This is a genomic window from Kitasatospora sp. NPDC042419, from assembly GCF_056437345.1.
The window spans coordinates 1-45,084 of record NZ_JBWKAW010000044.1 but is presented as its reverse complement, the minus strand read 5'-3'; the positions used below and the strand labels follow the sequence as shown (position 1 = coordinate 45,084).

At 72.3% G+C, this 45,084-nt stretch carries 50 protein-coding genes; 35 read left to right on the top strand and 15 right to left on the bottom strand.

Going from position 1 to position 45,084, the window contains the following annotated elements; all coding sequences use genetic code 11:
• Nucleotides 1-272: 272 nt before the first annotated feature.
• From AC067J_RS40905 to mobF, 10 genes are all read left to right on the top strand, one after another.
• Nucleotides 273-890 carry a hypothetical protein gene (locus AC067J_RS40905; protein ID WP_478307893.1) on the top strand — a complete coding sequence of 206 codons (618 nt, stop codon included), beginning with the start codon at nt 273-275 and terminating at the stop codon, nt 888-890.
• Nucleotides 887-1,414 (top strand): HIT family protein, encoded by a 528-nt coding sequence (locus AC067J_RS40900; protein WP_478307892.1) that lies wholly within the window; start codon nt 887-889, stop codon nt 1,412-1,414. Before AC067J_RS40905 ends, AC067J_RS40900 begins: the two co-directional genes overlap by 4 nt.
• Nucleotides 1,411-2,358, top strand: a complete 948-nt coding sequence (locus AC067J_RS40895) for a nucleoside 2-deoxyribosyltransferase domain-containing protein (RefSeq protein WP_478307891.1) — start codon at nt 1,411-1,413, stop codon at nt 2,356-2,358. The genes AC067J_RS40900 and AC067J_RS40895 overlap by 4 nt, the downstream gene beginning before the upstream one ends.
• On the top strand, nt 2,358-2,774 hold the full coding sequence (locus AC067J_RS40890) for an NUDIX domain-containing protein (protein ID WP_478307890.1): 417 nt from the start codon (nt 2,358-2,360) through the stop codon (nt 2,772-2,774). The genes AC067J_RS40895 and AC067J_RS40890 overlap by 1 nt, the downstream gene beginning before the upstream one ends.
• Nucleotides 2,771-3,331: a hypothetical protein gene (locus tag AC067J_RS40885; protein ID WP_478307889.1), complete on the top strand. Its 561-nt coding sequence runs from the start codon at nt 2,771-2,773 to the stop codon at nt 3,329-3,331. Before AC067J_RS40890 ends, AC067J_RS40885 begins: the two co-directional genes overlap by 4 nt.
• A gap of 92 nt (nt 3,332-3,423) precedes the next feature.
• Nucleotides 3,424-3,993, top strand: a complete 570-nt coding sequence (locus AC067J_RS40880) for a hypothetical protein (protein ID WP_478307888.1) — start codon at nt 3,424-3,426, stop codon at nt 3,991-3,993.
• 5 nt (nt 3,994-3,998) lie between these two features.
• Nucleotides 3,999-4,349 (top strand): hypothetical protein, encoded by a 351-nt coding sequence (locus tag AC067J_RS40875; protein WP_478307887.1) that lies wholly within the window; start codon nt 3,999-4,001, stop codon nt 4,347-4,349.
• Nucleotides 4,350-4,431: 82 nt separating this feature from the next.
• Nucleotides 4,432-4,995 carry a Uma2 family endonuclease gene (locus tag AC067J_RS40870; RefSeq protein ID WP_478307886.1) on the top strand — a complete coding sequence of 188 codons (564 nt, stop codon included), beginning with the start codon at nt 4,432-4,434 and terminating at the stop codon, nt 4,993-4,995.
• 265 nt (nt 4,996-5,260) lie between these two features.
• Nucleotides 5,261-5,725 (top strand): hypothetical protein, encoded by a 465-nt coding sequence (locus AC067J_RS40865; protein WP_478307885.1) that lies wholly within the window; start codon nt 5,261-5,263, stop codon nt 5,723-5,725.
• Between the two features lie 337 nt (nt 5,726-6,062).
• Nucleotides 6,063-10,313 (top strand): MobF family relaxase, encoded by a 4,251-nt coding sequence (mobF, locus tag AC067J_RS40860; RefSeq protein ID WP_478307884.1) that lies wholly within the window; start codon nt 6,063-6,065, stop codon nt 10,311-10,313.
• Between the two features lie 170 nt (nt 10,314-10,483).
• Here the strand turns inward: mobF and AC067J_RS40855 are convergent, their stop codons facing one another.
• Complete coding sequence (locus tag AC067J_RS40855; RefSeq protein WP_478307883.1) at nt 10,484-10,789, bottom strand: hypothetical protein; 306 nt, start codon at nt 10,787-10,789, stop codon at nt 10,484-10,486.
• A 437-nt stretch (nt 10,790-11,226) separates the two neighbouring features.
• Between AC067J_RS40855 and AC067J_RS40850 the strand changes: the two genes are divergently transcribed.
• Nucleotides 11,227-11,433, top strand: coding sequence for a hypothetical protein (locus AC067J_RS40850; RefSeq protein ID WP_478307882.1), 207 nt, complete (start codon nt 11,227-11,229; stop codon nt 11,431-11,433).
• Nucleotides 11,434-11,744: 311 nt separating this feature from the next.
• Here the strand turns inward: AC067J_RS40850 and AC067J_RS40845 are convergent, their stop codons facing one another.
• A complete protein-coding gene (locus tag AC067J_RS40845) occupies nt 11,745-12,194 on the bottom strand; it encodes an N-acetyltransferase (RefSeq protein ID WP_478307881.1) in 450 nt (149 codons plus the stop codon).
• A 187-nt stretch (nt 12,195-12,381) separates the two neighbouring features.
• On the opposite strand from AC067J_RS40845, the gene AC067J_RS40840 reads away from it, so the two are divergent.
• Complete coding sequence (locus AC067J_RS40840) at nt 12,382-13,359, top strand: tyrosine-type recombinase/integrase (RefSeq protein ID WP_478307880.1); 978 nt, start codon at nt 12,382-12,384, stop codon at nt 13,357-13,359.
• A 49-nt stretch (nt 13,360-13,408) separates the two neighbouring features.
• Here AC067J_RS40840 and AC067J_RS40835 read toward each other — a convergent pair whose 3' ends face one another.
• Both AC067J_RS40835 and AC067J_RS40830 read right to left on the bottom strand, forming a co-directional pair.
• Entirely contained in the window at nt 13,409-13,591 is a 183-nt protein-coding gene (locus AC067J_RS40835) for a hypothetical protein (RefSeq protein WP_367517754.1), read from the bottom strand.
• Between the two features lie 109 nt (nt 13,592-13,700).
• A complete protein-coding gene (locus tag AC067J_RS40830) occupies nt 13,701-14,492 on the bottom strand; it encodes a replication-relaxation family protein (protein WP_478307879.1) in 792 nt (263 codons plus the stop codon).
• Between the two features lie 407 nt (nt 14,493-14,899).
• Between AC067J_RS40830 and AC067J_RS40825 the strand changes: the two genes are divergently transcribed.
• Both AC067J_RS40825 and AC067J_RS40820 read left to right on the top strand, forming a co-directional pair.
• Nucleotides 14,900-15,262 carry a hypothetical protein gene (locus tag AC067J_RS40825; RefSeq protein ID WP_478307878.1) on the top strand — a complete coding sequence of 121 codons (363 nt, stop codon included), beginning with the start codon at nt 14,900-14,902 and terminating at the stop codon, nt 15,260-15,262.
• A 403-nt stretch (nt 15,263-15,665) separates the two neighbouring features.
• Entirely contained in the window at nt 15,666-16,685 is a 1,020-nt protein-coding gene (locus tag AC067J_RS40820) for a hypothetical protein (RefSeq protein WP_478307877.1), read from the top strand.
• 645 nt (nt 16,686-17,330) lie between these two features.
• On the opposite strand, the gene AC067J_RS40815 is transcribed toward AC067J_RS40820, so the two are convergent.
• The 3 genes from AC067J_RS40815 to AC067J_RS40805 form a co-directional block, all read right to left on the bottom strand.
• Complete coding sequence (locus AC067J_RS40815; RefSeq protein ID WP_478307876.1) at nt 17,331-18,854, bottom strand: hypothetical protein; 1,524 nt, start codon at nt 18,852-18,854, stop codon at nt 17,331-17,333.
• A 268-nt stretch (nt 18,855-19,122) separates the two neighbouring features.
• Nucleotides 19,123-19,491: a hypothetical protein gene (locus AC067J_RS40810; RefSeq protein ID WP_478307875.1), complete on the bottom strand. Its 369-nt coding sequence runs from the start codon at nt 19,489-19,491 to the stop codon at nt 19,123-19,125.
• On the bottom strand, nt 19,488-20,339 hold the full coding sequence (locus AC067J_RS40805) for a ParA family protein (protein WP_478307874.1): 852 nt from the start codon (nt 20,337-20,339) through the stop codon (nt 19,488-19,490). Before AC067J_RS40805 ends, AC067J_RS40810 begins: the two co-directional genes overlap by 4 nt.
• A gap of 332 nt (nt 20,340-20,671) precedes the next feature.
• Here AC067J_RS40805 and AC067J_RS40800 point away from each other — a divergent pair, with 332 nt between their 5' ends.
• Nucleotides 20,672-21,451 (top strand): hypothetical protein, encoded by a 780-nt coding sequence (locus AC067J_RS40800; protein ID WP_478307873.1) that lies wholly within the window; start codon nt 20,672-20,674, stop codon nt 21,449-21,451.
• Nucleotides 21,448-22,707 carry a hypothetical protein gene (locus AC067J_RS40795; protein WP_478307872.1) on the top strand — a complete coding sequence of 420 codons (1,260 nt, stop codon included), beginning with the start codon at nt 21,448-21,450 and terminating at the stop codon, nt 22,705-22,707. The genes AC067J_RS40800 and AC067J_RS40795 overlap by 4 nt, the downstream gene beginning before the upstream one ends.
• Before the next feature lie 65 nt (nt 22,708-22,772).
• Here AC067J_RS40795 and AC067J_RS40790 read toward each other — a convergent pair whose 3' ends face one another.
• The 8 genes from AC067J_RS40790 to AC067J_RS40755 all read right to left on the bottom strand — a co-directional run bounded on the left by AC067J_RS40790 (nt 22,773) and on the right by AC067J_RS40755 (nt 31,323).
• Nucleotides 22,773-23,036, bottom strand: a complete 264-nt coding sequence (locus AC067J_RS40790) for a hypothetical protein (RefSeq protein WP_478307871.1) — start codon at nt 23,034-23,036, stop codon at nt 22,773-22,775.
• A gap of 54 nt (nt 23,037-23,090) precedes the next feature.
• A complete protein-coding gene (locus AC067J_RS40785) occupies nt 23,091-23,993 on the bottom strand; it encodes a hypothetical protein (protein ID WP_478307870.1) in 903 nt (300 codons plus the stop codon).
• 1,910 nt (nt 23,994-25,903) lie between these two features.
• The gene (locus AC067J_RS40780; RefSeq protein WP_478307869.1) at nt 25,904-26,233 is read right to left on the bottom strand and encodes a hypothetical protein; all 330 of its coding nucleotides are present in this window, start codon (nt 26,231-26,233) and stop codon (nt 25,904-25,906) included.
• A 234-nt stretch (nt 26,234-26,467) separates the two neighbouring features.
• Entirely contained in the window at nt 26,468-27,967 is a 1,500-nt protein-coding gene (locus tag AC067J_RS40775) for a hypothetical protein (protein WP_478307868.1), read from the bottom strand.
• Entirely contained in the window at nt 27,964-28,206 is a 243-nt protein-coding gene (locus AC067J_RS40770; RefSeq protein WP_478307867.1) for a hypothetical protein, read from the bottom strand. The genes AC067J_RS40775 and AC067J_RS40770 overlap by 4 nt, the downstream gene beginning before the upstream one ends.
• Before the next feature lie 245 nt (nt 28,207-28,451).
• On the bottom strand, nt 28,452-29,684 hold the full coding sequence (locus AC067J_RS40765) for an XRE family transcriptional regulator (protein WP_478307866.1): 1,233 nt from the start codon (nt 29,682-29,684) through the stop codon (nt 28,452-28,454).
• Between the two features lie 242 nt (nt 29,685-29,926).
• A complete protein-coding gene (locus AC067J_RS40760; RefSeq protein WP_478307865.1) occupies nt 29,927-30,592 on the bottom strand; it encodes a P-loop nucleotide/nucleoside kinase family protein in 666 nt (221 codons plus the stop codon).
• A complete protein-coding gene (locus tag AC067J_RS40755; RefSeq protein ID WP_478307864.1) occupies nt 30,589-31,323 on the bottom strand; it encodes a GntR family transcriptional regulator in 735 nt (244 codons plus the stop codon). The genes AC067J_RS40760 and AC067J_RS40755 overlap by 4 nt, the downstream gene beginning before the upstream one ends.
• A 495-nt stretch (nt 31,324-31,818) precedes the next feature.
• On the opposite strand from AC067J_RS40755, the gene AC067J_RS40750 reads away from it, so the two are divergent.
• The 19 genes from AC067J_RS40750 to AC067J_RS40660 form a co-directional block, all read left to right on the top strand.
• Nucleotides 31,819-32,118 carry a hypothetical protein gene (locus tag AC067J_RS40750; RefSeq protein WP_478307863.1) on the top strand — a complete coding sequence of 100 codons (300 nt, stop codon included), beginning with the start codon at nt 31,819-31,821 and terminating at the stop codon, nt 32,116-32,118.
• Nucleotides 32,115-32,471 carry a hypothetical protein gene (locus AC067J_RS40745; RefSeq protein WP_367517772.1) on the top strand — a complete coding sequence of 119 codons (357 nt, stop codon included), beginning with the start codon at nt 32,115-32,117 and terminating at the stop codon, nt 32,469-32,471. The genes AC067J_RS40750 and AC067J_RS40745 overlap by 4 nt, the downstream gene beginning before the upstream one ends.
• Nucleotides 32,468-32,950: a hypothetical protein gene (locus AC067J_RS40740; RefSeq protein ID WP_478307862.1), complete on the top strand. Its 483-nt coding sequence runs from the start codon at nt 32,468-32,470 to the stop codon at nt 32,948-32,950. The genes AC067J_RS40745 and AC067J_RS40740 overlap by 4 nt, the downstream gene beginning before the upstream one ends.
• Nucleotides 32,947-34,389, top strand: coding sequence for a hypothetical protein (locus tag AC067J_RS40735; RefSeq protein WP_478307861.1), 1,443 nt, complete (start codon nt 32,947-32,949; stop codon nt 34,387-34,389). Before AC067J_RS40740 ends, AC067J_RS40735 begins: the two co-directional genes overlap by 4 nt.
• Complete coding sequence (locus tag AC067J_RS40730; protein ID WP_478307860.1) at nt 34,389-34,763, top strand: RRQRL motif-containing zinc-binding protein; 375 nt, start codon at nt 34,389-34,391, stop codon at nt 34,761-34,763. Before AC067J_RS40735 ends, AC067J_RS40730 begins: the two co-directional genes overlap by 1 nt.
• 156 nt (nt 34,764-34,919) lie before the next feature.
• The gene (locus AC067J_RS40725) at nt 34,920-37,496 is read left to right on the top strand and encodes a DNA translocase FtsK (RefSeq protein ID WP_478307859.1); all 2,577 of its coding nucleotides are present in this window, start codon (nt 34,920-34,922) and stop codon (nt 37,494-37,496) included.
• A 223-nt stretch (nt 37,497-37,719) separates the two neighbouring features.
• Nucleotides 37,720-38,484: a hypothetical protein gene (locus tag AC067J_RS40720; RefSeq protein WP_478307858.1), complete on the top strand. Its 765-nt coding sequence runs from the start codon at nt 37,720-37,722 to the stop codon at nt 38,482-38,484.
• A gap of 1 nt (nt 38,485) precedes the next feature.
• The gene (locus AC067J_RS40715) at nt 38,486-39,406 is read left to right on the top strand and encodes a hypothetical protein (RefSeq protein ID WP_478307857.1); all 921 of its coding nucleotides are present in this window, start codon (nt 38,486-38,488) and stop codon (nt 39,404-39,406) included.
• A 2-nt stretch (nt 39,407-39,408) separates the two neighbouring features.
• On the top strand, nt 39,409-39,600 hold the full coding sequence (locus AC067J_RS40710; RefSeq protein ID WP_384276222.1) for a DUF2304 domain-containing protein: 192 nt from the start codon (nt 39,409-39,411) through the stop codon (nt 39,598-39,600).
• A 175-nt stretch (nt 39,601-39,775) separates the two neighbouring features.
• Complete coding sequence (locus tag AC067J_RS40705; RefSeq protein ID WP_478307856.1) at nt 39,776-39,955, top strand: hypothetical protein; 180 nt, start codon at nt 39,776-39,778, stop codon at nt 39,953-39,955.
• 107 nt (nt 39,956-40,062) lie between these two features.
• Nucleotides 40,063-40,440 carry a hypothetical protein gene (locus tag AC067J_RS40700; protein WP_478307855.1) on the top strand — a complete coding sequence of 126 codons (378 nt, stop codon included), beginning with the start codon at nt 40,063-40,065 and terminating at the stop codon, nt 40,438-40,440.
• A 123-nt stretch (nt 40,441-40,563) separates the two neighbouring features.
• A complete protein-coding gene (locus tag AC067J_RS40695) occupies nt 40,564-41,391 on the top strand; it encodes a DUF4097 family beta strand repeat-containing protein (protein WP_478307854.1) in 828 nt (275 codons plus the stop codon).
• Nucleotides 41,392-41,510: 119 nt separating this feature from the next.
• Entirely contained in the window at nt 41,511-41,753 is a 243-nt protein-coding gene (locus AC067J_RS40690; protein ID WP_478307853.1) for a hypothetical protein, read from the top strand.
• Between the two features lie 76 nt (nt 41,754-41,829).
• Nucleotides 41,830-42,477: a hypothetical protein gene (locus tag AC067J_RS40685; RefSeq protein WP_478307852.1), complete on the top strand. Its 648-nt coding sequence runs from the start codon at nt 41,830-41,832 to the stop codon at nt 42,475-42,477.
• Between the two features lie 17 nt (nt 42,478-42,494).
• On the top strand, nt 42,495-43,034 hold the full coding sequence (locus AC067J_RS40680; RefSeq protein ID WP_478307851.1) for a hypothetical protein: 540 nt from the start codon (nt 42,495-42,497) through the stop codon (nt 43,032-43,034).
• A 35-nt stretch (nt 43,035-43,069) separates the two neighbouring features.
• On the top strand, nt 43,070-43,243 hold the full coding sequence (locus tag AC067J_RS40675) for a pRL2-8 (RefSeq protein ID WP_478307850.1): 174 nt from the start codon (nt 43,070-43,072) through the stop codon (nt 43,241-43,243).
• Between the two features lie 11 nt (nt 43,244-43,254).
• Nucleotides 43,255-44,040 carry a DUF6919 domain-containing protein gene (locus AC067J_RS40670; RefSeq protein ID WP_478307849.1) on the top strand — a complete coding sequence of 262 codons (786 nt, stop codon included), beginning with the start codon at nt 43,255-43,257 and terminating at the stop codon, nt 44,038-44,040.
• Nucleotides 44,041-44,141: 101 nt separating this feature from the next.
• Entirely contained in the window at nt 44,142-44,372 is a 231-nt protein-coding gene (locus AC067J_RS40665; protein ID WP_367517737.1) for a hypothetical protein, read from the top strand.
• An 86-nt stretch (nt 44,373-44,458) separates the two neighbouring features.
• On the top strand, nt 44,459-45,084 hold a 626-nt coding region (locus AC067J_RS40660; protein WP_478307848.1), incomplete at its 3' end, for a GGDEF domain-containing protein.

Below are 45,084 nucleotides of genomic sequence, written 5' to 3'. Positions count from 1 at the left end.
CGGCCGCCGCCGCCGGGGCCCCGCCCTCGCGGCCGCCCGCCGCCTCCCGGCCGCGCTCGCCCACCGCTTCCGGCTCGCCGCGTAGAAGCCCGACCCGGGCGCCCCGCGAGGGCGCCCGGGTCGTCGGCTCCGCTGCGCACCCGGTCTGATCTGCACCCGAAGAAAAAGCATCCTTCAAAGATGCCAACCCCCTAGAAATGCATCCTTCGAGGATGCATTATTGATGTGCGGGGGTCACCCGGCCCCCGCACTCTCCGATCAAGGAGTCCTGCATGTCCGACCGTTCCCGCGCAGTTGAGGGCCTGGCCCTGGTCGCCGCCCTCACCAGCGTCTTCGGTGAGATCCACCCGCTGTGCGACCAGTTCGTGCAGAACAGCCACGACGCGTCGACCAAGGGGATGCACGGCACCCACCGCGTCTACGTCAGCGACGGCTCCACCGTCGAGGCGGACCCGTGGCGGCACGGCAAGGACGGCAAGACCTGCACCGCCAGCGCGTACGGCCGCCGCTCGGTGACCCGCCACGTCGCCAGCTACACCGCCGTGCAGCTCGCCTCCACCCTCGCCGTCACCCGCACCCTGGGCTACCGCGTCCCCGCGGCCGCGCTCCTGACCGGCGCCGCGATCAACGCGATCACCCACGGGATCATCGACCGGCGCGACCCGCTGCTCTGGCTCGCCGAGAAGACCGGCAAGGGCGGCTACATCAAGCACGCCACCGTCGTGCGCAAGGCCGGCGGCGAGGGCACCGAGTACCCGGAGGCCGTGCAGGACGTGTCCGGTCCCGGTACGGCGCTGATGGAGCTGGACCAGGCGGCGCACCGCGCGATCGGCGTCGCCGCCGCGCTGGTCACCACCTGGATCACGCTCCGCAAGGGCGGCCGCCGATGAGCGCCGACTGCACGTTCTGCGCGATCGTGGCGGGCGAGCTCCCGGCGACGGTCGTCCGCGAGTGGGACGACACCGTGGCGATCCTGCCGCGCGGCGGCTGCACCGAGGGCCACGTCCTGGTGATCCCCCGCACGCACGTCGCGGACGCCGGGGTCGACCCCGAGGTGACCGCCCGGACCATGGCCCGCGCCGCCGAGCTGATGGCGGAGCACGAGGACGCGAACATCATCACGTCCAAGGGCTCGGTCGCCACGCAGACCCAGTTCCACCTGCACGTCCACGTGGTGCCCCGGGTCGAGGGCGACGGGCTCGCGCTCCCCTGGACCGGCCAGTCCGACTGGGACCGGCTGGTCGCCGAGCGGGACGCCGCCCTCACCAAGCTCAGCGTGCTGGCCGACCGGGTCGAGGACGCGGGCAGCATGATGGTCACCGGCTACGTCCGCGAGGCCCTGGAGGGCGGCACCGCCCGCTCGGTCGCCGAGTACGTCCGTGCCCAGCAGGAGGCGGGGGTGTTCGACGCATGAGCAGCCACGCGCCCACCGTCGTCTACGCCCGCGAGCCGATCCCGGCCTCCGGCCCGAGCGTCTTCATCGCCGGACCGACCCCGCGCGCCGGCGGCGACGTCCCCTCCTGGCGGCCCGCCGCCATCGAGGAGCTCGCCGCCCGCTGGACCGGCGAGCAGCCGCTGACCGTCCTCACCCCGGAGTCGCGCGGCGGCGTCCGCGCCGAGCACTATGACGACCAGGTCGGCTGGGAGACCGAGGCCCGCGCCGCCGCCGACGCGATCCTGTTCTGGATCCCCCGCGACCTGGAGACGCTCCCCGGCTTCACCACCAACGTGGAGTTCGGGTTGGACGTCCAGAGCGGCAAGGCCGTCCTCGGCGCACCGGCCGACTGCCCCAACCCCGAGCGCAACCGCTACCTCGTCTACGTCGCGAAGCGGCACGGCGTCCCCGTACGGGACACGCTCGCCGACACGGCGGCCGCCGCCCTGGACATCGTCGCCGCGCGCCAGGAGAACCGGCTGTCGGCGGACCGGCAGATCGCCAAGGTGCGGGCCGCGGCCGCCGTCGTCCGCCTCGGCCTGGAGCAGCTGCTCGCCGAGGCCAAGGCCACCGCCGGCCCCGCCGTCCGCGTCGAGATTCTGCGAATCCTTCACCGCGACGACGACCAGGCGGCGGGCGTCCTCGGACCGCTCGGCGACATCGTCACAGCGCTCAGCACCTCGGCGGACACCGTCGACGAGCTGGACGAGGCGGCGGCGTACATCCAGGACTACGCCGGGCAGCGCATCGACCGCGCCGTGGCGACGCTGAGCCGCTCCCTGGTCTGCCAGGTGTGCGGTCAGCAGAAGCCCGACGTCGAGGTGATGGACGACCCGTTCAGCAAGGCCCTGGACCCCGACGAGGACCACGAGCAGATGACCCTCTGCAGCCTGTGCGCCCGCGACCGTTTCGAGGAGAGCTGATGCCCGAGGAGACCCGCTACACCGCCGACGTTGTGATCATGACGCCGGACGGATACCTGCTGCTCATCGAGCGCGACTGGGAGCCGTACGAGGGCGAGTGGGCTCTGCCCGGCGGCCACCGGGACGGGAAGGAGACCAGCCGCATGGCGGCCGCCCGGGAGCTCCAGGAGGAGACCGGGGTGCTGGTGGACCCCGAGCAGCTGCGCGCGATCGGCACCTGGGACCAGCCCGGCCGCGACCCGCGCGGCAGGTACAGCACCGACGCCTACCTCGCCCTCGTTCCCGCCGGCACCCCGATCGTCGCCGGGGACGACGCCCGTACCGTCCGCTGGTGGCCCGTCACCGGCCTCCCGGCGCAGCTCGCGTTCGACCACGCCGAGATCGTGGCCGCCGCCCTGGCGGAGGTGAACCGGTGACCGCCCGCGCGATCCTCACCCCGAAGACCGAGCCGGTCGGCGCCGACGGCTACACGCTGCGCGAGCGGTCGTGGAAGCGCGAGGCCGACAAGCACATCGAGGCGCTCAACGTGCTGCTCGCCGAGCGCGGCGCCCCGATCCGCTTCGGCTTCCCGGCCCCGGTCGCCGTCCCGTTCGACGGACCCGGCCCCGACGAGGCGTACGCCGGGGCGCTGCCCCTGGACGACGAGCTCGCCGACGTCCTGGCGCTGTCCACCGCGCTCCTGCAGGCCGCCCGCACCGGCACCGACGACGTCGCCGAGGAACGCACGCTGCTGCTGCGGCGGGCGGCGCTCACCGACCGGCTCGCCCTGGCGATGCCGTACGACATCACGGCGCAGAGCCGCGCGATCCGCGAGGCGCACATCCTCATGACGTTCGACGTCGTCCACCACACCGGCCGCGGCGACTTCGCCGCCGACTCCATCGAGGCCGACGGCGCCGGCGGACCGCGCGCCTACGTCCGCCAGGAGTACGCGGCCTGGCACACCCCGATCCCCCCGGGCGAAGGCATCTGACTAGTTCGCCCCCGTACGCTCACAGCAGCACGACACAGTGAAGCCCGGGGCCGCACCAATCGGCCCCGGGCTTCACCCATGAAGGGAACCAGATGAGCACCCCGACCACCGACTCCCCCGCCCGGATCCGCCGCATCTACGACCGTTACGCCGGGCTGTACGCGGACAGTCTCGTCACCGACGCCGCCGCGCTTCTGGACGCCTACCTCGCCACCGCCGAGCAGCACGGCCTGGACCGCAAGGCCGCCGACGAGGAGGGCTGGCTCGCCCAGGCCGCCGCCGACGCGGTCTCCAAGCAGCACAGCCGCCCGAAGACCGAGCGCACCGCGTCCGAGCTGAACGAACTGCTGGCCCACCTGCGCACCGCGCTGGCCGCCGAGGGCCTGACGGTCGTCTCCACCCCGGTCCGCATGGGCGTCGCCGTCGCCCCCGTTCCGGGCGGCCCCGTCTGGGGAACGGGCCCCGGCGGCTGGGACGACCCCGGCGGCCTGGCCGTCGCGCTCTACTCGGACAGCGGGTGGCAGCTGTCGACGAACTCCACCCGGTCGACGGTGCACTCCATCTACGCCCCCGTCACCGAGGCCGGCGCCGCCGAGGTCGCCCAGCTCGTGCACGGCGTGCTGCGCGGCGACATCACCGACCCGTTCCGCCGGAACCGGTGACCGCAGTGACCGACACGAACGGCATCGACGCCGCGGCGGCCATCGGCGCGTACTTCGCCGAGCAGACCGCGCAGGCCCGCGCCGAGGCGGAGAAGGCCAACGCCGCGCTCGCCGAGGCGGAGCGGGCGGCCGCGGCCTTCGCCGAACGGCAGGAGCTCCCGCCGGCGGTCGGCGGGATGAAGCAGGGCTGGGAGGTGGCCGGGTGGTTCACCGACCGGTCCTCCCGGATCGCCTCCGACGCCATCGACGGCAAGGCGAGCAGGGAGCAGTACGACCAGGCCAAGGCGGAGCGCGAAGCCGTTCTCGACTGGCTGGACGCCAACGGGTACGAGGTGCCCGGCCCGTACCGCCGCTGACCACGCCGGGCGGTCCCAGGGAAGACAGCGGCCACCGCGCCGGGTCACACTGGAGACCGGCCCGAAGGAGGTGAAAGGAACCGTGAGTGTCGCCTACAGCCACGCCGGACCGTGGACGCTGGACGCCGTCCTGGCGCTGCCCGAGGACACGACTCAGCGCGTCGAGCTGGTCGGGGGGCAGCTGATGATGAGCCCCGCGCCCGGCCTGCCCCACCAGCGCGCATCGCACCGGCTGCACAACCTGCTGGAGCAGGCCGCCGAAGCCGCCGGCGCCGAGGTCGAGGTCTTCGAGGGGATCAACGTCATCGTCCCCGACGGGCTGCTGATCCCGGACCTGGCCATCATCGACGCGGCGGCCGCCGAGGAATCGGGCGTCGCCGTCTCCGCACACGACGTCCTCGCCGTGGTGGAGATCGCCTCCCCGTCGACGCGGGTCACCGACCGCAAGCTCAAGCCGTCGCTGTACGCGGCGGCGGGCATCGAGCACTACTGGCGCATCGAGCTGGAGCCCGCGCCGCGGCTCCTGATCGGACGCCTCCGCAACGGTGCGTACGCCGACCAGCCGCCGCTCCTGGCGGGTGCCGTCGCCCACGTCGCCGAGCCGTTCCCGATCGCGTTCGACCCCGCGTCGCTGGTCCGCAGGTAGGACCGGACAGCACACCCCGAGGCCCTCGCTCCGCCGGATGATCCGGCTGGAGCGGGGGCCTTTTTGCGTTCCGGGCACCGCTGATCCGGCCGGCGATCCGGGCCGCCGCCGGGCACCGGGCCCGCCAGACGGAGCCGGAATCAAGATCGTTGCCCGCCAGGCGGGAGCGGACGAAGTTGCCCGCCCCACGGCCGCCCGGGATGCCGTACGCCGGGGAAGGCTGCGTGATCACGCGCCGCCGACCCGCGCGGAAGGAACCGCCCCGATGTCAGATGCCTACAGCCACCCCGACCCCGACTTCGCCGTCGCCACCCTCGGACGGGCGCTGCGCGAGCTGCTCGCCACGTTCACCCCGGCGGCACCCGAGCACGACGCCGACGGCGGCGAGCACGCCTCCTGGTGGCTCCTGCTGCGGCCCGCCGACGACGACCAGGCCGACGCCCCGCTCCCCATCGTGACGCCCACGGTGACCGTCTCCGTCGACGCCGACGTCACCCGCATCGAGGTCGTCCGGCCGGTCGGCACGGAGGCGTACCGGCTCGATGACGCCGCCGCCGACGTCGTCGTCGAGGGCGCCCCGTACGCGGTGCAGCTGCCCGCCGGAAGCGTCCGGATCCTCACCCGCCTGGTGATGGACCTCTGGCACCAAGAGGACCAGTCGACGGCCGCCCGCGGCGTGTGCCAGCTGTGCGGCCAGGGCCGCGCGCTGTCCATCTGGCGCCCCCGGTGAGCGCCCGCCGGCCTCCGCCGTGCGGCACGCCGTCCGCGCGCCGCACGGCGGCTGCGGCCCTCTATCACACACCCCCTGGACCGCGGTCTGACGACCGCCTTCCCGGTGTCCGATTTCGCCTTGACCGGACCCATTTCCCGCACCGCTGTACCGCGCTTTCAGCGCAGGTCAGCAGTGCAATAGCCAGCTCCCGGAAGACCTCTTTGGTCAACCGCCAATCCGGAGGTACTGTCATGGACCCAAAGATCAACAGCAGAAGTACCAAGGTATGGCTGCGCCATACGTCAAAGGACTTCAAGATCATCAACGCGGGAGGGGGTGAGTAGCGATGGCGTGGGTGACCACATTGGGCCCGGACATGCAGCAGGTGGAGTACCGGCTGACCGGGCAGTGCGGATGCGACCTGGAGCACCAGGAGCAGGAGGTCGAGGAGAGCGACGCGCAGGTCGACTACCGCCTCGGCGAAGCGCGTGATCTGGAGTGGATCGGCGGCGGCCTCGCCGACGTCGGCCTGGTCGCCGGGCAGAGCGTCGACAAGGACCAGGCACGGCTGCTGATGGACGGCCGGCACCCGCTGACCGGCGAGCTGCTCGTGACGCCGAAGGTGGCCGTCGACCCGCGCGGCAAGGTGCAGGCGCGACCGCTCGCCGAGGCGATCGAGGCGGCGGCCGCGACGCGCGGCGTGAGCGTCGAGCAGCTGCTCGGCGACGACGAGAAACTGGTCAAGCGTCTCGCCCGGCTGCAGCGCGGTGTGCACCGCGAGGGCGACCGCCACCGCGTCCCCTTCCGGGCGGCGGAGGACCTCGCCGAGGCGACCGGCATCGACCTCACCGAGCTGTACGGGCGCGGCGGTGTGGCGGAGGCCCGCGAGTACGCCGACGCCCGGATCCGCGTCGGCAACCGCGGCTATGACGTGACGCTGGATCTGTCGAAGACCTACAGCGCCGCCGTGGCGCTCGCGGGCGAGGAGAAGTCCGAGGAACTGCGCGGCGCGTTCCTCGAGGTGGCCCGCGAGACGTTCGGCGCGCTGGAGGGCTGGGCCGCGTACGCGATGGCGGGTGAGCACGGCAACGGCAAGACCGCCGACCGCGTCGACACCTCCGGGTTCCTCGGCTGGATGACTGTGCACTACTCCGCCCGCCCGGTCGGCGGCGAGGTCGGAGACCCGCACCTGCACGTCCACGGCAACCTGGCGAACATGGCGCACGCCGAGGACGGCAAGTGGCGCACCGTCGGGGCCGGCGGCCGCGACATCATGCGCCACGCGCACGCCACCGACGCGATGGTGAAGGCCCGCCTGCGGCAGGTGACCGGCGAGCGGTTCGGGATGCGGTGGGAGCGTCACGCCGAGACCGGCGCGTGGGAGGTCGTCGGCATCGACGAGGACCTGCGCCGCGCGTTCTCCCGCCGCAACACCCAGATCGTCGCGGCGGCCGCCGAGGAGGCGAGCACCGGCGAGCAGAAGCTGATCGCCCGCCAGCTCGCCGAGGGCAAGGACACCACCATCACCCAGGCCGACGTCCGCGCCGCCTGGAGGGAGCGCGCCGAGACGGTCGTCGACGACGTCGACGCGATGATCCGGCGCGCGATCCCCGGCCCCGAAGGACCCGACGGCCCGTCCGTCGCGGGCCCCGGCGGCGGCCCGATCGTGCCCTCCCCCGAGGAGATCGCCGCGTTCATCTGGCGGCGCGAGGGCGGCCTGACCGAGTCCCGGAAGTCCGTCACGCGTGCCGACGTCCTGGCCCACGTGATCGACGCCTGCCCGTTCGGCGTGCCCGACATCGCGGCCGCCGAGGCCCTGACCGACGCGGTGCTCGCCGTCGACGGCGAGGCGGTCGCCCTGCCGACCAAGGGCATGGCGCACCTGACCAACCCCCAGCGCTACACCCACGCCTCGATCCTGGCCGCCGAGCAGACCATCACCGAGACGGCCGCCGACCGGCTCAACGAGGGCGCCGCCCAGCTCACGGTCCGCGCCGGCGAACTCGCCATCGCCGCGTTCGAGGCGCAGCGCACCACCGACCCGAAGCGCCCGTTCGTCATGTCCGCCGAACAGCGCGCCATGACCATGCGGTTCCTCACCGCCGGGCACGGCGTCGACGTGCAGCGCGGCAAGGCGGGCACCGGCAAGACCACCAGCATGACGGCGGCGCGGATGGGCTGGGAGGCCGCTGGCCTTCGCGTCTCGGGAGCTGCCACCGCGGCGGTCGCCGCGTCCAAGCTGCAGGCCGAGTCCGGCATCGCGAGCGCCACGGTGACCACCTGGCTGATGGACATCCGCGACGGCGGCCGCCGCATGGCGAGCACCGACGTCCTGGTCCTCGAAGAGGCCGCGATGATGGACGACCGCGACGTCGCCGAACTGCTCTCGGCGGCCGCCGAGAACGGTGTGAAGGTCGTCATGATCGGCGACTGGGCACAGCTGAAGGCGATCGGCGTCGGCGGCGGCTTCAAGCGCGCCCACGAGATCGTCGGCGGCCTGGAGCTCAGCGAGAACCGTCGGCAGAAGGACGCGGTGGAGCGGGCCGCGCTGGAGGCGTGGCTGGACGGCGGACGGCGTACCGCGCTGTCGATGCTCGCCGAGCACGGACGCGTCCACGCCGTGGCGACACCCGACGACGCGTACGCCGAGATGCTCGGCGCGTGGAAGGACCTCGTCGGCCGCCTGGAGGGCGACGTCCACGACCAGATCGAGGACCTGGTCGTCCTCGCCGCGCGCAACGCCGACGTCGAGGTCCTCAACCTCGGCGCACGCGAGCTGCGCAAGAAGGACGGCGAACTGTCCGGCGGCCACACCTACGCGCTGGTCAACGGCGAGCGCCTGGAGCTCGCCGCCGGCGACGTCATCCGGATCAAGCGCAACGACTACCGCACCCGCCGCGGCGGCGACGTCGACGTCCTCAACGGCTACCGGGGACAGGTCACCTACGCCGCCAAGGGCGGGGTCGCCGTCGAATGGCGCCGCCCCGCCGACGACGGCGGATACGCCATCGAGCGAGCCTGGATCACCGCCGACCAGATCGCCGACGGCACCCTGCAGCACGGCTACGCGATGACCATCGCCGCCGCGCAGGGACTCACCTGCGACTACACCCTGGCCTACGGGGTGGGCGCGTCCGCGAACGACCTGTACCCGGCGATCTCCCGCGACCGGATCGCCACCCACCTATGGCTGCCCGCCGACGTCGTCGAGAGCGAGGAGACCCGTCTCCGTCTCGGCGAGGCCCGCAGCGACCAGGAGCGCCTGGAGCGGACGGTCGCCGCATACGCCGACTCCCTGGAGGGCGACACCGACGACCGGATGGTCTCCGACGAGCTCGCGCCGGCACCCGAGGCCCGGCCCGTCGCGCCCATCCCGCACCAGGTGCAGCCCGAGCACGAACGGGCCGTCGAGGACACCGCCGAACGCCACGGTGAACAGCAGCGTGCCGAGGCGGTCCAGGAGCACCCGGAGCCCGCTCAGAGCGCCGCACAGGCCGTCCCCGGCCCTGCGGAGCCCGACACGGCCACCGAGCGCGCAGCGGACCGCCAGGCCCGTCTGGACGCCGCCCGGGAGCGGCTGCAGGACGGCGACGTCCCGCAGATCACCGGAGAGCAGAAGGCCCGCCTGGAGCAGCTGCTCGCCGCCGGGTTCGCCTCCCGCGCCGAGCCGCAGCAGGAGCAGGAGGAGCGGCCGGAGCCGGAGTTCGAGGTGTGGGACGACCGCAAGTACGGTCACCTGTCCGGTCAGCGCCTCACCTCGCTGATCGCGCAGCACACCGCCGAGGGCAACCGCGCCGAGCGCCTGGCCGCCGACTACACCCGCCAGGCCGCCACCTGGCGCGAGGCCCTGGCCGCGCCCGTCACCCCCGGCCAGGAGCGGGGCCGCGAGGTCGCCACGGTGCTGGACCGTGCCGACGAGCTCGCCGCCCTCGCCGCGACCGAGCGCGCCAACGAGCACCAGGCGCGCGAGTCCGTACGGCACGCCCAGGAGGTCCTGCGCCGGGTTGCCGAGGCCAAGGGCAAGTCCCGCCTGGCGCTGCGGCTGGCCGGCACCAGCCGCAAGGAGACGCTGGAGATCGCCACCGAGTACGACAAGAAGGAGACCGAGGGGTACCGGGAGCTCTACCGGGCCGGACGGGCCGCCGACGACGCCGTACGTCAGGCGTGGGCCGCGATCCGCAGCCCGGAGACGGTCGCCCTGTTCGAGGAGCAGGGCTCCCGCCGGGAAGGCCCGCGCGACGTCGGCGAGCTGCAGAACCGGCTCGCCGCGATGCGCGAACGGCTCCCGGAGATCGAGCGGATCACAGACCGGGGCGTCGCCCGCAAGGCCGACGCCGCCGAGCGCCAGGCCACGGAGCAGCAGGGCAGCGCGCGGAAGCACGCCGCCACGGCGGGCAAGCTGCAGGAGGAGAAGTCGCTGCGCTCGCGCATGGCGACCGAGGCCCCCACCCAGCACGCCACCGAGGCACAGCAGCGCGCCGCGTACATCAAGCAGGCCCGGCAGCAGGCCGCCGAACGGGCCCGCGAGAACACCCGGCAGGCGCAGGAGCAGTACCGGTACCAGCCGCCGACCCAGGACCGCTCCGGTCCCTCCCTCGGACGCTGAACCACCCACCGTCAGCGTCCCGCTGACACCCCTTCGAGTGCCCTCGGACCCGCCCGGTCCGGGGGCACTCCCCTGTGCGCGGCCGCGACCAGGTCCACCGCGACGTCGTCCGCCACGTCCACCGCCAGGTGGTGGACGACTCCTGTCGGCGGAGGTGTCCGCTTCGCAGGTCAGAGTGCGTTTCGCGGCACCGGAAACGGAGGTCCCGCGCGCCAACTACAGGGAGAGATCAGGGTGGAGACGAAGGAGGCGGCGAGTGCGTACAGGGTGCGGGCGGAGCGCAGGCGGCGGAGCCGGGGGACGGGCGAGGCCCGCGGGGACGGCTGGGTGCGCACGAAGGCGGACGAACGGCTCCTGGCGGCTGCGACGCGGTACGGGACGCTGACCCTGCGCCAGGCGGCCACGGCGTTCTGGAACGGCCGGGAGGAGACCGCCCGCGCCCGCGTCCGGCTGATGACCGAGGCCGGGCTGCTCAACCGCTCCGCTGAAGTGCGGTGGGCGGGCACCGTCGTGTGGACCACCGAGCGCGGCGCCCGGGTCGCCGGGGTGGGCCTGGGTGCTCCGCACCCGCCGGGCGAACGGCTGCTGCACCGCCTTGCGCTCGCCGACGTCGGGCTCCGCCAGGAGGCGGCCGGGCACACCGTGCTCACCGAGCGGGAGGTGCGCACCGCCGAAGCTGTCCCCGGGCGGGCGGCGGAGCTCCTGGCGGACCTCGGCGTACCCGGAGTGCACGACGGGGCCGGGGCGAACCCGTGCTCGCCGTACGCGCCGGCGTCCGTGCGGTGCACTGGCCGGACCTGGTCCTGGTGCTGCCCGGCGATGGCATCGGCGCGGTCGAGGGGAGCTCACCCCGAAGGCTCCGAGTGCGCTCCGGCAGGTCCTGCGCGCGTACGGGCACGCCCGCCGCCGGGTCGTGTACCTCGGCACCGAGCCGGTCGTACGACAGCTGCAGGGCCGCCCCGGCCCGGACGGGCGGTGGGCCGACGGCGTCGGCCAGGACGTCGGCCTGCTCCCGCCCGGAGGGCCCGACCCAGGCACCGGACTCCTGAGCGTCCGGCCGTTCACAGCCGGGGACCCCGCCGTCGACCGCCAGGCCGTCCGGCACGCGCAGCGCCGTTGACGGAGTCCCCGGCGGAGTGCCGTGCCTCAACTCGCAGCCCGTCCGGCCCGGCCGCAGCGCGCGTCCGGGCCGGAAACGGCCGACTACGCCGTATCCAGGGGGTGGCAATCCATTGCCACCGTCGTATCCACCCGCAGGATCGCTCTCACAGAAGTCGATCAGGGGCATGCGGGGCGTACGGGGTGGATGAGGGGTGTGGGGAGAAGGGGCGGCAAAGCGGGTACCCCGGGTACCCGGTGCGATCATCGTTCTCCCGTGGGAGACGGCTGTCCGGCCGTCCGGCGGGGCGCTGTCCGGATCGGCCCCGGCGGTCAGGGAGCGTCGGGCCGGCCTTCGAGCCGCGGCCGGGCGAACCCGCCGCCGCGAACGGCGTGCGCACACGCCGAGGCCGCCGGGAAGCCGGTGCCCACCGTGGCGGTCAGGGCCGGGAAGAACCGCTGCCCGTCCTCGAACTGAGGCGTGGTGGTCCACGCGTAGGACTCGAGGCCGCGCATCGCCCGCAGCATCATCCGGGTGCCGAAGCCCTGCCGCTGCCACTCCCCTGTCACCCGGATCTTCATGACGTGGCCGCGGTGGCACTCGGCGCAGGACCGCCAGGTGAGCCGACCGAAGTCGTAGCCGGTGCGGTCGCACACCCGGAGCTGGTGGGGGCCGCCGTCGTTGTTCGGCGCGTAGTACAGCCAGAAGTCCGTGGTGCGCGGCCGCAGGGCCGTCGTGAGCTTCCAGGACCCTTCGGTGAAGCCCGGCGGTGGCACGGTCATGTGATCCCCCTTCGAGCGCGGGTGTCCGCCGCGCCCCTTGATCCTCTCGCCCTCCCTGATCTTCGCCAAGGGCCCCGTGTTGGCGCAGATAACTGTTCTGTTATCTGTACTAGGGTGATCACTGACCAGGGAGAACGCGCCCGTTCTCCGACATGAGCCGGACCTGTTATCTGTGCCAAGGAGAGACGTGCCGACCGTCGTCCCCCTCAAGACCGCCTCCGGAGCGGCGACCGTGCGCACCGCCGCCGACCGCTACCTGGACTCCCTCACCGTGGCGAACACCCGCCGGAGCTACACCACGGCGCTCGGCAAGGTCGTCCCCGAGCTCGGCGAGGGCCGGCCGCTGGCCGCCCTCGCCGACGACGAGATCGGCCAGGCGCTCGAACAGCTCTGGGGCACGGCGGCCGCCAGCACCTGGAACGCCCGACGCGGCGCGGTCGGCGGCTGGCTCGCCTGGTGCCACGACGCGGGCCTGGAGCCGCCGCACATCCCGGCCTGGTGCAAGCGGATGCCCGACCCCGGCTCGGACACCCCGGTCCGCTCCAAGACCGCCATCGACCGCCTGATCGCCCGGCGCGACGTCGGCCTGCGCGAGAAGGTCACCTACCGGATGCTCTACGAGACCGTCGCCCGCGCCGACGAGCTGCTCGGCGTCAACATCGAGGACCTCAACCTCGCCGCCCGCCAGTGCCCGGTGAAGGCCAAGGGCGCCAAGGCCGTCCGCCGCCGGGGCCAGGCCCGCGAGGACTACGCCACGGAGACGGTCTACTGGGACGCCGGCACCGCCCGGCTCCTCCCCCGCCTGATCGGCGACCGCACCCGCGGCCCGCTGCTCGTCACCCACCGCAAGCCCGGCCCCGGCAAGCTCCTCACCCCGCGCGACGTCTGCCCCGACACCGGCCTGGCCCGCCTGTCCTACGGCCAGCTGCGCGCCCTGCTGGACCGGCACACCTGCGTCGGCGGAGAGGAGGGCACCGGCTGGGATCCGCACGAGTTCCGGCACTCCGGCCTGACCCACCTCGGCGAGCAGGGCGTCTCCCTGCTGCTGTTCATGGCGAAGTCGAGGCACAAGTCCGTCAGCGCCGCCCGGAAGTACTTCAAGCCCGGCGCGGCCGCGCTCGCCGAGGTCACCAGCCTGCTGGCCCCCGGCGACAGGCAGCGCTGACGGCGGACACGACGAAGCCCCGGACCCGCGCGGGTCCGGGGCTTCGCTGCTACTGGCCGCCCTGCTCGCCGGGTAACGGGCGGGGGGCGTAGACGGCTTCCTCGGGATGAGTGGTGGTCCGGAGCTTGACCCATGCGGCGTCGTGGTCGATGCCGGTCGTCCGTGAAAGGCGCCTGGCCTGCCACGAGGTGATGGGGGAGAAGATCCAGCGGCGTCGGGTCAGTCGATTCATGCCGCGATGCATACCCTCGCCGTCCGGAGCACGAAGCCCCGGGACCATGACGACCCGGGGCTTCTCTGTGCACGTGTACGCCCGGCTCAACGAGCCGGGCCCGGCCTGGTCACCGGCCGACCGGCTCCGGGTACCGCTCCCGCCGGCGGTCGGGGCTGTCGGTGCCGAGGCGCACCCACTTCTCACGGCGCTGCAGGGCGGGCAGCGTGGTGGCGAACACCGAGACCGCGATGCCGTCGACCGCCTCGGCGAGCGCCTCCAGGCGCCGCTGCAGCAGGTGCTCCTCCTTGCCCGCCAGGACCACGTGCAGCGGCGGGAACTGCTTGCTGCGGGTGTACCGGTAGCGCGACCAGAACGGGAACGTGCCGCCGATGGTGCCGCGGGCTCCCTCCCAGATGCGGTGTCCGGCGTACCGCTCGTAGTCCCAGACTTCGCGGGCGAGCTTGGCCCGCGACATCGTGCCGTTGTCTATCTCGAAGAGGCGGACCTCGAACGTCTTGCCCGGCGCGGCGAGGACGGCGTCGGTGTTGAACGTCAGCCCGGTCTCCTTGATCGCGTGATTGACCTCCACCTGCCAGTCGGTCAGATGCTGGCGGCCGCCGAAGGAGAGGATCGTCTCCGTCACCGCCAGGGCGTGCGGGCCGAACCCGGCACGGACCGCCTTCGCTCCGGTGCCGGCGCGCGGCCGCGCGGGCAGCTCGTTGCCGTCGGCCACGGCCCGCAGCCCCGCCCGGGTCAGATTCCAGATCAGCTCCTTGCCCTGCTTGCCGTTCGTCTCCGCCAGGCCCTGCTCCGCCAGCTTCCGCATCGCCCGGCGTACGTACGAGCGGCCGTCCGCGTCCTCGGCTGTGATGACCCGGGCCATCTGGCGGGCGGTCGCGACGCGCACGCAGGCCAGCATCCGCAACGCGTCTCCCCTGACCCGGGGAGCCGTGGGGGTTGAGGACCTCTGCCCTCCAGACGCAGGAAGGGAAGGGAGAGAGGTGTCAGCGTCGCCACCGACCCCTGGACCAGGGGTGTGGCCTGCGGCGACGGACGCGGCCGCCGAATCCTTCACGGCACCGGATACGGCACTGGAAATCGGGCGGCGCCGCGCCCTTGGATCGTCCCTGGTCCAGGTCCAGATCGCCGTCTGCGCGGTCTCGGGCGCCCGGTGGCCGGTGTCGTCGTACGACATGTCGGCGCTCCTCATCAGCGTGGCGCGGACCTCCGGACAGAGATCCGCTGTCACCTGATACAGGTCTGGATGATCATGCTCGTGTGACACTTCGCGCCGTACTTTTTCCGACCGGCCCCGTTGAGCCGGACATGGAACTCCCCGACCGGGCCGCGCCCGGAGTCGAGACCCTCGCCGGGGCGGCCGCCGACGCGGCCTGTGCGCTGGCCGACGCGGCCGGCCCCGCCGGGTGGAACCTCGCGGCCGCCGAGGACGCGGCGGAGGCCATCGACACTATCGCCGCGGCGCTCTCCGACATCGACCCCGAGGCCGCCCGGCTCCTGGCGGCGATTCCCGCCGCGACGAAGGCCCTGCTGCGCCACTTCGGGCAGGAGCAGGAGGCGGCTGTCACCGAGCCCGCAACCGCCGCCCGGCCCTCTCCGCTCCCGAAGCCGCGCCGACGCGGTCTCGGGCCCGGATGGCAGGGCGTCGCGGCTACGTCAGCGAAACGCTGACGTGCGGTGCGCTACCGAGAAAAGTAGCTCAATTGAAGAGCCGAATGGGTATCTTGCACGTCTTCTGTAAGGCGATCTGTGCAGCTCAGTTGAATACGTCGCGTATCAGCGATCAATTCCGCTAGCGGAAATGAACGCGGCAAGAGTACGTGAACAGCTCTCTTATTCGATCTCCTTGACGTCCCGGCGGGAAGCGATGGGGAGATCTCCCGTCCTGCCCGGTGCCCAGCCGCTACCTTGAGAGTCGGCCGCCACACGTCGGCCCGACTCCGAGCCGCAGCCCGCCCACGCAGGGAGCGGCAACGAGGACAAGGGGCTCCGCTTCACGTGCCGCATCGGCCCGCTGTCCGTGGTCTTCCACGGCGGGAGATGCGTGGGATCTCCCGCCTGTCTGGAGACGACTGTGACCACCGACAAGCAGTTCAAGCGCGCGGCCCGGGAGCTCGCCGAACGGGACGGGATCTCGTACACCGCAGCCCGCCGACGCCTCGCCGCCGACCCCGAGACCGCTGTCAGCGCTTCGCTGACGACCGCTCCGGCGGCCGCCGAGGACGACCAGGAGCCGACTCCCCCACGCCTCTACCCGATCGCCCGCGCCGTGTGTGCGACCGACTGCGACGGCACACCGCACCCGGGCGCGCTGTGCCACCCGTGGCGGCCGGAGGACTCCAAGCACGTCCGGTACGAGGTGCGGCGGGCGGCGCAGCTGCCGAACGGCCGGGCCGGGGAGCTCTGCCACCGGTTCGAGCCGCCGGCGCCGGGCTATCCGAGCGGGTCCTTCTTCGCGCGCGAGGCCACGTGGCTGCTGGGCCTGGTCTACGCGATGCTCACCGACCAGCGCCCCGAGCTCCGTCCCGGCCGGGCAGAACTGCGGGCGGCCGTCGAGGCGGACGACCAGGCCGCGGTCGACGCGGTGATGGAACCGCTGGACCGCGCGGCGGCCCGGCTGCTGACGAAGGTGCCGGAGCGGTGGTGGGGCCAGGTGAAGCCGCAGCTGCAGGAGTACGCCGACTCCGTTGACACCGACGAGCGGGAACCCCTGACGTGGCAAGAGGCCGACGACCGGCACACGGTCGGCCGCCTGGTCGACCAGTGGCGCCGGGCGTGGACGGAGAGCCGGAACTACAACGGCTACATGGAGGCGCCCGGCGTGCTGTGGCTCGCCCCGAAGGGGTGGCTGGACGACCTCCTGGTCGAGCAGCACGGCGGCCACGGTGACGGCGCCCGGGTCCGCCTCACCGACGGGCGTCCCGCCATCGTGTATGCGGCGGAGTGGGGCGAGACCGGGGCGCCGGTCGCCTACCGCATCCGCGAACTCGAACCCGGCCGCCACGGCAACATCGGGAAACTCGTGCCGTCGCTCACCAGCGACGAGCTCGTGACCCGCGACCAGGTCGCGGGAGAACTCAACGACGTGGCGTAGCCCGGTGGCCGCTGGGGGCCTTCGCCGGCCCCCAGACCCCCGCTGCCCCGGCATTCCGCAGCGCGAACCGGTATCGCCGGGGCGGGCCGCCGCGCGCGCTGCGAAACACCGGGGTTGTGTTCCCGCTGGCCCGCCCCCGGTCCGGCGACGCGCGAAGAGTAGCTTCGCGGACAACTTGCTCGGACACTCCCGACCTCCACCTTGCTGCCCGCGCAGGCACCTCTCGGAAAACTCCGGCGGAAACTCCAGGGTGTAAAACCACCTATAAACCAGGGTGTTTCCAGCGTGTGACAAGCCGCTCTCCGCACCCCCGTCCTGACCTGCGGGAACCTGCCTGACGAATCAATCCCACCCACGCTCATCGTCCCTCAAAGCGTGGGTGGGATTGATTCGTCAGGCAGGAGGTCAGGACGGGGGTGCGGAGAGCTGGAGTTGTGTTCAGAGAAAAGCAGAGTGGGGGTCAGAGTTTGATGGATGGAGGGAAATGGGGGTGGGGTAGGGAAGGGGGGAGCCGGTGCCCAGGAGAAACCCGGAACACCGGCTGGAAGTGCGGTCGAGGAAGCGGTCTGGTGGGGGTGCGGGGCGGACGGCGGATACAGCGGGCGCCGGGGCCGGCTCCATGGTGCAGGCCCCGGCGAGCCGCGATCAGGCGGTCAGGCCGTCAACTCCGGTGACATCCTCGCCGGGCTCCAGGTACTCCTGCAGCGCCCGGTCCCGCCACCGCTTCGCGCCCTCCGTGTAGTGCGCATCGCGCCGGTTGGTGGCCATGTGCGCCCGGGTCAGGTCGATGACCCAGTCGTCGACCTGGTGGTGCTTCTCCAAGGCGTCCAGCGCCTTGCGCAGCCGCAGCCGTTCGTCTCCCTCGGCGGCCAGTCGCTTCTCGTTGAGGGCGTCCATGATGCAGATCTGCCCGACGAGCAGGAAGTCCCGGTACTCCTGCCCGCCCTTCTCCAGCCGGGCCGCGGCCTGCTCTGCGGTGAGCGCACCACGGCTGCGGGCGGCGAGCGCGGCCGCCAGGTCGACGGCGTCCTGGCGGCGCTTCTCGTCGTAGCGGGCGGTCCCCTCGGCGTACGACTCGTCAGGGTGGCGGTCCATCAGGACCCGGCCCTCCTGCGTCGTCCAGTCGTGGGCATCGGCGCGCGGGAAGTGCGGGCCCCAGGTCTCCGCCCACGCGTACGGGCCGCCGGTGCCGACCCGCAGCAGGTCGGCGGCGATCCCGGCCGGGCTGCGGCCGCCGACGAACCAGGCGAGCGTCGTCCAGCCGTCGGTCTCGGACCAGACCCGCAGGTCGTACGTCGGGGGGTGCTTCTCCCCCTTGAACCAGGCCGGTTCCGGGGTCGGCTCGGTGGAGGCCGGGCGGCCCTTGGGCCAGGCGTTGAACGGCAGGCGCGGCACCACGGGCCGGTCAGGGTCGGCGTCGACCTGGTGGACGCGGGAGGGCAGGGTGCCAAGGTCGGTGGTGGAGTGCTGCCAGACCTCGGCGCGCAGGTCGCCGCAGTCCCCGCCGGCCGGACGGGACGGGTTGCTCAGCCGGTGGGCGACCAGGGCGTCGGCCAGGAGGACGGCCTGGTCGAGGTGGCCGCACCAGGCCCGCGTCCACCAGCTCGGCGCACCGCCCGTGTGGTCCTCGCCCACGATCCCGTCCGGCACGTAGTAGATCCGCACCTCGTACGGCAGGTCCGGGCTGGGGCACACCGGATCGAGGGCGTGGGGGAAGGTGCCGGGCTGTTCCACCGACCAGCCGTTGTGGACGTAGCGCCAGAACGGCTGGTCGTTCGAGCACCAGACCACCGGCCACAGGGCGGCGACGTCCACCTGCCCGTCGTCCAGGCGGTGCGGCACGGGCACCCGGGTGCCCTTGGCCACCACCCCGACGTCGTTGCGGACCTCGCGGATGACAACGCCGTCGGCGGCGGGCTCGGCGACGCCCCACCGCACGCCGTTGTCCCGCTGGACCATCGAGTGGCGGGCGCCCTCATCCCAGATCACCGTCACGGGCACGACGCCGTGCTCGGCGACGACGGCGGACAGCGCGGAGACCACCAGGTCGTCCCAGTCCGGGGCGGCGGGGTCGGGCGAGGCGGCGCGGAGGGCTTCGGTGTACTTCGCGCCCTCGCGGGCGGCGGCGCGGGCCCTCTTGGCCGCGGTGCTCTGCTTCTTCGGCGACATGCGTACTCCAGACCCAGCGGTCTCCCACGCTTCCGCCGGCCATGTGTACGTCGGGGCCGATCCAGGACAGAGCAGTGCTTGAACTCGCGGGCCCCGAGAGACCTTGACCGACGACGTCCCGGGCGGCGTGGGCGCCGGGACAGCGGTGCACGGCAGTACGCGTCTAGCCGTACGGAAACGGTAGCGCCCCACGCTGACAGGGCGCCAGGAAACGGTGAGCGGCCCCGTGGACAGTTCCACGGGGCCGCTCACGAGGGGGAAGGGAGGGTCAGGACGCTTCGGTCTGCTCCTCCTGGTCCGCCTTGCTCTTGGGGACCTTGGGGAGCTTCCCGGACCGCCGCAGGTAGGCGGCGTAGTGGGCGATCGCGACGTCGGTGACGTCCTGCGGGCCCATGCCGGTCTCCTCGCCGATCTCGGTGACCAGGTCGTCGGTCTCCAGCAGGACGCGCACGTTCATCATCACGCGGGTCGGGCCGGGTTTGCGGCCGCGCCGGCGCTCCGGGCGACCGAGCTGCTTACGGCTGTTCGGCGTGACGGCCGCGGCACGCCTCTTCGGTGCCTTCGCGTCGTCGCCGACGTTGATGTCCTCGTCGTCGTCCGGCAGCTGCGGGTTCTCAGCGGTACGGGTGCGCGTCACGGGAGCGGGATCTCCTTCAGGAAGGTCTGGCCGAGCAGTTCGTAGGTGGCGCGGATCTCGGAGGCCCGGTCGCCCTTGAACTCCTCGAGGGAGACGGAGTTGGTGTTGGCGGTCGCCAGGGACTCGATGTACTTCACCGTCGGGGCCCACACCAGCGGGCCGAAGATGTCGTGGATCGAGTCGCGCTGCTCGCGCTGGCGGACGGTGTCCTGGAACTTGTTGAGGATCACGCCGCGGATCTGCAGGTCCGGGTTGCTCAGGTGGGTGGCCGCCTTCTTCTCGATGAGGTTGCGTGCGCGGATCGCGCCCTCGATGGCGTAGACGTCCGCGTCGGTCACGATCACCGCGTCGTCCGAGGCCGCAAGAGCGAGCTGAGTGAGGTGCAGCAGGCTGGGCGGGCAGTCGATCAGCACGTAGTCGAACTCGCTGTCGGCGCCTTCCAGGGCCTGCCGCAGCCGGAGCCAGGCGCCGCCGATCCCGGCCTCCGACATCCGGTTCTCCAGCGGCAGCCGCGCGGGCGCGATCTGGATCCGCTCGGCATAGCTGCACTTCCAGCCGATCGGCTGGAAGACCTGGCGAGCGCATCCCAGAGCCTCGTTGGGGTCCGTGTTGGCCTTGATGGCCTGGCTGATCGTCGGCTGTTTCAGCTCCGGGTCGTACCGCCAGCCGAGCATCCCGGAGCTGTTGCCCTGGGGGTCCATGTCGATGACGAGTACCCGCTTGCCCGCCTTCGCCAGGGCCTCGGCGAGTCGGGCGGTGGTGCCGGATTTCCCGACGCCCCCCTTGTTGTTCAGCAGGGCGATGCGGCGGGCGATGCGACGAGCATCTGCCGCAGGGCGAGCCATCATCAGTAGTCCTCCAATCCGCTCGCCCGACTCGTGCAGGCCAGCTCATAGGCTCGATGCCGGGGCGGCAGCAAGGCCGACCCGGCGTCCGGCTCGCACCGGAGAGCTCGCGCGACAGCGAGCGTTACCGGTCATCATGACGGCTCTCTCCGTCTGTCGCTGACAGGCTTGACAAACGGATATCTGAGCCGCTCAGCCGCAGTGCCTGGCATTTCCGCTAGCGGTATGGCGAGCGGATTGAGTCGCCTTTTCGGTGTCTGGTTCAGATCGCACACCCGCTAGCACTGTCAGCGGAATGCTGACGTTTCGAGAGTGTCAGTGGAATGCTGACGCCCATGGCGAAGGACTATGCGAAGCACCACGAGACCAAGCGGGCCGCCGAGAAGCTCCTGACGGAGCGCTACGGCAACGAGGACGACGCCCGGTACGGCGGTTCGCTGCCCCCGGAGAAGGCGATCACCTCCGTCCTGGTGGCCCTCAGCGACTACCTGCCGCCGGGCCAGGAGCCGCGCGAGGTGCCGGCGGAGGACGTCCTCGCCGCCCTCTCGCACGTGGACGACGCGCGCACCCGCCTGGACAACCAGGAGCTGCGGCTCATCCGGGCCGCCCGCGCCCGCGGGGCGTCCTGGCAGAAGGTCGCCGACGCGCTGGGGCTGGGCACCCGGCAGTCCGCCGAGACCCGGGCCCTGCGTCTGGAGCGCGGCGCGCAGACCTACCGCGGCCGCGACGTCGCCTCCCAGCGCCTGGACAAGGCCCGCGACCGGTTCGAGCAGGCGTGGTGCGAGGAGAACGCCGAGCGGCTCCGGGAGGTCGCCGGGCGGTTCTACGACACCTCCGGCGCGTGGGACCTGCAGAACCTGAACGACATCGACATCCGGGGCACCGTGCACGGGATCGGGGAGCTGCTGGCCACCGACGGGAACCCGGTGAGGCTGGCCAGCCTCATGGCGAGCGTGCGGTTCCACCTCGCCCCGTACGACGCGAAGGCACCGAAGCCGACCGGCAAGCGGGCCGCCGACGCCGCGCAGGCCCTGACCGACCTCGTGGCGCTGAACACCGAGCAGTCGATGGCCCGCAGCCGGATCACCTCCGCACGCGCCGAGGCGACGTCGTGAGCGCCCAGGAGACGGTCGTCGACGTCGTCGACAGCAGGCTGACCGGCGCCGAGCTGTTCGCCGCGGCGGCCGCCGAGGTGACGTCCTGGCCGTCGGTATCCGCCTCCCGGGCCCGCCAGGTGAAGTGGGTGGCGAACGAGTACACCCGCGCCCTGGCCCACGCCGAGCACCCGCTCGCCGACAGCGCCGGCGTACGGAAGGTGTTCACCGCCGAACCCGTCGACGTCTACCTGCGCCTGGCCCGCACCGGGAAGCTCCGCGTGCGTACGGCCGCCGACCCGGCCAAGGGCTCCGACCACTCCGAGCAGATCCGCCTGGAGGTCCTCAAGCTCCTGGTCACCGCGTGCGGAGCCGAGGACTTCGCCGAGCTCCCGCCGCAGCCGGACCCGCCGCGCAAGGCGCCCGTCGCCAAGCGGCCCCGCTCCCTGCTGCGCTCCCAGCTCACCGAGCTCGCCGACTCCCCCGACGCGACCACCAGCCAGCTGCGGATGCTCGCGGTGGGCGCGGTCGTCTCCGACACCGGAATCCGGGCGGGCGAGATGTGCGCCCGCACGATCGAGGACCTCTCCCCGACGCTGGAGGAGCTGCGGGTGGTGCGCCGGCCGCAGGGCTGGAGCGAGGCGGAGGCGTTCACCGAGCTGCTCGCCCTGTCCGGCCTGGCGAGGGCGGCCCTCAAGCGGTGGCTGCCGGAGCGGCTGCGGCTCCTGCAGCGGGTCGGTGGCACCGCGACCGCGCTGTGGGTCTCCCTGCACGGCAACCACCAGGACGGCCAGCCGGTCCCGGCCGGGACGCCGCTGATGCCCCGCGGCCTGGCCCGCGCCTGGACCCGCGCGGTCGTCGACACGAACATCGAGATGACCGGCCAGCCCTCCTGGGAGCCGCTGCCCACGCGCATGGAGCAGCTGCGCCGGGGCGTGAAGCCGACCGCCGTACGGGCGCCGATAGTGCCGGACGCCGAGAAGGCCGCCGTGCTCCTGGACGACGTCGCCGCCCGCGGCCGCGCCCTCGCCGAGCTCCGCCGGGCGGGCGAGGAGAACTCCACCGCCGAGCTGCAGGCCCGCATCGCCGTGCGCCAGACGGTGCGCGACGCGTGGGCGGAGGGCATCGAGCACACGGTGCAGCTGTCCACCCTCGCCGACGCGGGACTGCCCGACACGGCCTCGCTCGCGGCCGCCGGCTGGGAGCCGGTGCTGCTCGCCGCGATCGACCGGGGCCAGGGCTGGGGCCGCCCCTCGAAGGCGGCCGCCGCCGTGTGAGCCCGTACGGAACGGCAACGGCGCCCCCGGAGGACACGATCCTCCGGGGGCGCCGCCGTATCCGCTCAGGCGTCGACGCCCACGGCCTCCCGTTCCATCACCAGCGCCGTGCACACGCACGCGCACCAGCAGGCCCCGCCGCCCGGGTGCACGGAGAACGCCGTGCTCAGCGGCCCGCCGCAGCTGACGCACTGCGAGGCGCACCCGCACACGCCGCAGTCGGCGCACTTCATCCGGTCGCACGTCGCGCACAGGGTGTCCTGTGGGGGCGGGGTGGGGAAGCACTCGCGGCAGGTCGAGGCGGCGCAGTGCCCGCAGGTCGTCGTCACCGCCCCAGCCTCACCGCGCCGACCAGGTCTCCGGGACCGCGACACGCCCCTGGCTCAGTCGATCGGCGGGCCGGTCTTCAGCTCCTTGCGCCGTGCGGGGAAGGGGCGGCCGTCGTTGTGCTTGCCCTCCGCCTCCTTGATGGCGGCAGCGACCGCGGCCTGGACGAACGAGGAGAGCGTCACCGTGCGGTCGGTGCCCTGCAGCGCGACGACCGTGTTCCGCAGCCGGTCGAGCAGCGCGTCGGCGATGTAGGCGGGCACCTTCGTCTTCCCGCCGGCGCCCGCCGTGTCGTTGTCCGGCTCCGGCTCGTCGTCCGGCACGGTGACCTGCGCGGGGAGCGCCCCGAGACCGGCCAGGAGGACCGCGACGCCACTCACCCCGGCGGACGGGGATCTCTGCAGCCACGCCTCGCCGGTCGCCTGCACCAGCACCTCGGTGGCGGTCTCGGTGAGCACTCCGGTGCCGGCCGCCCCGATCCGGATCGGGGTGTCGTCGGCGAGCGTGTGCCACGCACGGCGCACCTGGCCCACGTTCAGCGCCGGACGGTGCACCTGATCGTCGTGGGGCATCCCGTAGGCGAAGCTGTGCGCGCCCGGGTGCTCGGCGAACAGCAGGCAAGGCCGCTCCTGGGGAACGACGGGTTCTTCGACATCGAGGTGAGGCGCGTCGGGGAACGGAAGCCGCTGCTTCGGCGGGACGGGCATCGGCTCGCCCTTGACGGTGCAGCTCTCGCGGACCAGGAGCTCACGGCCGGTCGGCTTCCAGCGCAGCCACCAGTGGCCGTCGTTCGCCGACTGTCCCAGCGCGTAGTGCCACTCCCCTTTGTGTCCCGCTTCCAGTTCGCACCACGCGAACGCCTCCACCACGTTCGCGCCGACCGGACGCGATGCCAGATAGGCCAGCTCCTCCACCGTGAATGTGGTGGCCACCGAGCAGCCCTTGCGCATCATGCTCACGCGCTTCCTCCCCTTCCTCGCCGAAAACCCGAGGTCATCGTCACGCGGGAGTCCGCACACGCGCGGGAGAATTCGGAAACCCGACCCCGCTCCAATACGGCTAAGCGAGCATTTCCGCTAGCGAAAATGAGAGCCGTAAAAGTCGCTGCAAGCTACCCATTCGGTTACTCGTTCAGCCAAGCCATAAGGCAACTTGAACAACTACCCACTTGCTCAGCGAAACGGCTACTAATAACCGGTGTCAGCGGTCCGCTGACACGCCGGATGTGCCGGTTTCCGGGCCCTCCACCGGAGTCCGGGGTGCCGGATTCCGGCAGGTGGGGTGCCGGTTTCCGGTACCTCGGGGTGCCAGTCACCGGCAGGTCGATGTACCGGCTACCGGCACCCAGAACAGAAGTGAACCGAAGAGAACCGGAGGGAACAGAGCAGAGGCCGGCGGAGGTGCCGGATTCCGGCAGGTCGATGTCAGGTTCCGACCGGGGCACTTTCAGACCCCCCGTGTCAGATTCCGACCCGGCGGGGGGTCAGTTTCTGACCCTGGGAGGGGTCGGATTCCGACCCCCAGAACTGTAGGGAACCGAAGGTGAACCGTAGGAAAGAGCTGCTGCGCGCGTGCGCGGCCCGGCCCGCGGCCGCCGCTCCGCCTCCGGCACCCCGAAGCCCTCAGCGGCCACGAGAGGGCCGAGCGGCACCCCGGCCCTCCCGGTGGGCGTCCGCCGGGTGATCGTCCGGCAGGAGGCGACACAGGCCGCTTCCCGGGCCCGCGCATCGTCGACCGCCGGGTGCACCATCAGCCCCACCGTGCCCACATCCGGATCACGCCCCCGACCAGGAAAGCCCCAGGAAGGCCCCTGTACGGCCCGGAGAGCGCCGATCGCGCGACGGGGGCCCCGTTCCACCCTGAACCCACGAACGGCCGTCAGACGGCGATCTACGGACGCGCCGCCCTGCTCTTCCAGTTGCCGGGCGAAGCCCGTCCGCTGTCCATCGGTGGAGCCGGGGCGCCTGTGGCGCCCCGGCGGAGCCGATTGGGGAAGTTGAGTCGTCCCGGAGGGACGTCATATCTCCTGACCTGCACGTACGCACCCAGGCCAGCCCCCACGGCGCGGGGCCCGTCACTACCTCGGCCACGACGATGCGGTCAGCCTGGCACCGGCCCTCACCCGAACGGGTGACGGGCCCCGCGCCCCTCTCCTCTGACCCCTAACAGGCCCTCGCGCTCTAAGAGCGGCCCTGCGGGTCGCTCCGCTGTTCGGTTGTCTGCGGCCGCACGGTGGTTGCGGCTCTGACCTGCGCTTTCAGCGTGAGGGGGTCGGTCCGTGAAGTGGCAGTGGGTCCAGTACCGGGAGGACTGGACCCACTTGGGAGAGCCGCGCAAGGGCCTGTTAGGGGAACCAAGCCGGTGCGCTCCCCCGGCTCGGCGAGCTGGTGCCCACCCAGGCCGGACCCGCCGCGGCGCTGTTCCGGGACCACCGGCCCGCCGCCCTGCCTGTCTTCCCCGACCGAGGCCGCCTCTTCGGCGCGTGCGCCGCGAGCGCGGCGAAGCCGCCAACGCGCCCTCGCGCGCCACTACCTGCAGATGGCCTCCGGCGTTCAGCGGCGCAACGCGCCGCAAGGCGCCAAACCCGATCTTGGTTTCGATGAGCTTGGTGTCGATGACCTTGGTTTCGTTCTGCGGTGGCGTTCACACCACCCCGCGAGGTTTCGTCTCCACCACCCTGCGAGGTGGCATTCATGCAACCTCCGGAGGTGGTACCGATACCACCTCCGGAGTGACCTGCGGTTTTACGGCTCCAGAGCCTGAAATCGGGGTGAAAATCGGGGCCGAAATCGGGGCCCGCAGACCCCGATTCCAGCCCCGATTCGCGGTCCGCCCCGCCCCCGGTTCGAGGACCCGGTTTTCACCCCGGTCACGCGTCCGCCGACGGCACGGCCCCGGCCGGCCAGGCGGCGAACCCGACCCACATCCACGGCCACTCGCGGATGTGCCCGACGACCTTCTCCGCCGGCACCGTGACGTCCCGCGCCTCCCCGGCCTCCCACGCCGACAGCAGCAGCCGCACGTACTCCACGTCCCACAGGACCGCCGTGTACGGCTCGCCGTCGTCGTCGAGCGCCAGGAGGAAGCCGTAGCCCTCGGCGGTCGGCTGCAGCCCGGCGACCGCGCACAGCGCCAGGTAGGCCGCGGGCCCGTGGAAGTCGTTCTCGGTGGCGAGCATGGCTCCGTGGATCGCGATCACGTGGTCCTCGTCTCGGTCGGGCACCGCCTGGCGGCGGCGCAGCACACGAAGAAGGCCCCGCCGGATTGGCCGGCGGGGCCTCGAAGGGGTCGGACAGCTACGTCAGCGAACCGCTGACAGGACGTGACCCGGGGGTCCGGGCACGCCAAAATCCGGTCCGGCCCGGAGGTCCGGGCGAACCGGGTGATCAGGTGGAGCGGCGGAGGGGAGAGCCCGCAGGCCCTCCCCGTCCCGTCAGCGCGCGGCCGCCAGGTCCTCGTGCTGCGCCATCTGCGCACCACGGCAGACGCCGCACAGCCCGTCCTCGGCTTCCGTCGTACGACCGCACGGCGAACCGTCCCAGCGCCGACCCGAGCAGGGCGCCGGGTCCGCGCCGTACATCAGCGGCATCGACGGCATCTCCGGGGCCGCCTCCGGCTCGGGAGCCGCCGACTCCTGGGGACGGTCGCCGTCGGCGTCCAGCGTCGCCAGCCGCAGCCGGTGGATGTCGGTCGCGGCCGACCGCGCGGCGAACTGCGCCGCCAGGAGCTGACCGAGGACGTCGGCGCCCTCCCGGCGGACCCGCTCGCGCGCCTGCTCCGCCTCGGCGAGCACCCGCGCCTTCGCGTCCGCCCACTCGGCGGGCGGGTTCTCCATCCGGGCGACGTCCTCGGCGGCCCGCTCAGCCGCTCCGGCGATGTCGCTCTCGAACCCGCCCACGCACAGCGGGCACAGCGCGCCCTCGGTGCCCCGGTCCTGCTCGCACCCGGGGCACAGCAGCCGGGCCGCGGCGGAGGCCGCCGCCGCCTTCTTCGCCTCGCGCGCGGCCTTGTGGTCGGCCTTGTAGTTCTTGCCGCGCTCGATGCACAGCACGCACGGCTCGCCGTCCGCCAGGAGCTCGCCGTCCTCGCAGCCCGCGTCCGGGCACTCGCCGTGCCGCAGCATCGCCACGGCCGCGCCCACCGGACGCTCCAGGCGGCCGGTCTCGAACTTCTCGGCGTACCCGTGCGTCGTCCAGCGCCGCAGCACCCGGGAGACCAGCTGCTCGGCGGTCCGCTCCTTGAGGGCCTTGGTCACCGCCGTCACCAGCGTCTTCGGCGCGTCGGTGTGCGCCGTCTCGCGCATCGCCTCCCGCAGCTCCGGCCGGTACGCCTCGAGGACCTTCAGCACCTCCGGCGCCAGCGGGACCTCGGCGGCCTTCTTCCGCGCCTCGCGCGCCGGGGCGGGCTTGGGCTTCTGCGCGGGCTTCGCCTGCGCCGGGACCGTCGCGGCCGCCGTCTTCTTCGCGGCCTCGGTCCGGCCCTCCCACTTCGCGGCCGCCTTGAACTCCGGGTGCGCGTTGTAGAAGTCCCGCAGCCGCAGCTGGCCCTGGTAGCCGGCCGGAGGGTTGAAGCGGACGAAGTACTTGTACCCCTGGCGCATCCCGCCCGCGTACCGGTACTTCTCCGTCCTGATCGCGCCGAGCGCCTCCAGCTCCTTGCGGTAGGTGGCCACCTGCCGGTCGTCCGCGAGCTCCAGGACCACCGCGATGGCCTTCTGCTTCGGGCAGGCGATCCGGCGGTTCGGGTTCTGGATGCGCGCGTTGATGTGCTCGGCGAGGAAGGCGTACATCAGGTAAGCCTTCGCCGACAGGCCCGCGAGCATCACCCACACCGGAACCGGCGTGTGGACGGTCGGCCAGTCCTCGCCGACCAGCTGGTCGCCCTCTTCCTCGCCGTACCCGTCGTCGTACGGCTCGTCGTCGAAGTCGTTCATCGGGCCACCTCCGAAACCGAGGCGGCGGCATCGCGGGCGGTCCCCGCGAGCAGGGGCATGTTGGTCATGAGCTGGGTGTACTCGCCAAAGCGGACACCCCCGCGAGCGCGGACTTCGGCCCCGGCCGGGGTGGGGAATCCCACGGAGAAACGTCGGCCGAACCGGTCAAAACGCGCCGTAGTGACCTTGACGGATGAGGCGTCGGGCTGGTTAGCCACGACGGTCTTGCGTACGCTCATAAGGAGCGGCCTCCAGGCTGATTGGAGAGCTTCGACAGGTCGGGGGTGAGAGCCCGGCCCGTCCGTACAGGGCCCCGTCCTTCGACGGGGCTTCTTGCGTTCCGCAGCCAGTGAGAGTGGATAGCTACGTCACGCGCTCGAACATCTTCTTCTTCCTACACGCCAGCCCAACGGGTGGACACGGGATTTCGTTGCTCAGGCCCCGATTTCCCGTCAGGCGGGAAGGAACTTCCTTCCGCTGCCCGTCACATGGGACGCCCCCTCAGTTCTCGCAGGTGGGCGAGGAAAGCCTGCGCTTCCCCGTCTTTCGCGTACCGCTCGTGCAGGACGCCGCCGAGATCGCTGGCGACCATCGCGAGCGAGGGCACCGACCGCCGGCTGCTGCCGAGTGCCTGCTGCCCGAACGACAGCGCCGTCTCCAGGTCGCCGTCGCGGGCCGCCGCCACGGCGAGCGTCACCCGGGCCTCGGAGATGCGCATCGGCGCCTTCTCCGTCCCGTCGAAGTCCGTGCTGGACCGGATCACCTCGCCCGCGATCTGCGAGGCGAGCCCGTCCTCGGCGACCCGGCGGTAGCAGTCCATGCGGTAGAAGTCGAACTTCGCCGGGTCCACCTGGAAGTGGTTCGCGATGTTCTCCGGGTAGGGCAGCGACTCCAGCAGCTGGCGGCCCGCGTCGAGCGCCACCTCCGTCTGCTGCCGGTCGCCGATCCGCGCCCACGCCTTCGCCTTCTGCGCGTACAGCTGCACAGCGACGCTCTGCCGCGGCGCGGCGGCGATCCCGGCGTCGGCGGCCGCGATGACGCCTCGGTAGTCCCCGGCCGTCAGGGCGAACCATGCCTTCATCTCGTGAGCCCAGCCGACGATGCCCGGGTCGCCGGCCTCACTGCCGAGATCCAGCGCCGCTCGCCGCGTTGCCTCGGCGGCCCCGCCGATCCCGGAGTCGTACTCGACACAACCGACCAGCAGGGCGAGCTGCCCGGCGAGTGCGATCACGTCGCGGTGCTGAGCAAGCGAGAGCCGCTGGTGCTGCAGGTTCGCCACCCGGCCCAGCCACGCCTTGCCCTCGATGAGCAGCTGCTCGGCGGGCGCGTGCGCGTACTCCGTGCACAGTCGGTCGGTGGTGATGCGCAGCGCGTCGAGCGTGGCGTTGTCTACGTCGCTGGCCCGCAGCCTGGAGACGATGTCGACGGTGTCCATGCCGCTGACGGCCTGGATCTCTGCCCGCCCGTCCCGCTGGCCCTCCACCGGAAAGAACGCGAAGGTCGTCGTGCCGAAGGTGGCGGCGATGGCCGGGGCGTACTTACGGGGGTAAGCCTCCCCCGCCTCCCACCGCTTCCACTGCCGCAGCATGTCGTGCTCGGCAGGAGCGTCGGCATCCAGCCGCGGCATCAGCGCGCGTACGGCCCGAAGCTGGCTCCAGCCGCGTGCTTCCCGCTCCGCCACCATCCGGCGAGCCCAGTCCGGCCGATCGTCGGACATCGAGGTCCCCTCTCCTCCTGTACGGAACCCGCAACGAATGCGGTCCGGCCTGGAGGTGCCCAGCGTCCAGCAGCGGGTCCTGACCGCGAGTCTGGCACGCGTGCACCGGCCGGAGACGGTGACAAATGGCGGTGACATTCCAATGTCACCGGCGCTCGTCACTTTCGGCACTTCGTGCTCCGGAGCACCGTGTGCAGCCAACCGGCAGCTACGGGAGGCGCGTTGTGGAGCACGAGTCGCGATCATGCGGAACCCTCGATCACGGGGATGAGGCTCCCGGCGTAGATGACGTGCGATTCGTCGGCGGTCGGCGGCTCGAAGCGGGCACCGTGGCGCAGCAAGTCTTCTTGGCTGAAGTACATGGCGTTCGGGTCGTCGAAGGTGCTGGCGTTGCGCTCCTTAATCCGTTCCCACAGCTCGTCATGGCTGGCAGGCAGGTACACCAGCGTCACGGCGGCTCCGGCGTCCTCGCCGACCTGACGCCACTCCTGGCGCTCGTCGAGCGTCCAGAGTCCGTGGTCCAGGACGACGTCCCGCCCGGAGGCCAGCGCGGTGCGCAGTTCGGCCGCGACCTCGGAGAGGATCGGTCGCTCCCGGATCTTGTAGGCGCCGCGGGGGAAGTCCCGCCCGTAGTGGCCGTGCTGCTCGAAGACTCGCTCGTCGGGACAGAGCCGCAGGTAGCCCCGGGATTCCAGCTCGCGAGCGACCGTGGTCTTCCCCGAACCGGGAAGGCCGGCCATCAGGATGAGCCGGGCCGGGCCCGTACGTCCCGCCAGTGTGCGCATGATCAGCGTGATCTCCGTCTGCTCAGCCGGGGGCAGTCCGCCCCGGCGCTGTGCCCGGAGGAGGTCTCCCAGGCGCTCCTCCATGACGTGCATGAGGGTGTCGTCCGCCAGCAAGAGCGTCATTCGGTGCTCTCCTCCTTGGTCCAGCGGCGGTCGGGCCCCCCGAGGTCCACGCCGTACTCGATGACGCCGCCGCCGCTGTCGATCACCTGCACCGTCGACACGATGACGGCGGCCCGGGTGTCCTGCGGGATCTCCAGCGGTCCCGCGTCGGCCGCGTCGGTGATCCGAGCCCACATGTGGCTGACACGGCGGACGACCGGGCGGCCGGTGTGCCGCGTGATCGCGTCGATCGACGTGCCGCTCGCCAGCCGCTTCCCCATCAGCAGCTCCGGCAGCGCGTCGGCGAAGGCGGCCGGGATCCACGAGGTCGAGTGGGCGATGACCGCGTTGGAGTGCTCGTCGCGGTACGTGCGGGAGCGGCGGAGCACCTTCTCCCCCGCCTTGATCCCCAACGCTTCCGCCACGTCCCCCGGAGCGGCCACGATCCCGGCCATGTGGGAGTCCGAGCGCTCACCGGCCCGCCACGAAGACCCGGTCAGCTTGCTGCGCTCCTCCCGTTCGGCTCCGGTCGCCAGGGACAGGCGCTCACGTACGACCGTGCCGTGGCCGCGCGACGACGTGACCAGGCCCTCCGCCTCCAGAGCCTTGTACGCCTGGTGGACGGTGGTCTTCGCCCACCCCTTCTCCTGCGCCATCTCTTCGATCTTGGGCAGGCGGTCGCCCGGCGCGTACTTCCCGCTCTTGATCTGCGCGGCGAGCGAGTCCGCGAGGTCTCTCCACTTGGGCGGCATTCCGCTGCTCTCCTCTGTCTCGGGCGACCCCAGTGAACCACAGTCATGGGACTAGATCACGTCCCGACGCAATAACAGTATTGCGTCGGCAAGGGTGATTGACAGGGGTCCGCAATACTGGGAATGTCATTCCCGCAAGGCAACGCCGAGTGAGGCAGCTCACGAAGCGTCGCGGCACAGCTATGTCCAAAACGGCCGCAACTACGGGCTGGTAACCACCGCGCGACACGTCGCGGCAGGACACCCGGGCGGTACCGCAAGTTCCTTGAAAACCGAATAGGTCCCGCCGAGAGCCCCACCGAAGGAGGTGATGGGGGCGAGGCGGAGCACGACCCAAGGACGGGGCTCGAGTGGGCCTCTGCGGAGGTGGGGTGCGAATCCCTTCCCGTCCACGCACAACTTCCATGCCCGAGCACGACGCGGCCCCCCGGCCGGCCTGCAAGCAAGACCGGGGAGCCGCACGGGCCGTCCATCCACGTGAGAGGAACCCGACCCGTGAACGTCATCGTCGCAGGACAGCGCATCGTGAGCGAGACCGAGTTCGTGGAGGCCGCGATCGGCTTCACCCCGAACGCGGACGACCTGGCCGACTTCGCCGAGTTCGTCGCCGAGGGCTACGGCCCCGCCGAACGCCGCAACGAGGTCGACGCCGAGAACGACTTCTACTTCCGCCGGCGCAAGCCGACCCCGCGCCGGACCCGCAAGCCCCGCACCGCCAACGGCAACGTCGTCCCGCTCCCCCGCACCCGCAGCGGCGCCGGCCTCATCGAGGACCGGAAGGGGTGGGCGGCATGAGGACCCCCTTCGGAACCTGGATCTACCTCCTGCTGGTGATCAGCGGCGGCGCCTGGGTGCTCGGACTGCAGACCGCATGGTGGCAGCGCCTCCTGGCCGTGCTCGCCGTGGTCGGCCTGGCCGTCGCCGACGCCGCGCACACCGCGGTCGTCTCCGAGCTGCGCGAGCGCACCGCCCACGGGCTCGACTCCCTGTCGACGTACATCCGGGGGCCGCTCGCCATAGCGGGCGGCGCCTGGCTCACGGGCTTCACCCTCCCCGCCACCGGCCGCGTCGTCCTGGCGGCCGCCGTCCTGACCGTCGTCCTGTTCGAGCGGTCGATGACCGTCCCGGTCGCCAGGACCGCCCGGTGAGCCGGGTGCAGCGGCTGGCCCGCTGGCTCCTGAACGCCGCCGTCGACGTCGACGGCATCCGCCTGATGATCCGCGAGCCGAAGCAGTGGCTGCTGGCCCGCGCCCACCACCCGTGGATCGGCCTCGCGCCGCTGGCCCTGATCGCCGCCAGCACGTACATCGGTCGGCCCACCCCGTTCTGGCTCTGGACGGTCGCCGTGGTCTACGGCGCGCTGTCCTTCGGCACCGACGCGGTCGGCAACGGCGCCCACTCGCTGTGGCAGCGCGGCCGGATCTGGCAGGACACGGTCTGCCCCTGCTGCGACGAGCACGGTGGCGGCGGCTGGTGGTCCGAGTTCCCCGACTTCCCCGACGGCCCCGAGGATCACGGGCGCAGGCCCGATGACTCGCGTACGCCGTCCCTGCACACCGTCACGACCCCCCGCGAGCGGGCGGCCCAGGCCGCGTTCGCCGCGACGAACCTGGAGGGCCTGCGATGAGCGAGGCAACCACCTACCGCGGCCGCGAGCAGATGGACGCGGTCAAGGCGCGCGCGGCCCAGGCCGAGGCCGCCGCGAACTCCCGGCGGACGAACGCGCTGACCGGGATCGAGATCGAAGAGGCCCGCGCGAAGGCCGCCGAGCGCAAGGACCTGCGCAAGGCGGCGGCGAAGACGAAGAAGGCCGAGGAGCGGACGAAGCGCCGCGAGAAGGCGGCCGCCGCCCGCAAGGCCCGCAACGAGCGGATCGCCGCCGCGATCAGCCAGCCGCTGCCGTGGGTGATGACGGTGGTCGTCACCTCGATCGCCTTCGCCTTCCCCGGCCAGTTCTCGGCGATGACGGGCCTGAAGGTGTACTGGGTGCTGGCGCTGCTGGTGCCGGTGTTCATCGAGGGCGCGACGTGGGCCATGGCCTGGCTGCGGAAGTGGGCGGTGGAGAACCACAAGCCCGCCAAGCTCTACACGGTCATGACGTGGGTGTTCGCGCTGACAGCGGCCGCGCTGAACGCGTGGCACCACCTGGACGAGCCGCAGCTCGCCGTGGTGTTCGCCGCCAGCTCGCTGTTCGGCGTCGCGGTCTGGGACATCTACATGCACTCCCAGGGCCACGCGGCCGGCGGGCGCGACGCCGCCGAGATCAAGCTCGCGCTGCAGCGCCGGATCCGGCACCCGAGGGTGTCGCGCCGGGCGTCGTGGCTGCGGACGGCGACGATCCCCGCGCTGAACGAGTCCGAGGCGTGGGCCATCGCGTGGCGTCAGGTCCGGGGCACCGAGCCGGGGCTGACGAAGCGGACCCTCAAGCGGCACAACAAGCTCGCCGGGAAGGTCGCCGAGCACGCCGAGAAGGCGTGCGAGCCGAGGCTGACCGCCTCGCTCGATCTGTTCGCCGCGCCGCTTGAGCCGGTCCGCGAGGTGCCCGCCGGACAGGGGTGGGCGATCGACCCGCAGGCCATCGCGCGGATCCTCGCGGACCCCGCGAACGCTAGCCGTGAGGCCCGCGCGGAGGCTTCCGCGAAGGAGATCAATTCGGCTAGCGACCCGGCGGGCCAGAAGCCCGCGCAGGCCGCGCAGGAGCCCCGCACGCTCGCGGCGAAGCCGCAGGTCAAGCCCAACAACCCCCCGGCCGCGCGAGGCCGGGAGAAGGGCCTCCAGGAGGGTTCCGCGAAGCAGGCGCGCGCGGCGCGCACGCTCGCTGCGGAGACTGCCCGCGCGGCCACCCCGGAGCAGGCCGAGGCGGAGAAGCGCACGGCCCGCGAGTGGGTCGCCGAGCGGCTGCGCGCGGGCCACGAGGTCGGCTGGCGCGACGTCCAGCGGTACTTCGAGAAGGACATCCCCGAGCAGCACATGCGCGTGGTGCGCGGGGAGACCTGGTGCCGCGCGCGGATCAAGGAGGCCGTGGCCGAGCACAGCGGTGACAAGCCGCTGCAGCTGGTCGGCTGATGGCTCGCGGGTACGTCAGGTTCTGGGATCCGGACGGCGAACGGTTCGGGATCCCGACCTGGCCGTGGAAGCTCGCGCCGGCGCACCTGAAGACCCGCGACCAGCTGGTGGAGATGGGGCTGCGGCCCCATCAGCCGCCCGCCGGTCAGATCCTCTGGAACAACAAGAAGCTGGGCCTGCGCCGCGCGTACCTGTTCGACATCGCGCTCGCGGGCCCGCCCAAGCCGCGCTCCCCCGGCCAGGTCGCCTCGCTGGAGGCGGCCCGCCGCAAGCGCCGCACCTGCCCGACCTGCGGCGTGGTGCGCGACTACACGATCTCCACCGCGCTCAAGGAGTGCACGACCTGCGCGGACGGCCTCGCGGCCGCCGCCTGAACCAACCGAACTGCGGGCTCCCGGCACTCACTGCCAGGCGGGGGCCGGGAGCCCGCACCCCGTACGGCCCGACCACCACTTTCGCGCGGACCCCGGCACTCACTGCCAGGCGGGGACCGGGGTCCGCGCTCACCTCGCACAGGAGGCATGACCAGCATGACGGAGATTGACGAGCGCCCGGTTACGACCGGCCAGGCCCGCAACAAGGTGACGGAGGCGGTCGAGCTGGTCGTCTCCACCCAGTTCGGCTCCACCTCGATGCTGCAGCGCAAGATGCGCGTCGGGTTCGCCGAGGCGACCACGCTGATGGACGCGCTGGAGAAGCTCAACGTCGTCGGCCCCTCCGACGGGTCCAAGGCCCGCGAGGTCCTGGTCAAGACGTGGGACCTGCCCGACCTCCTGCAGCGCCTGGAGGCCAACCCGCCGGCCCCGGTGCCGGTGCCCGCCCCGGCCCCGGGCGACGACGGCAAGGTCGTCACCCTCGCCGAGTACCGCACGGCGGCCGACCCGGAGTCGGCCGCGACCGCCCCGGCCGTCGACTTCGCCAAGACGGACGACGTCTTCGACCAGGAGGCCGACGAGCTCCCGGATGACGAGGACGACGAGGTCCTGGTCGACGAGGACGACGAGGACGACGAGCGGGTGTCGGCCCCGGCCGCTGCCGACTACGAGCCGAACTTCCGCGACCGGCTGCGCGAGCTGCCGCAGATCCCGGCCACCTTCCGCTCGAAGGCCGCGTTCGCCCAGGCGGTGCGCGACCTCGGCAACGACACCAAGCACGGCGTCTTCCACGCGGTCAGCCACTCGCCGAAGTACGCCGGGCGTGAGGTGAAGCGGGCGGTGAAGTTCTACGGGCGCGGGGTCGGCCACACCGCCCAGTGGATCTACTCCCGCGAGCACAAGCTGCTGGTCCAGCAGGCGTGGGCGGCCAAGCAGAAGAACGCCGCGCTGATCATGTCGACCACCAAGGCCATGTACAAGGAGCGCACCCGACGCACGCTCAAGGCGTCCGGCCTGGCGCTGGCGGCCGCGGTCGTCACCGCGATCGAGTTCGGCGCGATCTGGTACTTCAGCCCCGACTGGATGCGCCCCTTCGCCTGGGGGCCGGCGCTCGCCGTGGTGACCACCCTGGTCGGCATCGGCGCGGTCGCCGAGCGCATCCGCACCCGGGTCACCCCGGTCGAGGGCGAGGCGTACGAGGCGGACGCTTCGGACGACGACCCGTTCCCGATCGCCGACGCCCGCTCGCGCGCCGAGGCGGTCGACTGCATCCGCCGCACCCTGACCGCGAACGGCATCGCGGTCGGCGCGGTCGTCAAGCCGCACCGGCACCGCTGGGGCTGGGAGATCACCGTCCGGCAGAAGTCGGGCACGCCCGCCGAGATCGTCTCCAAGGCCGGTGCGATGGAGACCCCCCTCGGTCTCGGCGTCGACCGGCTCCTGGTCCAGCCGCACAAGGAGGTCCGCTCGGACTCCACCCTGCGCCTGGTGATGAAGAACCCGTTCGCCGGAATGGGCGAACTGGAGAAGGTGAAGCCCGGCTCGCTGACCATCACCGAGCCGCTGCTGATCGCCCGCCGCATGGACGCCGAGCCGTTCCTGCTGCCCGCGCTCGGCTCTCACGTCCTGGTCGTCGGCGGGCCCGGCTCGGGTAAGTCGATGCTGCTGCGGGCGATCGGCTCGCGGGTCTCGGACTGCTACGACGCGCAGCTGTGGGACGTCGACCCGGTCGGCCCCGGCCTGGACGCCCTCGGTCCGGCGGTCGCCCGCAAGGCCCGCTCCATGCCGCAGATCGAGGCGCTGCTGGAAGACGCGCTGAAAATCGCCCGCGCCCGCGCGACGAACATTCTGGCCTGGGGCCACGGCGACAATTGGCGGCCCTCCGCCAAGGAGCCCGGCCTGGTCGTGATGCTGGACGAATACAAGTCCCTTTCCGCGTACGCGAAGGAACTGGTCATCGAGATTTTCGGCGTCGGCCGGAAATCCCGCGTCACCGTCATCATCGGCTCCCTGTACGGCACCGCCGACGCCATCGGTGAGGCCGTCGCCGGGGCGGTCGCGGTCCGCATCATGCTGCCGAGCCGCCACAAGGACATCGAGCTGGTCTTCGGGGCCGGCGCGGGCGCGCAGGGCTGGCGCCCGGACCGGCTGCACCCGCTGGTGGAAGGCGAGGACCCCAACAAGTCCGACGTCGGCTGCTGCTACATCATGGGCGGCGGCTCGAAGGAGCCGCTGATCTACCGCAGCTACCCGCTGAACCCGAAGGTCGCGTACGCCCGCGGCGTGGCCCGCGCCGAGATCGGCCTTCCCCAGCTGGACCGCCGCACGCTCGCCGCGGCCGGGGTCAAGGCCCCGGAGCTCCCCAAGGTCGCCGACGCCCCGGCCCCCGAGGTCGAGGAGGAGGCGCAGGCCCTGGCCGACCCCCAGCTCGATCTGCTGATGGACACGCTGGACGGCATCGACGCCGTCGGCGCGACCAACAAGCAGGGCCAGGGCCGGGTGCACCTGGACACCCTCGCCACCTGGATGGCGGCGGAGTACCCGGACGTCTACGGCGACTGGGACCAGGCCCGCCTGTCCAAGGAGCTCAAGGCCGCCGGCGTCAAGGTCTCCGGCTCCGTCCGCGTCGGCGACCAGGGACCGCGCACCGGCGTGAAGGGCGAGGAGATCGCCGAACTGATCAAGGAGTCCCAGGACGCGGCGGAAGCCGCCTCCGAGGGCGAGAGCTCCTGATCTCCGATGTAGAACCGCAGGTCAGCGGCCTCTACGTGCCGCTCTACACCCTGCTCTCACCCCCTCGCCTGCTCTACGTAGAGCAGGCGAGAGAGCCGGTAGAGATCGCCGTAGAGGCCGCTGACCTGCACGAACGTCCCTGTAGAGCGGTTGTAGAGCGTCCGAGAGGCCCGAAAGGCCCGGAATGCTCCCCGACTCCCCGTGATCTTGAAGGAGGCCCGTGATGGGCGACGTGAGCACCGCCCGAGCCCGCACCGCCCCGGCCGCGACGAAGACGCCGGTCAAGAAGGCGGCGGCACCCAGGACCGCCGCGAAGAAGGCGGTCCCGGCCGCCAGGGCGCCCCGGAAGGCGGCGGCGAGGAAGACCACCGCCCCGAAGCCCGATCCGGCTCCGACCGAGCCGACCGCACTCGCCGAAGCGATCACCGCCCGCCAGCAGCAGCCCGGCTTCGACGCCGAGCAGCTGCTCGCCAACACCGCCCCGGCCCCGGCCAAGGCGGCGCCCCGGAAGACGGCGGCCAGGAAGACGACCGCCGCCAAGAAGGCACCCGCCGCCCCGGCCGTGAAGAAGACGCCCGCGAAGAAGACGGCGCCGAGGAAGAAGACGGCGAAGAAGCCGGTCCGCACCTCGGCGGCGAAGGCCGGCACCACCCGGGCCAAGAAGTTCAGCCAGCGCGTGAAGTACGCGAGGAAGCACCCGTTCACCGCCTCGCTCGCCGTGCTCCTGGTCGTCACCACCGTCGCCTGGCGCGGCACGAAGGCCGGCGGCCGCCTGCTGAAGTCCGGCGTCACCAAGGCGTGGGCCAAGGGCGAGGACGACCGGCTCAACCGCCGCGCCGCGAAGAAGGCCGCCGAGGCCACCGCCGCCGGTCACAAGGGGTGCCCGGCCTGCAAGGGCACCGGCGTACTGCCCAAGCACAACGCCGACGGCACGTGGGCCGGGTCCATCCGTTGCACGAAGTCCGCAGCCCGCCGCGCGGGGCGCTGACATGGAGGACTGGAGCCCCGACAACCCCTTCGGCGCGATACAGCCGTACTGGCTGCAGGTCGAGGGCAAGTGGCGCACCGCCGACGTCCTCGGACCCTTCCTCGGCGAGTACGTCACCTGTCCGTTCTGCGAGAACCAGAAGGGTCTGATCTTCGAGACGGACTCCTCCCGGCTCGATGAGATGGCGGACATCACCTGCACCTGCGGAAGGAAGTTCCAGGTCCTGGAGGTGCTCGGCTACGACCTCCAGCAGCGCCTGGCGTTCCTCGCGGGTGAGGAGACCGACCCGGCCTGGACGGCGAAGGTCCTCGCCGAGGACCCCAACCACACCAGCGGCCCGCAGCCGCCCGGCGCCGACGACGAAGCCGCCGAGCCGGAGCCCGCCCCGGCCGCCGCCAGCACGCCGCCCCCGCGGATGCGTGCTGGCGGCCGACGCGAGAACCGCGGCGTCGTCGTCGGCCGGGGCGAGAAGGTCACCGGTCCGGTGCAGGCCAGCGCCGGAAGCACCACCGGCACCCGGCGGCCCGCCCCGAAGTCGTCGCCCCGGGCGACCCGCAGGGCCGTCGACGAGGCGACCCGCCCCGCGCCCGGCACCCGCGTCTACCGCAACGACGGCATCGTCAACACCGGCGTCCTAGTCGTCGGCGACAACAACCGCCAGGTCAACGTCCGCACCGACGGCAGGGGCGGCGGTCAGGTCACCGTCGACGGCCAGCCGCTCACCTCCGGCGGCCGCGTCCCCCGCAAGGTCGCCGCCCGAGCCGAGCGCGCCGTCCGCGACGCCGTCCGCCAGGCCGGACAGGGCGCCGGCCCCGGCGAGGTCCGTATCCACGGCGAGAACAACAGCGTCGTCACCACGACCACCAGCGGTGACCAAGTCCAGGTCACCCGCTCCACCAGCAGAAGGAAGAAGGAGGACTGACCGTGCTGACCATCTCCGCCGTCGTGGTCTTCGTGCTCGCCGAGGCCGGGCTGATCTGGAAGGGCGGCCTGAAGTTCTGGCACGCCGCCGTCTGCAACATCGCCGCCCTCTACCTCGCGGCCACCTCCATGGGGCCGTCGCTGTACGGCGGGCTGGAGAACGCTGCCAACATGCTCAGCGAAATACGTTTCTAGTTGGCTCTCAATTCCGCTAGCGGGAAAGCGGGGCGGAATAAGTCGCGGTTCGGCTGGGTGATCAGATCGCCGCCAGGCAACTTGTTCCGCTACCGAAAGCCTCTGTCAGCGGATCGCTGACAGAGGAGGAATCCCGCTCCCACCTCGCGCAATGCAACGGAAGGGGCCCCATTCCGTGGGCGTCAAGTACGTCATAGTCGAGCCCGATCCGCCCGGCCCGCGCTGGAAGACGACCGCCGTCATCATCGGCGCGATCCTCCTGGTCGCGTATCTCCAGGGGCAGGACGGAGCGGCGGATCACCAAAAGCCGCGTCCCACGCCCTCGCCGAGCGTCAGCCGCAGCGCGACGCCGTAGCCCGGCCGATCCCGCCGGCCCCGGAGCGCCTCTCACCGTTCCGGGACCTGGCGGGGACGCCCGGTCACCCCCGACCGGCCGCCCTTCGCCCGACGAAGGAGTACACCGTGTCCGTCTCCGACTTCCTCGCCCGCCTCCAGGGCAAGCGGGCCGCCTACGACACCACCGACGAGGTCGTCCAGCTCCTGGACGAGCAGTACGCCCGCGTCCACGACGCCCGGCTCCCGGTCCACCTGCAGCGCGCCGCGCACCTGGAGGAGCTCCTCTCCTTCCAGCCCGGCCTGATCGACGCCCGCGCCAAGGCCGCCGACCTCGCGCTGTACGCCGACGCGCTGGTCACCGCCGCCCGCAGCAACGGCCACACCGAGCTCGCCGAGCGCCTGGTCGACGTCGTCGAGTCGCTGCACGGCGCCGTCGCCGAGCTCGCCGCCGCCACCCACGCCACCGTGCCCGTCCCGCAGGTCCCGCTCGCGTACGCCGCCTGACCTGCGCCAACAAAAAAAGCATCCTCGAAAGATGCCGAACGCTTGAAACGCATCCTTCAAGGATGCATTATTGGTTGTGCGGGGGCCGCCCGGCCCCCGCACTCTCCTACCAGGGAGCACGCCTTGAGCACGCAGAAGATGCACACCGCCACCGCCACCGGCCCGGTCGAACTGGACCTGTCGGTCTCCAACGGCCGGATCAACGTGCACGTCAACCCGGCGGCCGTGAACGCCACGGTCACCGTGCACACCGCCGCCGAGGACGGCCCGGTCGCCGACGCGGTCAACGACACGAAGGTCACCGAGCACGGCGGCAAGCTCACCGTCTCCGTCCCCGACGACATGGCCGGCGGCATCGGCGGCACCAACGTCGTCCAGGTCGGCGGCTCCACCTTCTCCTTCGGCGGCGGCGTGGTGAACACCGGCACCATGACCGGCGTGACCATCAGCGACGGCGACATCTGGATCGGCGGCCAGCGCGTCGTGGCCAACGGCCAGGTCGTCGCCGAGCAGGGCGCCAAGGTCGGCGGCGCGACCGGCACGATCACGGTCGACGTGGTCCTCCCGGCCGGGTCCTCGCTCGCGGTGAGCACGAAGAACGCCGAGACGACCGTGCGCGGCGACCTGGAGGCGATCCGCTTCGACGCCCGCAACGGCTCGCTGCAGGCCGGGGGCGTGAAGGTCCTGGAGGCCGAGACCCACAACGGCTCGGTCCTGGTCGACCGGGTCGAGGAGGAGCTGGAGGCGTCCACGCACAACGGCTCCATCACCGTCGGGGCCTACAACGGCCGCCGCGGCTCCGCCCGGACGCACAACGGCGACGTGAACATCAGCGCCACCCCGGCGTCCTCCGGCAAGCTCGCCGCCCGCACGCACAACGGCAACATCCACGTGCGCGGCGCCGGTCACCTGGACCTGAAGACGTCCACCCACAACGGCCGGGTCTGGTAGTTCCGCCCCGGGGCGGCCGCCAGGTCGCCAAACTCACCGGCCGCCCCGGGCCTCCCATCCCGCTCCAGACGGAGCAGGGGGCAGACACATCGTCCCTCGAATCCGAAACGGAGCTCCACATGACCCCGCGCCCCGACGACGAGGCCCGCAGCGAACTGCGGGACCTGGTCGCCAAGGCCAGCCAGCGCCGCGAGTCCGAACGCGAGCGTGTCGAGACCGAGTTCTGGCAGGAGATCGACCGCCTGCAGGGCCGGTACCACGGCGCTCAGCAGGACATCGCCGACGCCCTGGACGTCAAGCGCAACCAGATCCTCCGGCAGACCAAGCGTTACCGGTCCGCCGAGGAGCCTGCCGCCGACTGATCCCCGGCCGCCGCCCCGCCCCAGGCCCTCCCGGGCCGGGGCGGCGCCCGCCGGGAGACGCCCCGAGGAGGGCCCGATGCCGCAGTACCCCCCGGCTCCCGGCGAGATGCCGGCCCCGAAGACGCCCGCCACCTTCCTGCGCGAGCACGCCGCGTACGCCACCACCGCCGTCTCCGCCGGCACCCTGCTGACCCTGGCGAGGATCTGGAACGAGCAGGGCGCCGAGCACAGCGTGGGGGCCGCGGCCCTGATGCTCTGCTTCGGCGGCGCGTCCGGTCTCTTCGCCGTCCGCCTGGACGACCCCACCGCGCAGGCCGTGTTCGCCTCCGGCGCGATGACGTTCGGCGCGCTGTCGGTCGGCGTCTACTCCGACCCCATCACCCCGGCCCTGATCATCTGGGCAGTCGCCCTGATCACCTCCTGCGTGATGATCGGCCGTTCCCACCGCGAGGACCACCGCGTCCACCGGGCCCACCTCAACGACATGCAGGCCCGGAACCTGGAGCGCAACGCCGACCTGTCGATCGCGAAGATCGAGGCCACCGCGATGGTCGACGCCGCCCGCGAGCAGTCCGCCGCGATGGCCGCCCTCGAGGAAGCCCGCGCCCACCGCAGCGCCCTGGACGAGAACGGCGCCGTCGACCCGATGGCGATGCTCCGGGCCTCCGGCCAGCTCCCCAAGCTCTCCGTCGTCCAGGACGACGCCGACCGGCGCACCGCCTGAGCCGGGAGGACATCGAGATGATCAGCGTCACCAGCCACAACGTCTCCTTCGGCCACCGCCGCCTCGCCCGGCACGCCGAGCAGATCGTCGACCAGGCCGCCGGGCTCATCCGCTCCCACTTCGGCGCCCTGCCCGACGTCGAGGTCCTCATCTCCAGCCGCAGCGACGCGCTGGCCGACTTCGTCCACGAGGCCAAGCTCACCCTGCTGCCCGGCGCGGACCCGCGCGAGGTGGCGAAGCAACTGCGCTGGGAGCGCCGGGGCCTGCGCGGCAAGTACGGCGTCACCGAGCTGTCCGACGGCGGCATCGTCCTCGGCATCAACCTCGGCAAGGCCCGCACCGCCACCGACGTCAGCGAGACGCTGACGCACGAGCTGGTGCACGCACACCAGCTCTCCGGCCGCGCCGCCCGCGAGGAACACCTCGCCTACCTGCGCTACGGGTTCGAGATCGAGCCCCTGCCCCGCCGCAAGGTCCGCGCCTACGAGCGCGTCATGGACCGCCGCGAGCGCGAGGCCCGCGACGCCGAGCGCCTGGCCTCCCAGATCCCCGCCTGAATCCGCACGTCACCCCGCCGAACAGGAGATATCCGATGGCGAGCAAGCAGGCCCTGAACCCCCCGAAGGGCGAGTGCACCCAGTGCTGGCTGCACGCGTACGACAGCCGTGAGCAGCACAAGCACCTCCAGCCGCGCGAGGACTGCCCGGCGTGCGTCGACCACATGCTCAACGGGCACGGCAACATGATCGTGGGGGCCGGACGATGAAGCTCCCCTGGATGAGCCGCGCGGACAAGCGGCGCTGGCGCTCCGCCGAGAACCTCCAGGAGCTCGGTCACCTGGTGGCGTCCTGGCTGATCGGCGACATCGCCAGCCAGCCCGGCTACGAACCGCACTGCGGGCCCGACGAGGAGACCCAGCACCTCATCCCGGTGCTGGTCGCCGTCAACCGCCTCGGCTTCGTCACCGACGGCTCCCAGCCCGGATTCGCCGGGTACGGCTACGACCACCACTGGTGGGAGCAGCGCGCCGCCGTCTCCGGCCTGGTCGACGACCCCGAGCTGCGCGACCGCCTGGTGGCCGCCGCCGAGGTGGCCGGCCTCACCGTCGTCCAGCACGACATGACTCCCCGCCGCCACGCCGAGGGCGTGCCCGTCACCCGCTCCCTGGGCCGGGCCCGTACCCACTTCGGCCGCTTCCTGCCGGTGCGCGACCTGCGCACCGTCTGGCAGCCGGAGATCATCGGCCGCCGCGCCTTCAACAAGGTCGCCACAGCCTGGCAGTTCACGCTCATCGACCCCGAGTGGGGCCGCGACGACGTCCTGTGGGAGGCCCTGGCGGAAGTCGTGCGCCGCTACCGCCTCGAAGACGTCGAACGGAAGGCCCGCGTACGGCGCGAGGCGCTGAGCCACGACAACCTCTGCCGCCGCTACGCCTACCCCGACCTCGCCCGCGGCGCGGTCCAGGAGTGGCACGACGACAAGGTGCGCCGGGCGGTCGAGGAGGCGAGGCTCAGCGGCTGCACGGACGCCGCCATCGAGCTGGTCGTCGGCTGCGAGTGCTGATCTGTCCCTCCCCCGTGCCGACCGGCCCTTCGGCGGCCGGGCGGTGCGGGGGACCGGACAGCCCGGCCCCCGCAGAGATCAGCACGAAGGAGGTGGACGCCATGGCGCACTGGGAGATCCGAATCCCCACCGTCACCGCCGACCAGCGAGACGGCGTCCAGGTGTTCACGTACAGCGCCGAGCGGTATCCGCTGCAGCTCCTGGCCAAGCGCCAGGCCCGCGCGGACGTCGACAGCGCCGACGCCATCCGGCACCGCCGGGGCGCCGAGGCCAAGACCGACGCCATAAAGGTCGTCTGGCACGAGACGTACGAGTTCGCGAACGACTTCTGAGTTCGCCCCGGGGCGGCCGTCCTACGGCCAAGCAGACCGGCCGCCCCGGGCCCATCCACCCCGTACAAGACGAGACGGAGAACCCCATGATGACGCAGACGGAGCTCGCCTTACAGCTCCTGGCCCTGCTCCTGGCGGGAGGGTGGACGCTGCACGCGCACCGCCTCTACCGGCGTCTGCACCGCGTCCGCCGCGACCCGCTCACCGGGCTTCTCACCCGGGACGGCTGGAGCCGCGCGGCGGACCGCATCATCCGCCGGCACCGTGGCGCGACCGTCCTGCTCGCCGACCTCAACGGCTTCAAGGCCGTCAACGACCGGCACGGTCACGACGCGGGTGACGCCGTCCTCGCGGCCGCCGGCGAACGGCTCGCCGCCTGGTGCGGCAAGAACGATGTCGCCGGACGGCTCGGCGGAGACGAGTTCGTCGCGGTCCTCTCCGACGACACCCGGCTGCCGGACCGGCTCGCCGACCTGGCGGAGCTCCTGCGCCAGCCCGTGGCCCACGGCGGAGAGCAGCTGCGTGTCGGCGCCTCCATCGGCGCGGCCCGGCTCGCCGAGCTGGAGGACCCGACCCTGGCGGCCGCGCTCAAGGCCGCCGACAGCGCGATGTACCGGATCAAGGGGCGCACCCGGGGCGGCCGCCGCCTCCTGGTCCCCGCCCTCGCGGCCGCCCGCCGCCTCCCGGCCGCGCTCGCCCACCGCTTCCGGCT

Excerpts from the sequence above, each read along its gene's own strand:
- AC067J_RS40805 (WP_478307874.1), bottom strand. The coding sequence starts at position 20,339 with ATGATGGCTCGCCCTGCGGCAGATGCTCGTCGCATCGCCCGCCGCATC.
- AC067J_RS40745 (WP_367517772.1), top strand. The coding sequence starts at position 32,115 with ATGAGGACCCCCTTCGGAACCTGGATCTACCTCCTGCTGGTGATCAGC.
- AC067J_RS40725 (WP_478307859.1), top strand. The coding sequence starts at position 34,920 with ATGACGGAGATTGACGAGCGCCCGGTTACGACCGGCCAGGCCCGCAAC.
- AC067J_RS40665 (WP_367517737.1), top strand. The coding sequence starts at position 44,142 with ATGGCGCACTGGGAGATCCGAATCCCCACCGTCACCGCCGACCAGCGA.
- AC067J_RS40830 (WP_478307879.1), bottom strand. The coding sequence starts at position 14,492 with ATGCTGGCCTGCGTGCGCGTCGCGACCGCCCGCCAGATGGCCCGGGTC.
- AC067J_RS40685 (WP_478307852.1), top strand. The coding sequence starts at position 41,830 with ATGCCGCAGTACCCCCCGGCTCCCGGCGAGATGCCGGCCCCGAAGACG.
- AC067J_RS40760 (WP_478307865.1), bottom strand. The coding sequence starts at position 30,592 with ATGACGCTCTTGCTGGCGGACGACACCCTCATGCACGTCATGGAGGAG.
- AC067J_RS40670 (WP_478307849.1), top strand. The coding sequence starts at position 43,255 with ATGAGCCGCGCGGACAAGCGGCGCTGGCGCTCCGCCGAGAACCTCCAG.
- AC067J_RS40835 (WP_367517754.1), bottom strand. The coding sequence starts at position 13,591 with ATGAATCGACTGACCCGACGCCGCTGGATCTTCTCCCCCATCACCTCG.
- AC067J_RS40720 (WP_478307858.1), top strand. The coding sequence starts at position 37,720 with ATGGGCGACGTGAGCACCGCCCGAGCCCGCACCGCCCCGGCCGCGACG.
- AC067J_RS40770 (WP_478307867.1), bottom strand. The coding sequence starts at position 28,206 with ATGAGCGTACGCAAGACCGTCGTGGCTAACCAGCCCGACGCCTCATCC.
- AC067J_RS40880 (WP_478307888.1), top strand. The coding sequence starts at position 3,424 with ATGAGCACCCCGACCACCGACTCCCCCGCCCGGATCCGCCGCATCTAC.
- AC067J_RS40675 (WP_478307850.1), top strand. The coding sequence starts at position 43,070 with ATGGCGAGCAAGCAGGCCCTGAACCCCCCGAAGGGCGAGTGCACCCAG.
- AC067J_RS40755 (WP_478307864.1), bottom strand. The coding sequence starts at position 31,323 with ATGCCGCCCAAGTGGAGAGACCTCGCGGACTCGCTCGCCGCGCAGATC.
- AC067J_RS40815 (WP_478307876.1), bottom strand. The coding sequence starts at position 18,854 with ATGTCGCCGAAGAAGCAGAGCACCGCGGCCAAGAGGGCCCGCGCCGCC.
- AC067J_RS40735 (WP_478307861.1), top strand. The coding sequence starts at position 32,947 with ATGAGCGAGGCAACCACCTACCGCGGCCGCGAGCAGATGGACGCGGTC.
- AC067J_RS40680 (WP_478307851.1), top strand. The coding sequence starts at position 42,495 with ATGATCAGCGTCACCAGCCACAACGTCTCCTTCGGCCACCGCCGCCTC.
- AC067J_RS40865 (WP_478307885.1), top strand. The coding sequence starts at position 5,261 with ATGTCAGATGCCTACAGCCACCCCGACCCCGACTTCGCCGTCGCCACC.
- AC067J_RS40900 (WP_478307892.1), top strand. The coding sequence starts at position 887 with ATGAGCGCCGACTGCACGTTCTGCGCGATCGTGGCGGGCGAGCTCCCG.
- AC067J_RS40825 (WP_478307878.1), top strand. The coding sequence starts at position 14,900 with ATGGAACTCCCCGACCGGGCCGCGCCCGGAGTCGAGACCCTCGCCGGG.
- AC067J_RS40690 (WP_478307853.1), top strand. The coding sequence starts at position 41,511 with ATGACCCCGCGCCCCGACGACGAGGCCCGCAGCGAACTGCGGGACCTG.
- AC067J_RS40775 (WP_478307868.1), bottom strand. The coding sequence starts at position 27,967 with ATGAACGACTTCGACGACGAGCCGTACGACGACGGGTACGGCGAGGAA.
- AC067J_RS40715 (WP_478307857.1), top strand. The coding sequence starts at position 38,486 with ATGGAGGACTGGAGCCCCGACAACCCCTTCGGCGCGATACAGCCGTAC.
- AC067J_RS40730 (WP_478307860.1), top strand. The coding sequence starts at position 34,389 with ATGGCTCGCGGGTACGTCAGGTTCTGGGATCCGGACGGCGAACGGTTC.
- AC067J_RS40800 (WP_478307873.1), top strand. The coding sequence starts at position 20,672 with ATGGCGAAGGACTATGCGAAGCACCACGAGACCAAGCGGGCCGCCGAG.
- AC067J_RS40765 (WP_478307866.1), bottom strand. The coding sequence starts at position 29,684 with ATGTCCGACGATCGGCCGGACTGGGCTCGCCGGATGGTGGCGGAGCGG.
- AC067J_RS40895 (WP_478307891.1), top strand. The coding sequence starts at position 1,411 with ATGAGCAGCCACGCGCCCACCGTCGTCTACGCCCGCGAGCCGATCCCG.
- AC067J_RS40845 (WP_478307881.1), bottom strand. The coding sequence starts at position 12,194 with ATGACCGTGCCACCGCCGGGCTTCACCGAAGGGTCCTGGAAGCTCACG.
- AC067J_RS40890 (WP_478307890.1), top strand. The coding sequence starts at position 2,358 with ATGCCCGAGGAGACCCGCTACACCGCCGACGTTGTGATCATGACGCCG.
- AC067J_RS40905 (WP_478307893.1), top strand. The coding sequence starts at position 273 with ATGTCCGACCGTTCCCGCGCAGTTGAGGGCCTGGCCCTGGTCGCCGCC.